62 protein-coding genes, 6 tRNA genes and 1 riboswitch (1 of these 69 running past the window's edge) are annotated in these 56907 nt (G+C 40.4%); of the genes, 16 read left to right on the forward strand and 52 right to left on the reverse strand.

Going from position 1 to position 56907, the window contains the following annotated elements; translation table 11 throughout:
• From G6R08_RS01225 to G6R08_RS01330, 22 genes are all read right to left on the reverse strand, one after another.
• Positions 1–811 carry the 5' portion of a TlyA family RNA methyltransferase gene (locus G6R08_RS01225; protein ID WP_163531047.1) on the reverse strand. The gene continues 11 nt to the left of window position 1, outside the view, so only the first 811 of its 822 coding nucleotides appear in the window; it begins with the start codon at positions 809–811; the stop codon falls past the left edge of the window.
• Positions 812–2701, reverse strand: a complete 1890-nt coding sequence (dxs, locus tag G6R08_RS01230) for a 1-deoxy-D-xylulose-5-phosphate synthase (protein WP_163526325.1) — start codon at positions 2699–2701, stop codon at positions 812–814. It abuts the gene before it with no gap.
• Between the two features lie 12 nt (positions 2702–2713).
• Complete coding sequence (locus tag G6R08_RS01235; RefSeq protein ID WP_163526326.1) at positions 2714–3313, reverse strand: DUF2207 domain-containing protein; 600 nt, start codon at positions 3311–3313, stop codon at positions 2714–2716.
• Positions 3314–4020: 707 nt separating this feature from the next.
• Positions 4021–4902: a polyprenyl synthetase family protein gene (locus tag G6R08_RS01240; protein WP_163526327.1), complete on the reverse strand. Its 882-nt coding sequence runs from the start codon at positions 4900–4902 to the stop codon at positions 4021–4023.
• Positions 4903–5139, reverse strand: coding sequence for an exodeoxyribonuclease VII small subunit (locus G6R08_RS01245; RefSeq protein WP_163526328.1), 237 nt, complete (start codon positions 5137–5139; stop codon positions 4903–4905).
• Complete coding sequence (xseA, locus tag G6R08_RS01250; RefSeq protein WP_163526329.1) at positions 5136–6482, reverse strand: exodeoxyribonuclease VII large subunit; 1347 nt, start codon at positions 6480–6482, stop codon at positions 5136–5138. The genes G6R08_RS01245 and xseA overlap by 4 nt, the downstream gene beginning before the upstream one ends.
• A gap of 13 nt (positions 6483–6495) precedes the next feature.
• A complete protein-coding gene (gene folD, locus G6R08_RS01255; RefSeq protein ID WP_163526330.1) occupies positions 6496–7347 on the reverse strand; it encodes a bifunctional methylenetetrahydrofolate dehydrogenase/methenyltetrahydrofolate cyclohydrolase FolD in 852 nt (283 codons plus the stop codon).
• 23 nt (positions 7348–7370) lie between these two features.
• Complete coding sequence (gene nusB / locus G6R08_RS01260; protein WP_163526331.1) at positions 7371–7748, reverse strand: transcription antitermination factor NusB; 378 nt, start codon at positions 7746–7748, stop codon at positions 7371–7373.
• Between the two features lie 109 nt (positions 7749–7857).
• The gene (locus G6R08_RS01265) at positions 7858–8259 is read right to left on the reverse strand and encodes an Asp23/Gls24 family envelope stress response protein (RefSeq protein WP_163526332.1); all 402 of its coding nucleotides are present in this window, start codon (positions 8257–8259) and stop codon (positions 7858–7860) included.
• On the reverse strand, positions 8256–9632 hold the full coding sequence (gene accC / locus G6R08_RS01270; RefSeq protein WP_163531049.1) for an acetyl-CoA carboxylase biotin carboxylase subunit: 1377 nt from the start codon (positions 9630–9632) through the stop codon (positions 8256–8258). The genes G6R08_RS01265 and accC overlap by 4 nt, the downstream gene beginning before the upstream one ends.
• Positions 9633–9647: 15 nt before the next feature.
• The gene (gene accB / locus G6R08_RS01275) at positions 9648–10148 is read right to left on the reverse strand and encodes an acetyl-CoA carboxylase biotin carboxyl carrier protein (protein WP_163526333.1); all 501 of its coding nucleotides are present in this window, start codon (positions 10146–10148) and stop codon (positions 9648–9650) included.
• Positions 10149–10313: 165 nt separating this feature from the next.
• The gene (locus G6R08_RS01280) at positions 10314–10853 is read right to left on the reverse strand and encodes a SpoIIIAH-like family protein (protein ID WP_163526334.1); all 540 of its coding nucleotides are present in this window, start codon (positions 10851–10853) and stop codon (positions 10314–10316) included.
• Positions 10854–10865: 12 nt separating this feature from the next.
• Positions 10866–11477 (reverse strand): stage III sporulation protein AG, encoded by a 612-nt coding sequence (gene spoIIIAG, locus G6R08_RS01285; RefSeq protein WP_163526335.1) that lies wholly within the window; start codon positions 11475–11477, stop codon positions 10866–10868.
• Positions 11470–12072, reverse strand: coding sequence for a stage III sporulation protein AF (gene spoIIIAF / locus G6R08_RS01290; RefSeq protein WP_163526336.1), 603 nt, complete (start codon positions 12070–12072; stop codon positions 11470–11472). The genes spoIIIAG and spoIIIAF overlap by 8 nt, the downstream gene beginning before the upstream one ends.
• Before the next feature lie 12 nt (positions 12073–12084).
• Complete coding sequence (gene spoIIIAE, locus G6R08_RS01295; RefSeq protein WP_163526337.1) at positions 12085–13254, reverse strand: stage III sporulation protein AE; 1170 nt, start codon at positions 13252–13254, stop codon at positions 12085–12087.
• A 16-nt stretch (positions 13255–13270) separates the two neighbouring features.
• Positions 13271–13669 (reverse strand): stage III sporulation protein AD, encoded by a 399-nt coding sequence (gene spoIIIAD / locus G6R08_RS01300; protein WP_079530248.1) that lies wholly within the window; start codon positions 13667–13669, stop codon positions 13271–13273.
• 5 nt (positions 13670–13674) lie between these two features.
• Entirely contained in the window at positions 13675–13881 is a 207-nt protein-coding gene (gene spoIIIAC, locus G6R08_RS01305; protein ID WP_079530249.1) for a stage III sporulation protein AC, read from the reverse strand.
• A gap of 18 nt (positions 13882–13899) precedes the next feature.
• Positions 13900–14409 carry a stage III sporulation protein SpoIIIAB gene (gene spoIIIAB / locus G6R08_RS01310; RefSeq protein ID WP_163526338.1) on the reverse strand — a complete coding sequence of 170 codons (510 nt, stop codon included), beginning with the start codon at positions 14407–14409 and terminating at the stop codon, positions 13900–13902.
• Positions 14372–15331 (reverse strand): stage III sporulation protein AA, encoded by a 960-nt coding sequence (gene spoIIIAA / locus G6R08_RS01315; protein ID WP_163526339.1) that lies wholly within the window; start codon positions 15329–15331, stop codon positions 14372–14374. The genes spoIIIAB and spoIIIAA overlap by 38 nt, the downstream gene beginning before the upstream one ends.
• Positions 15332–15667: 336 nt before the next feature.
• Positions 15668–16225 carry an elongation factor P gene (gene efp, locus G6R08_RS01320; protein ID WP_163526340.1) on the reverse strand — a complete coding sequence of 186 codons (558 nt, stop codon included), beginning with the start codon at positions 16223–16225 and terminating at the stop codon, positions 15668–15670.
• A 30-nt stretch (positions 16226–16255) separates the two neighbouring features.
• Complete coding sequence (locus G6R08_RS01325; RefSeq protein ID WP_163526341.1) at positions 16256–17317, reverse strand: M24 family metallopeptidase; 1062 nt, start codon at positions 17315–17317, stop codon at positions 16256–16258.
• Between the two features lie 199 nt (positions 17318–17516).
• Positions 17517–18056, reverse strand: coding sequence for a YqhR family membrane protein (locus tag G6R08_RS01330; protein WP_163526342.1), 540 nt, complete (start codon positions 18054–18056; stop codon positions 17517–17519).
• A 326-nt stretch (positions 18057–18382) separates the two neighbouring features.
• Between G6R08_RS01330 and G6R08_RS01335 the strand changes: the two genes are divergently transcribed.
• Entirely contained in the window at positions 18383–18787 is a 405-nt protein-coding gene (locus G6R08_RS01335) for an SA1362 family protein (protein ID WP_163526343.1), read from the forward strand.
• 14 nt (positions 18788–18801) lie between these two features.
• Here the strand turns inward: G6R08_RS01335 and G6R08_RS01340 are convergent, their stop codons facing one another.
• The 3 genes from G6R08_RS01340 to G6R08_RS01350 form a co-directional block, all read right to left on the reverse strand.
• The gene (locus G6R08_RS01340) at positions 18802–19734 is read right to left on the reverse strand and encodes a patatin-like phospholipase family protein (protein WP_338035451.1); all 933 of its coding nucleotides are present in this window, start codon (positions 19732–19734) and stop codon (positions 18802–18804) included.
• A 43-nt stretch (positions 19735–19777) separates the two neighbouring features.
• The gene (gene mntR / locus G6R08_RS01345) at positions 19778–20224 is read right to left on the reverse strand and encodes a transcriptional regulator MntR (protein WP_163526344.1); all 447 of its coding nucleotides are present in this window, start codon (positions 20222–20224) and stop codon (positions 19778–19780) included.
• Between the two features lie 171 nt (positions 20225–20395).
• The gene (locus G6R08_RS01350; protein WP_163526345.1) at positions 20396–22969 is read right to left on the reverse strand and encodes a vitamin B12-dependent ribonucleotide reductase; all 2574 of its coding nucleotides are present in this window, start codon (positions 22967–22969) and stop codon (positions 20396–20398) included.
• A 398-nt stretch (positions 22970–23367) separates the two neighbouring features.
• Here G6R08_RS01350 and G6R08_RS01355 point away from each other — a divergent pair, with 398 nt between their 5' ends.
• Positions 23368–23748 carry a rhodanese-like domain-containing protein gene (locus G6R08_RS01355; RefSeq protein WP_079530258.1) on the forward strand — a complete coding sequence of 127 codons (381 nt, stop codon included), beginning with the start codon at positions 23368–23370 and terminating at the stop codon, positions 23746–23748.
• A gap of 133 nt (positions 23749–23881) precedes the next feature.
• Here the strand turns inward: G6R08_RS01355 and gcvPB are convergent, their stop codons facing one another.
• The 3 genes from gcvPB to gcvT are packed head-to-tail and all read right to left on the reverse strand — an operon-like array spanning position 23882 to position 27805.
• Positions 23882–25345, reverse strand: coding sequence for an aminomethyl-transferring glycine dehydrogenase subunit GcvPB (gene gcvPB, locus G6R08_RS01360; RefSeq protein WP_163526346.1), 1464 nt, complete (start codon positions 25343–25345; stop codon positions 23882–23884).
• Complete coding sequence (gcvPA, locus tag G6R08_RS01365; RefSeq protein ID WP_163526347.1) at positions 25338–26687, reverse strand: aminomethyl-transferring glycine dehydrogenase subunit GcvPA; 1350 nt, start codon at positions 26685–26687, stop codon at positions 25338–25340. The genes gcvPB and gcvPA overlap by 8 nt, the downstream gene beginning before the upstream one ends.
• Before the next feature lie 17 nt (positions 26688–26704).
• Complete coding sequence (gene gcvT, locus G6R08_RS01370; RefSeq protein WP_163526348.1) at positions 26705–27805, reverse strand: glycine cleavage system aminomethyltransferase GcvT; 1101 nt, start codon at positions 27803–27805, stop codon at positions 26705–26707.
• A gap of 167 nt (positions 27806–27972) precedes the next feature.
• A riboswitch (glycine riboswitch) is annotated at positions 27973–28065 on the reverse strand.
• Positions 28066–28234: 169 nt separating this feature from the next.
• Here gcvT and G6R08_RS01375 point away from each other — a divergent pair.
• Together G6R08_RS01375 and G6R08_RS01380 are read left to right on the forward strand one after the other, a co-directional pair.
• Entirely contained in the window at positions 28235–29878 is a 1644-nt protein-coding gene (locus tag G6R08_RS01375) for a DEAD/DEAH box helicase (RefSeq protein WP_163526349.1), read from the forward strand.
• Positions 29875–30678 carry a YqhG family protein gene (locus G6R08_RS01380; protein ID WP_163526350.1) on the forward strand — a complete coding sequence of 268 codons (804 nt, stop codon included), beginning with the start codon at positions 29875–29877 and terminating at the stop codon, positions 30676–30678. Before G6R08_RS01375 ends, G6R08_RS01380 begins: the two co-directional genes overlap by 4 nt.
• A 42-nt stretch (positions 30679–30720) precedes the next feature.
• Here the strand turns inward: G6R08_RS01380 and G6R08_RS01385 are convergent, their stop codons facing one another.
• The gene (locus tag G6R08_RS01385) at positions 30721–30903 is read right to left on the reverse strand and encodes a YqzE family protein (protein ID WP_163526351.1); all 183 of its coding nucleotides are present in this window, start codon (positions 30901–30903) and stop codon (positions 30721–30723) included.
• 222 nt (positions 30904–31125) lie between these two features.
• Here G6R08_RS01385 and comGA point away from each other — a divergent pair, with 222 nt between their 5' ends.
• The 8 genes from comGA (at position 31126) to G6R08_RS01425 (ending at position 35764) form a co-directional block, all read left to right on the forward strand.
• Complete coding sequence (comGA, locus tag G6R08_RS01390) at positions 31126–32112, forward strand: competence type IV pilus ATPase ComGA (protein WP_163526352.1); 987 nt, start codon at positions 31126–31128, stop codon at positions 32110–32112.
• Positions 32093–33151 (forward strand): competence type IV pilus assembly protein ComGB, encoded by a 1059-nt coding sequence (gene comGB, locus G6R08_RS01395; protein WP_163526353.1) that lies wholly within the window; start codon positions 32093–32095, stop codon positions 33149–33151. The genes comGA and comGB overlap by 20 nt, the downstream gene beginning before the upstream one ends.
• 14 nt (positions 33152–33165) lie before the next feature.
• On the forward strand, positions 33166–33462 hold the full coding sequence (gene comGC / locus G6R08_RS01400) for a competence type IV pilus major pilin ComGC (protein ID WP_163526354.1): 297 nt from the start codon (positions 33166–33168) through the stop codon (positions 33460–33462).
• A 2-nt stretch (positions 33463–33464) separates the two neighbouring features.
• Positions 33465–33905: a type II secretion system protein gene (locus G6R08_RS01405; protein WP_275897915.1), complete on the forward strand. Its 441-nt coding sequence runs from the start codon at positions 33465–33467 to the stop codon at positions 33903–33905.
• Positions 33895–34215 (forward strand): type II secretion system protein, encoded by a 321-nt coding sequence (locus G6R08_RS01410; RefSeq protein WP_163526356.1) that lies wholly within the window; start codon positions 33895–33897, stop codon positions 34213–34215. The genes G6R08_RS01405 and G6R08_RS01410 overlap by 11 nt, the downstream gene beginning before the upstream one ends.
• Positions 34199–34615, forward strand: a complete 417-nt coding sequence (comGF, locus tag G6R08_RS01415) for a competence type IV pilus minor pilin ComGF (protein WP_163531054.1) — start codon at positions 34199–34201, stop codon at positions 34613–34615. The genes G6R08_RS01410 and comGF overlap by 17 nt, the downstream gene beginning before the upstream one ends.
• Entirely contained in the window at positions 34584–34970 is a 387-nt protein-coding gene (locus G6R08_RS01420; RefSeq protein WP_163526357.1) for a hypothetical protein, read from the forward strand. Before comGF ends, G6R08_RS01420 begins: the two co-directional genes overlap by 32 nt.
• A gap of 548 nt (positions 34971–35518) precedes the next feature.
• Positions 35519–35764 (forward strand): DUF2626 domain-containing protein, encoded by a 246-nt coding sequence (locus G6R08_RS01425; RefSeq protein ID WP_079530641.1) that lies wholly within the window; start codon positions 35519–35521, stop codon positions 35762–35764.
• A gap of 86 nt (positions 35765–35850) precedes the next feature.
• On the opposite strand, the gene G6R08_RS01430 is transcribed toward G6R08_RS01425, so the two are convergent.
• Positions 35851–36474, reverse strand: a complete 624-nt coding sequence (locus tag G6R08_RS01430) for an MBL fold metallo-hydrolase (RefSeq protein WP_163526358.1) — start codon at positions 36472–36474, stop codon at positions 35851–35853.
• Positions 36475–36635: 161 nt separating this feature from the next.
• Here G6R08_RS01430 and G6R08_RS01435 point away from each other — a divergent pair, with 161 nt between their 5' ends.
• Complete coding sequence (locus G6R08_RS01435; protein ID WP_079530272.1) at positions 36636–36800, forward strand: DUF2759 domain-containing protein; 165 nt, start codon at positions 36636–36638, stop codon at positions 36798–36800.
• Positions 36801–36925: 125 nt separating this feature from the next.
• Here the strand turns inward: G6R08_RS01435 and G6R08_RS01440 are convergent, their stop codons facing one another.
• The 3 genes from G6R08_RS01440 to G6R08_RS01450 form a co-directional block, all read right to left on the reverse strand.
• Positions 36926–38806 carry an LTA synthase family protein gene (locus tag G6R08_RS01440; protein WP_163526359.1) on the reverse strand — a complete coding sequence of 627 codons (1881 nt, stop codon included), beginning with the start codon at positions 38804–38806 and terminating at the stop codon, positions 36926–36928.
• A gap of 239 nt (positions 38807–39045) precedes the next feature.
• On the reverse strand, positions 39046–39999 hold the full coding sequence (locus tag G6R08_RS01445) for an ROK family glucokinase (protein ID WP_163526360.1): 954 nt from the start codon (positions 39997–39999) through the stop codon (positions 39046–39048).
• Entirely contained in the window at positions 39996–40214 is a 219-nt protein-coding gene (locus tag G6R08_RS01450) for a YqgQ family protein (RefSeq protein ID WP_163526361.1), read from the reverse strand. The genes G6R08_RS01445 and G6R08_RS01450 overlap by 4 nt, the downstream gene beginning before the upstream one ends.
• A gap of 361 nt (positions 40215–40575) precedes the next feature.
• On the opposite strand from G6R08_RS01450, the gene G6R08_RS01455 reads away from it, so the two are divergent.
• Positions 40576–41427: a hypothetical protein gene (locus tag G6R08_RS01455; RefSeq protein ID WP_163526362.1), complete on the forward strand. Its 852-nt coding sequence runs from the start codon at positions 40576–40578 to the stop codon at positions 41425–41427.
• Here the strand turns inward: G6R08_RS01455 and G6R08_RS01460 are convergent.
• From G6R08_RS01460 to rpmG, 4 genes are all read right to left on the reverse strand, one after another.
• Positions 41421–42953, reverse strand: coding sequence for a rhomboid family intramembrane serine protease (locus tag G6R08_RS01460; protein WP_163526363.1), 1533 nt, complete (start codon positions 42951–42953; stop codon positions 41421–41423). The genes G6R08_RS01455 and G6R08_RS01460 overlap by 7 nt on opposite strands.
• Before the next feature lie 121 nt (positions 42954–43074).
• Positions 43075–43254: a hypothetical protein gene (locus G6R08_RS01465; RefSeq protein ID WP_163526364.1), complete on the reverse strand. Its 180-nt coding sequence runs from the start codon at positions 43252–43254 to the stop codon at positions 43075–43077.
• Between the two features lie 80 nt (positions 43255–43334).
• Positions 43335–43895 carry a 5-formyltetrahydrofolate cyclo-ligase gene (locus G6R08_RS01470; RefSeq protein WP_163526365.1) on the reverse strand — a complete coding sequence of 187 codons (561 nt, stop codon included), beginning with the start codon at positions 43893–43895 and terminating at the stop codon, positions 43335–43337.
• 50 nt (positions 43896–43945) lie between these two features.
• Complete coding sequence (gene rpmG, locus G6R08_RS01475; RefSeq protein ID WP_079530279.1) at positions 43946–44095, reverse strand: 50S ribosomal protein L33; 150 nt, start codon at positions 44093–44095, stop codon at positions 43946–43948.
• A gap of 170 nt (positions 44096–44265) precedes the next feature.
• On the opposite strand from rpmG, the gene G6R08_RS21925 reads away from it, so the two are divergent.
• Together G6R08_RS21925 and G6R08_RS01485 are read left to right on the forward strand one after the other, a co-directional pair.
• Positions 44266–44634, forward strand: a complete 369-nt coding sequence (locus G6R08_RS21925; protein ID WP_205439383.1) for a hypothetical protein — start codon at positions 44266–44268, stop codon at positions 44632–44634.
• Positions 44631–45086: an MltG/YceG/YrrL family protein gene (locus tag G6R08_RS01485; protein ID WP_163526366.1), complete on the forward strand. Its 456-nt coding sequence runs from the start codon at positions 44631–44633 to the stop codon at positions 45084–45086. The genes G6R08_RS21925 and G6R08_RS01485 overlap by 4 nt, the downstream gene beginning before the upstream one ends.
• Before the next feature lie 53 nt (positions 45087–45139).
• Here G6R08_RS01485 and phoU read toward each other — a convergent pair whose 3' ends face one another.
• The 15 genes from phoU to G6R08_RS01560 form a co-directional block, all read right to left on the reverse strand.
• A complete protein-coding gene (gene phoU / locus G6R08_RS01490; protein WP_163526367.1) occupies positions 45140–45796 on the reverse strand; it encodes a phosphate signaling complex protein PhoU in 657 nt (218 codons plus the stop codon).
• Between the two features lie 27 nt (positions 45797–45823).
• Positions 45824–46675, reverse strand: coding sequence for a phosphate ABC transporter ATP-binding protein PstB (gene pstB, locus G6R08_RS01495; protein WP_240339629.1), 852 nt, complete (start codon positions 46673–46675; stop codon positions 45824–45826).
• A gap of 22 nt (positions 46676–46697) precedes the next feature.
• A complete protein-coding gene (gene pstA / locus G6R08_RS01500; protein WP_163526368.1) occupies positions 46698–47576 on the reverse strand; it encodes a phosphate ABC transporter permease PstA in 879 nt (292 codons plus the stop codon).
• On the reverse strand, positions 47576–48523 hold the full coding sequence (gene pstC, locus G6R08_RS01505; protein WP_163526369.1) for a phosphate ABC transporter permease subunit PstC: 948 nt from the start codon (positions 48521–48523) through the stop codon (positions 47576–47578). Before pstC ends, pstA begins: the two co-directional genes overlap by 1 nt.
• 79 nt (positions 48524–48602) lie before the next feature.
• Positions 48603–49580: a PstS family phosphate ABC transporter substrate-binding protein gene (locus G6R08_RS01510; protein WP_163526370.1), complete on the reverse strand. Its 978-nt coding sequence runs from the start codon at positions 49578–49580 to the stop codon at positions 48603–48605.
• A 158-nt stretch (positions 49581–49738) separates the two neighbouring features.
• Complete coding sequence (locus G6R08_RS01515) at positions 49739–51841, reverse strand: peptidoglycan D,D-transpeptidase FtsI family protein (protein WP_163526371.1); 2103 nt, start codon at positions 51839–51841, stop codon at positions 49739–49741.
• 93 nt (positions 51842–51934) lie between these two features.
• Positions 51935–53170 (reverse strand): MFS transporter, encoded by a 1236-nt coding sequence (locus tag G6R08_RS01520; RefSeq protein ID WP_163526372.1) that lies wholly within the window; start codon positions 53168–53170, stop codon positions 51935–51937.
• 107 nt (positions 53171–53277) lie between these two features.
• Positions 53278–53892 carry a superoxide dismutase gene (locus G6R08_RS01525; RefSeq protein WP_163526373.1) on the reverse strand — a complete coding sequence of 205 codons (615 nt, stop codon included), beginning with the start codon at positions 53890–53892 and terminating at the stop codon, positions 53278–53280.
• 244 nt (positions 53893–54136) lie between these two features.
• A tRNA-Phe gene (locus tag G6R08_RS01530) sits at positions 54137–54212 on the reverse strand.
• 16 nt (positions 54213–54228) lie between these two features.
• Positions 54229–54305, reverse strand: a tRNA-Met gene (locus G6R08_RS01535).
• A gap of 169 nt (positions 54306–54474) precedes the next feature.
• Positions 54475–54567 (reverse strand) — tRNA-Ser (locus G6R08_RS01540).
• 9 nt (positions 54568–54576) lie between these two features.
• A tRNA-Ile gene (locus G6R08_RS01545) sits at positions 54577–54653 on the reverse strand.
• A gap of 4 nt (positions 54654–54657) precedes the next feature.
• A tRNA-His gene (locus G6R08_RS01550) sits at positions 54658–54733 on the reverse strand.
• Between the two features lie 99 nt (positions 54734–54832).
• Positions 54833–54906: transfer RNA gene (locus G6R08_RS01555), tRNA-Met, on the reverse strand.
• A gap of 208 nt (positions 54907–55114) precedes the next feature.
• Positions 55115–56752: a Na/Pi cotransporter family protein gene (locus G6R08_RS01560; protein ID WP_163526374.1), complete on the reverse strand. Its 1638-nt coding sequence runs from the start codon at positions 56750–56752 to the stop codon at positions 55115–55117.
• Positions 56753–56907 lie beyond the last annotated feature (155 nt).

A 56907-nucleotide genomic window follows, 5' to 3' on the forward strand; every position in this document is an offset into this window, starting at 1 on the left:
GCGCCTCGTGTGCTTCTGCCACCACACTATCCACTTCGACATCATCGGCTATATCTCCTGCTTCTCCGCCTGTCCAATAAAAATGAACGAGAAATTCGATATTTCCATCGCCTCCGGTAATCGGTGAAAACGTCAAGTTCTTTACCGAAAAACCCAGCTGCCTTGCGAAGTCAAGAATTCTTTGAATCACCAAATTGTGAATCGCAGCATCTCTTATAATCCCTTTTCTCCCGACTTGTTCCCGTCCTGCTTCAAACTGGGGTTTGATTAAGGCCACTACATCACTGTTTACATTCAGCAATTCGGTTAACACAGGCAGGATCAAACGCAGAGATATAAACGAAACGTCAATGGAAGCAAATTGTGGCATTCCTTCTGTCAAATCATCTGGCGTCACATACCGAAAGTTTGTTCGTTCCATAACAACTACTTGAGGATGATTTCTAAGCTTCCAGTCCAGCTGGTTGTAGCCAACATCGATGGCATAGCTAAGGCGAGCACCATTTTGTAAAGCACAATCAGTAAATCCGCCTGTCGATGAGCCAATATCGATCATCGTCTTCCCCTTTAGATCCAATGCAAACTTGTCAAGAGCTTTTTCAAGTTTCAACCCGCCCCTGCTTACATACGGAATAGCACTCCCTTTGACAGTAAGTTCGATCGTATCGTCCACTTTTTGTCCAGGCTTATCGAGACGATGATTTCTTTCGAAAACAAGACCAGCCATTATGGTACGTTTAGCCTTTTCCCTCGTCTCAATCAATCCCCGTTCAACTAATAATAAATCCAATCGCACTTTTCTTCCCATAATTTAAGCCCTCTGTTGTTTTTCCGGTATAATTTCTTTAATATTCTTGATCAGGTTGTCTTCTGTCAACCCGATTTCTTCCCATAATTCAGGGACGCTGCCGTGTTCGATAAATCGGTCAGGTACACCAAGTCGATTCATCCAGGAAAGATAGTTGTGCTCTTCTTTAAACTCCAGAACGCTAGAGCCAAACCCGCCTTGAAGCACCGCTTCTTCGACGGTTAATATAGGAAGCTTGTTCTTCATGATGTCATGAAGCATCGCCTCATCCATCGGTTTAATGAATCGAGCGTTAACGACACGTACGGAGAGTCCATCTTTACTAAGCCGTTCGCTTGCAGCCATAGCCATAGGAATGGTGGTACCGAATGTTAAAATAACAGCATCTGTACCGTCTTTTAGTACTTCCCAGCTGCCAATCGGTATCGTTTTCAGGTCATCACTCATCTCGATCCCTAATCCATTTCCTCGAGGATAGCGGATAGCAATCGGCCCATCATTATAGGCGACAGCTGTATGAACGAGATGCTGTCCTTCATCTTCGTCCTTTGGCATGGCAACCACCATGTTTGGAACGGAGCGGAGAAATGCCACATCAAACACTCCCTGATGGGTCTCCCCATCAGCACCAACCAATCCCGCTCGGTCCACTCCAAATATGACATTTAGATTTTGTCTTGCCACATCGTGAATCACCTGGTCATATCCTCGTTGTAAGAAGGTGGAATAAATAGCGAGGAACGGTTTCATTCCTTGAGTTGCCAATCCAGCTGATAAGGTGGTAGCATGCTGCTCGGCTATCCCCACATCGAACAAACGATCTGGAAATTCTTCACCAAATTTTTCGAGCTTAGATCCCAATACCATTGCTGGTGTAACCGCTACAACTCTTTTATCGATACGAGCCTCTTTCCTAAGCGTTTCGCTAATTACCTCACTCCACGCTGGAGGAGCATCAGCAGGTTTAATTTTCTCTCCAGATTCGATTTTATAAGGACCGACACCGTGCCATTTGTCCTTGTTATCTGTCTCGGCTGGGTGATAGCCTTTTCCCTTTTGAGTGATGACATGTACGATCACAGGACCGCTTGTCTTCTTAGCATAGTTTAAGTTCTCAAATAAATCATGATAATCATGACCATCTACAGGACCGTAATAAGTAAAGCCTAACTCTTCAAAAAACATTCCAGGCAGAACAAAATACTTCATACTGTCTTTCAGTCTTTCAGCGGCCTGCGCTAATCTTCCTCCGACAGCAGGAATCCGTTTAAGAATCCATTCTAAATCGTCCTTTGCACGGTTATATTTCCCGGCACTTCTCATGCGTCCTAATGCTCCATGTAAAGCACCAACATTTCGGGCAATTGACATTTCGTTATCATTTAAGATAACGGTTACATTCTTTTTCTCATCACCAATATGGTTAAGTGCTTCAAGAGCCATACCTCCGGTGAGAGCCCCATCGCCGATAATAGGTACGATAGAATGCGATTCATCCTTCAAATCGCGGGCAATCGCCATACCCATGGCTGCCGACAATGACGTTGAACTATGTCCAGTTTCCCATATATCGTGTTCACTTTCATTTCGTTTCGGAAAACCGCACAACCCTTTATATTTTCTCAATGTATCAAATTGGCCGGCACGTCCTGTTAAAATTTTATGAATATAAGACTGATGTCCGACATCAAATAGCATACGATCCTTCGGGCTTTCGAACACTTTGTGCAAAGCTAACGTAAGCTCTACAACACCTAGGTTTGCACCTAAATGCCCTCCTGTACCTGACAAATTTTCTATAAGAAACTTGCGCATATCTAATGAAAGTGCTTCTAATTGACCAATCGACATTTCCTTCAGAAATGAAGGTTCTTTAATCTTGTACAGATCCATTAAAGGACCCCCTTAGCGTGATTTTCTAGCGTGATTTGATGCGCTAGAAAGAATATTGATTTTTGTTTTATCTTCTACCCAAGCAATGAAGCGGGCAGTTGTAAAAATGACTTTAGTGGAAGAATGAATGGCAAAGTATTTTCCAAGAGCTTTGCCTCCGACCGTTAAGGCCGCCACCACACTTGTTACGAACACTGAAAAAACAAGCTGAAAGGTAGAGCCGTCGTCATGTCCCAGAACATTAACAATTTGAAGGACTACGACAGTCGAAGCAGTTCCACTCACTATACCAGATATATCCCCGATTACATCGTTACAGAAACTTGCAAAGCGATCAGCATTCCTAACGATGATAATCGCTTCCTTAGCTCCTCGAATCTTCTCTGAAGCCATGGAATGAAATGGGGTCTCCTGTGCCGCCGTCGCAGCTATTCCTAGCATATCAAAAATAACCCCTATAAATACAATAGCTAGTACAATTAATATCCCAGCTACCCATATAACACCACTTAAAGCAGATGTTGAAATAACTGAAAAAATAGCCGCTAACACAAATGTGATAACGGCAATACTCAAACTAAATTTCACTGATTTTTTAAATTGATTATCCATTTTCAACCTCATTATTTAAATACATTTCGTATGTAGGAAAGGAATGGTCATGAAAAAGGTAAAAATTACGGCTTAGGTCTAGTAGGTTTTCCCAATCAGATACCGAGTGTCACCACTCTGGCGGTTCCCCTTTAAATCCGACTCAGCCCCGTCTCCGGTGACTGGACTAGATTGCCACTGAGTCCGTACTATAATTCCCTTTTCATGTCCGTCCTAGAACAGCCTAGGGGATTTCCCCGACAGCCTTTGACCGTTCCTTAGCCTCTTTTGCAGTTCCGATTTCATATAGCGCAAGCTTTCATTCTTCAGTGGCCATCCGAAGATGTGATTGCCCCATGACTATAATCCCCTCGACCCCACTCAAGGCAGGCTACGCTGCTCATACAGTAAATTAAACCATATAAAGCAGGTTCATACCCCATTTCATAAGAATCTCCGGCGGGAGATACTCTTACAAAGATGGGCCTCCGCGGAAGAAGGGTCAACGCCCACATGCCTTTGTGGATCGCCCTGCCACCTTAACTCCCAGCACCGACCCAAGGCTGGGCGCCTCAAGCCGGCACAAGGAACTTCATCGATGTGCCCTTTGGCGGATTTTTAGGCCCGCCTTCAGGAACGGAGGACCGACTAGAATACTGCACCATCCCTTTTGTAATTTTAATAATACCATATTCCTTAACGTTGCTCAATGAATTTCCTTTGAACCCTTATCGATCCCTCGTACTTAAGAAATCAACTAGTTCAGCTAAAAAAGTATTATTCAATCCAGTTTGTTCTAAAGAGTGTAAGGCAACATCCATATACTCGTTCATCTCCCTGATCGCTCCTTCAATGCCCAACAATTGAGGATAGGTGCTTTTATCGTTTCCTTCGTCACTGCCAACCGGTTTACCTATAGCATCGGCATCTCCTAAAACATCTAAAATATCATCCTGAATTTGAAAAATAAGACCAAGGACGTTTGCCAAGTTCTCGATTTTCTGAAAGGTTTCAGAAGTAGTATGACTAAGATAAGCACCCGCGACAATGGCAAAGGAAAGCAACTGTCCTGTTTTATTCATGTGAATAGATTTTAATTCATCTATCGAAACCTGCTTTCCTTCACTTCGCATATCCAGCATTTGTCCATCCACCATTCCAGCCCCGCCACTTGCCCTGGAAAGCTCGCGGGTGAGAAACACTTTCTCATCACTGGTCAAATTGGAGTCTTCGGAAATCACTTGAAAGCTAAGTGTGAGGAGGGCATCCCCCGCAAGAATCGCCGTAGCTTCATCAAATGCTTTATGAATAGTTGGCTGACCCCTTCTCATGTCGTCATTATCCATTGCAGGAAGATCATCATGAATTAAAGAGTATGTATGAACCATCTCAAGGGCGCATGCCGCTGTGTATCCGCGAGTGTAATCAACCCCAAACGCCTCCATTGTAGAAAGAAGAAGTATTGGTCGAACACGTTTTCCTCCAGCCTCAATGGAATGAATAATAGCATCCCGTACTCGGCCAGGGTTAATGTGCCGGTTGACGTATCCAAACAATTTTTCATTAATTACTTGTTGATAATCCTTCAAATGTTCTTGAAATGGCTCCACTTATTCCTCCTCCTGCACTTCATATGGTTCAAATTCTCCGTGTTCATTTAAAATTTGCTGCATTTGATCTTCCACAAGATTAAGCTTCCCATTACAAAGCTTTGAAAGCTTCATGCCTTCCTGATAATACTGGATCGCTTGCTCCAGAGGAACATCACCTTCCTCAAGCTTTTCAACAAGTTTTTCCAGTTGTTCCATGGCCTGCTCAAAAGTGAGTTCTTTTTCTTGATTTGTCATGACTGCTCCTCCTCAATATCATTTACTATACAATGCAGGCTGCCGTTGTGAAGCTTTACCGTCAATGAATGGCCGGGCTCTGTTTGATGAACACTTTTTAGTACCTTTCCTTTGTCTGTATAAGGAATGGCGTAACCTCTCTTCATAATGTCTAAAGGATTTAATAGTCCCAACTTTTCTAAGACAGCATGAAATTGATCTTTTTTTGCACGGATCTGCCTGTTAATGCTTATCGTTAATTGCTTTGTTTGTTTATCCAAGAGTTTACGATTCATTTGAAATTCCTCTTGAGGATGCTGTTGAAATAAACGCTTTTCCAGGTACGATAAACGCTCGATTTTCTGATTATAAAGGTCATTTACATTTTTGGACAGCTGTTCTAATTGTCGGTCTAGTTCCTGCTCTTTTTGCTTTAAGAGCTGTTCCGGATATTTAAAAGCATAAGATTTTTTTAACCTTATCAGCCGTTCTCCAGCCTCTGATCGTTTAAGAGTCACAGCACGGGTAAGACGTTGGGTGGTCAATCTGAGCTGTTCTTTCAGTTCTTTCAAAGAAGGCACAGCAATTTCAGCTGCCCCGGTTGGTGTTGCTGCTCTGGTATCGGCCACAAAATCGCTGATTGTAGTATCAGTTTCATGTCCGACAGCTGAAATGACGGGGATTTGAGAGTGATGAATAGCACGGGCAACTACTTCTTCATTAAAACACCACAAATCCTCAATGGAGCCGCCCCCTCGCCCTACTATAAGCACATCACAATTCAAATGTGCATTCGCATAGTGTATAGCTTTCTCTACAGAAGCAGCTGCTGAATCTCCCTGGACGAGAACAGGAAGGATAGAAACCTTCACAATTGGATAACGCCGCTTAATGGTGGTTAAGATGTCACGGACTGCTGCTCCTGTAGGCGAAGTGATCACACCTATATGTTCTGGATATCCAGGAAGTACTTTTTTGTTAGCTGCTTCAAAAAGGCCTTCTTTTTGGAGCTTTTCTTTTAGTTGCTCATAGGCCAAATACAATGCTCCGATTCCATCAGGCTGCATCTCTTGTATGTACAGTTGATACTGTCCCATTGGTTCATAAACGTTCACCTCACCACGAATGAGAACATTCATACCATTTTCCGGCATGAATTTGAGCCTGCGATTATTTCCTGCAAACATTACGGCCTGAATACGTGATTGTTTGTCTTTAATCGATAAGTACATATGCCCGCGGGTGTGCTGCTTAAAGTTAGAGATTTCACCTCTGAGCCACACCTCTTTGAGATGAGGGTCGGAGGATATTTTTCTTTTTATATACTTAGTTAGTGCCGTTACCGTTAAATAGCGATCCTTCACAAGTAAATCTCCCCTATTTTTGATCTATCCACTTCGCGGCTTTAATCGTATTGTGCAATAACATAGTAATAGTCATGGGACCAACGCCCTTAGGCACAGGGGTTATATAAGAAGCCTTCTCTTTTGCTGATTCAAAGTCGACATCTCCTGTTAACTTTCCATCCACACGATTCACACCGACATCGATCACAACTGTACCTTCTGATATATCTTCCCCTGTAATTAAACCGGCCTTACCGGCAGCTACAATAAGGATATCGGCACGCTTGGTATGCTCTCTTAGATTTTTGGTTCGTGAATGACAGTGGGTAACAGTTGCATGTTCATTTAACAGCAACTGGCCAACTGGCTTTCCGACCAGGTTGCTGCGCCCTATGATCACCACATGTTTACCCTCAATTGAAACCTTAGCACGCTTCAACATAACAAGGATTCCAAACGGTGTACACGGATAAAACGTTTCCTTACCTGTCAACATCCGACCAGCATTTATCGGGTGAAATCCATCAACATCCTTACTAGGATCTATCGCTTCAATCACATTTTGTTCATCAATTTGCTGCGGTAAAGGCAATTGCACCAAAATACCGTGCACTGTTTCATCCTCATTTAACCGATTGATAATGTGTAATAGTTCTTCTTCTGATGTTTCTTCGGATAATTCAATCAGATCAGAATCCATGCCAATTTTTTCTGATGCACGCTGCTTTCCTTTTACATAGGACTTGGAAGCTGGATCTTCTCCGACTATCACCACAACTAATTTTGGATGAACGCCTTCTTTCGATAATTCAGCTATTTCTTCTTTCATTTCCAGCCGTAATTCTTCTGCTAATTGCTTTCCATAAATAACTTCAGCTGACACCTCATCGTCCTCCTCTGAATGAACTACATCATTTTTGATAATACACCATTAATAAATTTACCAGATTGATCTTCACCAAATACTTTGGCTAACTCAACAGCCTCGTTGATGGCCACTTGAGCCGGGACATCTTCACTAAATTTTATCTCATAGGCCGCCATACGAAGTAGTGTTTTCTCAACACGAGCTAACCGTGAAAAGGTCCAATTCTCTAAGTTACTTTCAATCCACTGATCGATTTCGTTTCTGTTTGTAACAACACCGTGGACCAACTGGTCTACAAAAGCATCATGAACTTGCTCGTCCATGACGTGTTCAATCGCTTCTTCAGTGTTTATTTCACTTGAATCTATTTGAAAAAGAGCTTGGAATGCCTTTTCCCTGGCTGTACGTCTTTTCATATTCATTCTCCTTTAATGTCATTTCCGTTAGAATAATAACATTTTACCACCTGAAAAGCCATACAATGCGAAAAGACCAGCAGGGGAACCCCGTAACTGGTCTTTTTAATTACACTTCTTCAGTTTCAGGTTCTTCTTCTTTACCTTCCATCTGAATCCCCACGATATGAACGTTCATTTCCTTAATCTCAAGGGCCGTCATATTTTTCAGTGCCTGACTTGTATTATCTTGAATCTTTTTCGCTGTATCGGGAATAGAAATCCCAAAATCCATTACGACATAAGCATCAATTGAGATGCCATCCTCCGCAAGTTCTACTTTCACACCTTTTCCATGGTTCTTTTTCCCAAGGCGTTCCACTACTCCTGAGGCAAAGTTTCCACGCATAGAAGCAACGCCTGCTACTTCAGACACTGCAATTCCAGCTATCACTTCAATGACCTCCGGCGCAATCTCTACATTACCAAGTGTGGACCCTTCCGTAACATTAAGTAATTGTTTCTCACTCACTCGTGACCACTCCCTTCTTTGCTATCCTCCATTACAGTATAGTTTTCCAGGAATTTTGTGTTAAAATCACCGCCGACAAATACCTCATGTTCCATCATTCGACTATGGAATGGGATGGTCGTATGGACCCCTTCAATGACAAACTCATCTAAAGCTCTTCTCATTTTCTGAACAGCTTCCTTTCGATCACGGCCATAGGTAATTAATTTTGCCACCATGGAGTCATAGTATGGCGGAATCATATATCCTGGATAAACCGCCGAATCTACACGAACACCAAAGCCGCCTGGTGCTAGATACATGTCAATTCTTCCTGCAGATGGCATGAAATTTTTATAGGGATCTTCCGCATTGATGCGGCATTCAATGGCGCATCCTTCAAACGTGATTTCTTCCTGTGTAAAGGAAAGTTTCTCATTGTTTGCAACCATTAGTTGTTCTTTAATTAAATCAATTCCCGTAACCATCTCAGTGACAGGATGCTCAACCTGAATACGAGTATTCATTTCCATAAAGTAGAATTTATTTTCTTTCTGATCAAAAATAAATTCTACTGTACCCGCTCCGGAGTAATCAACAGCTAAAGCAGCTTTAACCGCCGCATCACCCATTGTTTGGCGAATTTCCGGAGTGACAGCAGGGGAGGGTGTTTCTTCAATCAACTTCTGCAAACGACGTTGAATTGAGCAATCACGTTCCCCTAGGTGAACAGCATTGCCATGATTGTCAGCAAGAACTTGAATTTCAACGTGCCGGAAATCTTCGATAAATTTCTCAAGATAAACACCTGGATTACCAAAAGCTGTTTCCGCCTCTTGTTGGGTAACATTAATCCCTTTTACGAGGTCTTCCTCCGTTCTGGCTACACGAATTCCTTTACCGCCACCGCCAGCAGTTGCCTTTATGATGACTGGATAACCAATTTCATTGGCTACCTGCTTGCCCTCTTCAACGTCAGCGATAATTCCTTCTGAACCTGGGACAATAGGTACGCCTGCTTCCCTCATTGTTTTCCTGGCGACATCTTTCGTTCCCATCTTCTGAATTGCATAGGACGACGGCCCGATGAATGTAATATTGCATTCATCACAAAGCTCTGCAAATTCAGCATTTTCAGCTAAGAATCCATAACCAGGATGAATAGCATCGGATTCAGTTAATGTTGCTACACTCATAATGTTCGTATAGTTTAAATAACTGTCCTTACTTAAAGTCGGCCCAACACAATAGGCCTCATCTGCAATTTGAACGTGTAATGCTTCTTTATCTGCTTCCGAGTAGACAGCTACTGTCTCAATATCCATCTCCTTGCAAGCCCGGATAATACGGACGGCAATTTCTCCCCGGTTGGCAATCAGTACTTTTTTTATCATCATTTAACCCCCGTATTATGCAGTTTTCACGCGAAACAACGGCTGGCCATATTCCACAAGCTCACCGTCATTAACAAGGATTTCTACAATTTCTCCTGAAACTTCCGCTTCAATTTCATTAAATAGTTTCATGGCTTCTACTATACATACAACAGATTCCTGTTTCACTTGATCTCCCACTTGTACAAATGCATCTTGATCTGGAGAAGGTGATTGGTAGAACGTACCTACCATAGGTGAAATGACTTCCTTATCATAATTGGAAGTTTCCTCAGGCTTGGTCTCTTGTTCTTTCTTTTCCACAGCAGATTCACTAAGCTGCGGCTGCTCCTCTTGTACGGGCTGTGGCTGCTGTGGCACTGCTGCTTGTTTTGCTTCAGTTGGAATTTCTGTAATTACTTGTTCACCATTTTTTTTCATCGATACTTTTGTTCCATCGGACTCATAACAAAATTCATCAATATGAGATTCATCAATTAGTTTAATTAGTTCTCGAATTTCTTGCACCTTTAACATAATTACGGCACTCCCTTATGTAGAATACTTGATCACTGAAATTATTCATTCCTTTTAATATTTTACGATACATATTGAGGACCTGCAACTAGTAGGAAGACGATAAGACACACAAAAGGGTCAACCCTTGTACTGCATCAAGGGTTGACCCTGGTCTGAAAAAAGCTATTTCGATGGTTGGAATTTGACATCTACAGGTACTTCCCCGAATTCATCGTAGACCATTTGCATAATTTCTCGTGCTTGTGAATCTGATAGTTCATTCGCTCTTACCGTCACGTGTACGCTATTATCTTCCGCCCGAACGAGTACATCTTCATAAGGTACGCTGGCACTAATCGTTTTTTCAAGAATATTTTCTTTCGTTCTCTTATCCTGCAAGTTGTCTAAATTCGCTGTAGCTTCAGCTTTTTCTTCGATAGTAGCCGTAGATGATGCCATAACTGCCGACCACTGTTCTTCCATCTTATCACGTTTATTTTGCATTTCTAGACGGATGGATGCAAACAACTCATCTGCAGGCATTTGAGAAACCACTGTTTCCTCCCCAGTTCCATCTCCGTTCATATTTCCTGTAGCTTGCTCTAGTTCTGCATCCTGGATGAAGGCCATTTCTCCACTATCCGGTGATGTCATGTAGTACACACTCAAAACAATTAGAAGGCTTAACATCGTCAACAACCAAACCGTCTGTTTTTTTACCAAAATAATCCCTCCCTATGATTTAGGCAAAACGGAAACTCTATGACTAGGCACATCTAACACTCGTGACACAGCTTCAACCACCCAACCCTTTACTTTCATTTGATCTACGCCTTTGGCAGTTACAAAAACACCTCTTACATCGGGTTTCTTTGTTTTAATGAGCAGCGGTACTTCCCGCTCACCCTGTCGAACCAGGACTAACTGCTGTTCCTTAGAATAATCCTCAATTTCTCTTTCTCCCCCATTCGTATCAGTCTCCTTCGTGGTTTGTTTTGAGATGATTAAATTTTTATCAAATACTTTTTCTTTAGTAGCAGCCAGATTAATCATGAGCTCTACATCACTTACCCCTTTTATATTTTCAAGAAGGGGAGTTAGTTGTTTTTCATACTCCACTTCCAGCTGACTAATCGAAACGGCTGAATTTGCCTCTTTCTTGCTCGGTGATTCCTGAACTGTCTTTTGCTGAGACGGTGCTTCATTAGTTGGCGTTTGAAACCAGTTGCTAATGATAATGAAAAAAACTCCAATTAAACCAACGATAATAAAGTATTTAGGTTTTTTTATTTTTTGGCCGTCACCTGAAGACAGAGGTTTAAACAGCTTATTCCACCATTTACTCATTGTTTTCCTCCCAGCGGATTTCGATTTGATCATTTTGCAGTCCCAATAAACCGGCTGCCATATCCTGAACCTCCTGTTCCTGGTTACGGTCAATCGTCTTAGCATCCTCGGTTAGTGAGATGGTCACCTCTTCTACAGCTCCCTCACCTGGTGTAGAGGCTACGTATAAGATCAGCTTGTCCAACGACTCCAGCTTATGGGGTTTTTCTGAAAAGGCCATGTCCACTTTTTCTAGCGAAAGATCGAATTTTTTCTGAAGTGGCTGTTCCATTTTATTCGAAATGGTTTCTGTGACTTGTTGTAATGTATATGCATCTTGTCCCTGCATTATTTCACTTTTCTTTGACTCGATTTTCTCAGCTAATTGTTCTGTAGATGAGCGGCTCTCTAATTGATATTCCACCGATTGAACTAAAGTTTGCGGATCAATTTGAAGTACTTTTAGTAAAGGGTTCAATAATATGAGCACTAACAGGATGGACATGACTAATCGAGCATATTTCCTCATTGATCCTGACGGAAGAAGAGCATCCGCAACCATAGCTAATAGTAAAAATAATACAATTTGAGTAATCCATTGAGTAAAGGCTGCCATTAGTTATCACCCTCATCGAACCATCATAGTAATATTGCTGGCAGCAACCATAATCACAATAACGAGAAAAAACATCATTGAGACCATCAGTAATGCTGCAAAAATGTACATAATATGGCGGCTCACGATTGCCATTGCCGTAATAACAGGACCGTCTCCTAACGGCTGTAAAAGGGCTGCAGCCAATTTATAAATCAAAGCTATTGCAAACACCTTCAAAGCCGGGAAGATGGCTATTCCTAATAAAATAATGACCCCCGCCAGCCCTAATGTATTTTTCAACAACAGCGATGCGCCGAGAATCGTATCTGTAGCATCTGTAAATAAACGCCCGACCACAGGAACAAAGTTTCCAGTGATGAATCGTGCTGTTTTCATTGTTACTCCATCTTGAACAGCCGTTACTGTTCCCTGAACAGAAATGACGCCAAGAAAAATCGTTAAATATACACCCATAATCGCCATACCTGTTTTCCTCAATAACTCAGCAAGCTGGTCCACTTTGTACGTATCATTCAATGTTCCAACTATTAATAACAGAGCTGATGATGCAAAGAGTGGGATGAGAAGAACTTTCACTAACAGGCCACTGGATTGAACGAGAACAACGATAATAGGATGAAAAAATGAGAATGACATGAGATGACTAAACGATGCCATAATTCCTAAAAGCAGAGGGAGCAAACCAATCATAAAACTGCTCATCTGGTTAATCGCGCCGATCGTGTAATCAATGACTTGTCCAAAGCTTTCTAATGCAAGCGCAATAAGGGCAAGGTAGATCACCATGTAAGCGATTCGACTGACAACAGTATTTTCGAAAGAAGATTGCATAGCTTGGAGCAGCGTGCTGAACAACGTAAGAAACAACAAGGACGCTAACAATTTTCCATTGGCCATTAATTCATGAAAAAGGAAGGATAAAATACCAGCCACCCATCCTTTTGGGGCACTGCCTCCCTCTTCTTCCATAACATTCCGAAAATCTTTTATTGAAATATCTGGTAAATAATCTCCATACTTCTGGTTGAGCTGTTGCAAACTCTGTTCGAGTTCATTAGTGGAAACATGTTCCATTAAGGAAGGCACAGCATCTTGTGGTGTTGAAGTTGAAGCTGAAACTGAGTCCGGAAAACAAATCGACCCGATCAGTAAACAACTTATAAATAATAAACGTATCATTTATACCACTCAATTCTCATCCTGCCGCTCCAGGAATAAAGTCCAAAATCGTTTCAATAACAGCTGTAATTATGGGGATGGCAAGCATTAGAATAAATAACTTCCCAACCAGTTCGACTTTAGAAGCGAGAGCATTCAATCCTGCATCCCTGATCAACTGTGCTCCGAACTCTGTGATATAAGCAATTCCGATAATCTTGAGAATGGTCTTAAAATAAACGGACTCTACTTTTGCTTGATCTGCCATGTATTGAAGTAAGGAAAAAATGTATTTGATTTGATCGAGAACAGTTGTAAAGATAATGATCACCGTTATCAACAGAAGCAAAAATGCAATTGAAGTCTTTTGTTCTTTTAATAACACGATCAATAATGTCGCTACTAACCCAAGTGAAACGATTTGTAAAATCCCCATATTCTCTACCCCTGATATAAAAAGACAGATTTTATTTGTTGAAACAATTCAGCAAGTCGATGGAGAACAATGAAAAGAACGATGATAAAACCTGTTAACGTGACGACTTGAGCAATTTCCTCTTTGCCCATTTGCTTTAAAATACTGTGAATCATTGCTACGATAATACCGACTCCGGCAATTTGAAACAGGATGGATGCATCTTGAAGCACAATGTCCCTTCCTCCTTATCATATGAGTAATATAATCACGAACAGCCCACTTAAGACCCCCATCCCCCGAGCGAGTTTCTGATGCTTACCTGAAGATTCAATGGCATCATTTAGTTGCAAATCAAGGTGATGAAGTGTTAACTTAATTTGTTTTTGCTGCTGCTGAAGATCATGCTGCCCTAAGGTACTTCCGAATTGGGCCAATATATCTAAATCAGTGTTAGTCATTGCGTTTTTAAACCAATGCTTTTTAAGGCTCTCTTGCCACAACGCTGCAAAATCCGTACATGTTTCGCTTTCCAGCAACAGATCCGAATAAAACTCGCACAAAGGCTCCGGCAATTGCCTTGAAATATTATCACAGACCTCCCATAAGGAAGATTGTCCATAAACCATTTCTGCCTCTATCATTTGCAGTGCGCTCTTCCATTGTCTGATTTGTCCAGGCCTTTTCTTAAACCTCGCCGCTATATCAAACCCTACCCAGGTACTAACGGTTAATACGAGTAAGGCGCCGATCCACGCCATGATTATCTCTCCCTCCATAGGAAGTGATTACTGCTCCTTTTTCATTAAGAATACGGAGAGAACCCAGTTTATTAGGTGAAAGCCTTTCAAGAACAATGTACCTATCAAATGCTTGTTCACTTATTAAACTACTGGCAGCATGTCTCTTCTGCACAGATTCAAGATTGTTGCCGTGAATACTGCAGATGACTTGAACGCCTGTATAAACAGCTTCACGAACAGCTTCAGCATCTCTCTCACCGCCCAATTCATCGACCAATATAACTTCAGGAGACATGGAACGAATCATCATCATCATGCCTTCTGCCTTCGGACAAGCATCCATTACATCAGTTCTGACTCCAACATCCAGTTGTGGAATACCCTGATGACAAGCTGCCAGTTCTGAACGCTCATCTATTAATGCCACCTTTGAAGCCTTTTTCAAGCTGGAATCTGAACCAATACATTTCGAAAGCTCCCGCAGCAACGTGGTCTTCCCTGAATGTGGCGGTCCAATAATCAATGTGTTTTGCCATCTTCCTCGGACAAGCAGATGAGGAAGAATTTTTTCTGCTAAGCTTACGGTGGAGCGGGCGATGCGTATATTCATGAAAGAAATATATTTTAATGTCTCGATATCACGATTTATTGTATTGGCTTTTCCCGCTAATCCAACTCGATGTCCACCTTCTATGGTGATAAATCCTTCCTTTATCTCATCTTTCAATCGATAAAGGGAAAATTGACTGATTTGATTTAATACAAAGGATAAATCTTCAGATGATAAGTGAATGTCAGTCAGTGTTCGAACACCTCTTGAATCTAGCACCTCCAATCGTTGATGAACCCGCAAACGAATTTCTTGAACACTTATCCATTCAACTTCTTTTAATAGGAGAGGGTGATAGTGCTCCGGAAACAATCTAATGATCTCTTTCATTCAACCCAAAACTCCTTTTATTGATTTACCTTATACCTATGTACGAGTACGGGAGTTATGACAGTCCGCAGGTGATTTTATACTGAAAATCTAGTAGAAAAATTAACTTCTGCTAACCCTCTATTAATTTTTAAGAAGAAACATACGGGTAAGCGTCGAGGATGAGGTTTGAATTAAAAGGAGTTGGGAACATCAGAGGTTCTACAAAAAAGAAGTAAGAGGAAGTTCGATTAAGATCGGCACGTCCTGTGCCAACACCGAACTACCCCACGTCATGTGGGGCAAAAAAAAGAGCCAGCCTTATAACAGGCTGACTCCGCTGATTCACTTTATATACTAAGCTCTAGATACATATTTGCCGTCATTTGTACTAATTACTAATGTTTCTCCTTCATTTATGAAAAAGGGAACTTGTACAATAAGACCCGTTTCAAGAGTGGCAGGTTTTGTTCCGCCGCTTGCTGTGTCTCCCTTAATTCCAGGTTCAGTTTCTGCTACTTCTAATTCCACGTTATTTGGAAGCTCAACCCCGATGGTTTCTCCCTGGTACGATTGAATCTGTACTTCCATGTTTGCTTTTAAATAGTTAAGCTGTTGCGAAATTTGAGCAGTTGGTAATTCAACTTGTTCGAAAGTTTCCGTATCCATAAATGCATGCATATCTCCTGACTCATATAAATATTGCATTTTACGGTTCTCAATATGTGCTCGCTCAACTTTTTCACCGCCGCGAAATGTTTTTTCTTGAATATTACCATTCCTTAGATTACGAAGTTTCGAGCGTACGAAAGCGGCTCCTTTACCAGGTTTCACATGTTGAAAATCCATCACTTGCCATATGTTACCATCCACTTCAATTGTTAACCCAGTACGAAAATCATTTACAGAAATCATTGATATCCTCCTTTATACTTTCTTGCCGTTTTATAGAATGATTAATTCTTTCGGTGCATGACTTAAACGTTCATTTCCCGTATTTGTAACGAGGGTGTCATCTTCGATCCTGCATCCACCAACATTCGGTACATAAATCCCCGGTTCAACAGTTACGACCATACCTGCTTCTAGCACTTGCTCCGTCCTAAACGATAACCCCGGCCCTTCGTGTACATCAAGACCAATTCCATGACCTGTGGAATGACCAAAGTATTCTCCATAGCCTTTGTCCGTAATATAATCACGCGTAAGTGCATCGGCTTCTTTGCCTGTAATACCAGCTTTAATGCCTTCCATTCCTTTAATCTGTGCTTGGAGAACAGTATCATAAATCTCCTTCAACTCATCACTAATTTCTCCTACAGCTACAGTTCGTGTAATATCGGAGCAGTAACCTTTATAGAGCGCTCCAAAATCCAAGGTAACGAGTTCACCTGATTGAATTTCTTTTTGTGAAGCTACACCGTGCGGAAGTGCTGACCGTTTACCTGAAGCCACAATAATATCAAAACTAGACGAAGCAGCCCCTTGCTTTCTCATGAAAAACTCTAACTCATTCGACACATCTATTTCTTTTGTGCCAGGTTTTATATAAGATAAAATATGTTCAAAGGCGTCATCAGCAATTTTTACAGCTTCTTTTATGATCGTAAGTTCTTCGTCTGTCTTGATCAACCGCAATTTCTCAATAAGTCCAGAGGTTGGGACTAATTCCGCCTTCAAATGGTTACGGTAAACATCAAATTGTTTGTATGTAACGTGATCTTGTTCAAACCCAAGCTTTTTTATCTGCAGGTTCTCTACCTGTGTACTAATCTCCTCAGCCATAGGTCCTTTATGTTCTATAATTTCAAATCCCTCTGCCTGTTCAGCAGCTTGTTCAGTATATCTAAAATCAGTGATGAAGACAGCAGCCTGTGCTGTAATTAAGACCGCACCAGAGGATCCTGTAAAGTTTGTGAGATACCGACGGTTCTGACTACTTGTGATTAGCAATCCATCTAACCGCTGATCTTCCATTGCCTGACGCAATTTCCCCAGTTTATTCATTATTCATTTCTCCCTTCCAATGTCATCTTCTCGTACTAACCCGCACAGCAGGCAGCAGTACTAAATTGCAAGCATCATAGACATGCTGCCTGTGTGTGAGCAGAGCAGACTATTTACAACATTTTTCTGCCTAATTTTCTATGTTGTATCCACTACTGCACTTCCACTTTTCTAATTTTACCATACTCTTAGAATATCATCATTCTGTTGGCTGTTTAGCCGTCTGTGTCGGCTGATTATATTCATGATATTCATATGATATGGAATACCCTATAAACACCCCATATAAAACAAACAAGCAGACAGCTGTTACGAGAGAATCGATCGTAAGTTGTGTAAAATCAGGGACGGCCTGAAAGACAGGGTTCAATAAATAAAATAGAACCCCAAATAGAACGACCCCGAAAATAAATCCTGGCCATATTCCATCTTTCCTTTTTAACACGACATAATAAGCAAGAGCCATAAATATAGATAAAACGGCAACGATCCCAATCGCTAAAATTTCAGCTAATAATGTACTCGTCCAATCTGTTTGCCAAAAGGAACGAAAAATGAATGTGGCAGCTGATACCTGGGAAAAATTAAAATAGTACGACAGTCCGCCAAGTCCCCCCCATAATATTCCTGCTACAAACCCAATAAGCAAAGTTTTAGATAATACGCTGTGCGGCGGTTCCTGTGTACTTTGTTCTATATGTTCCTGGTTTTGTTTAGGTTCTTTTGAATTCCCATCCATTTATATCACCTCAGCATTTATTTTCTCCATTAAGTCATAATTCATGCTAAGAGTTTATCTTTTAATGGTAGTGAATCTCATGTGTTTGCGGTAAAATAAAAGATAGAGCCTTACTTCCAGAGGATGTAAAAGTTTTTTGAATAATATCAGCTGGAAGGGACAGAATCTAAAATAGTGAGACTTGTATATGATGAATCCAATATCTAAGAAACTTAGATTAACAAAAAGATGTTAAAAAAGATATTTAATCATGATAAGAACTTAGGAATTAGGGGTATATACTATAGTAAAAGGAATTATTTATACCGAAGGAGGGAGCTGTAAAGATGTTAAGAAACTGGGGTGCACTGGTCATGTATACAATGATTTCACTCGCCATTTTTTACGTTGGATTCCAATTGGTAAATAACCCATCGTCCTTTCTATCATCAATTATTATGACGATTGGAATAGCTGTACTAGTTTTCGGTGCTATTTACTTCTTGTTTCTTCGTAACCGGGTCGGAGCTGTCGGCGGTAAAAGCAGTAACGAAATGAAGAAATACAAGCAGGCTGTTAAACAATCGAAACAAAAATATAAATCGTCCCAGCCTACTAAACCTAATAAATCAAAGCTAGACACTAAACTTTCAGTAAATTCCAGAAAAAAGAAGCCAAAACGAAAAAATGCCCCAAACTTACGTGTTATCGAGGGTAATAAAAGCAAAGGGAAAAATCGAGCCACCTTTTAAAGCGGCTCGATTTTTTATTTTTTCCAACGATCAAGAAATTGTTTTGCCTTCTCTTGTCCGATACTCATTAACTTTTCTTTTTGTTCAGCATTCATGGCAAAATCTGTCGTTTCCACTCCTTTTACCGGGATAAAAATGACATCACGACTGGTTGACTCTGAAATATATCTGGCATCATGTGCTTTTTTCATTGTACGGAATAGGGCATGAAACATTTGGATAGAGTTTTTTATTTTCTGTTCAGGGAGCTGGTCAGGGGGATCACTTAATTGCATACCTAAAATTGGACGTCTCCGCTTACCCTGTTCATTTTCAAATAACCATATGGGAAAGTTACTCAGCACTCCCCCATCCACTAATAGTGATTTCCCTTTCTTTCCGTGCAGCTTGACTGGCATGAAAAAGTAAGGCAAACCAGCACTAATCCTAGCTGCTTTAGCCACAGAAAATGTATCGGGATCAATTCCATATACCCTGTGCAGATCGTCTGGTATCACAACCATTTTACCTAAAGTCAAATCTGAGCAAATCACTTTCAGGCTTCCACGTGGCAAGTCAGCAAACGTACGGACTCCTTTTTGTTCAAGCCACTTCTCAAGCAAATTCTCAAGTCGATTTCCTTTAAATAATCCCATACGGAAGTAAAGCAATAACCATTTGTAAAACGGGAGGAACCTTTCCGGAAACGGTGTATCAATTAAATTTTCTAAAGACAGTTCAAACAGTATCTTCTTCAGATCTTTAGCTTGATAACCAGAAGCGATTAAACAGGCCACAATCGCTCCGGCCGAAGTTCCGGCAACTCTTTGGAAACGATATCCATTCTCATCTAACACTTCAAGTGCTCCTATGAAAGCTAATGCTTTCACCCCACCGCCTGAGAATACACCATCTATATTTATAAGATCACCCCGCTTATTACATATATAAACGGAAACTGTTTGGATAGAACAATTTTAAGAACTAAAGCGTAACAAAAAAGACGCACGTTTATGCGTCTGATTTTCCCTCATTATTTTGTTCTTCATTTTTCTGCTGAACTCCTCGTAGTTCTTCGACACGGGAGTTATTTTCTTCAAAATATTGAACTAAATCTCCAATACGATCTATGGAATCCCAGCTTAAATGATGTTCGATTCCTTCCACATCATCATAAATTTTATCCTGAGTCACACCGATGATCTCGAGAAACTGTTCTAGAAGTTCATGACGGTAGACTAGCCTTTTTCCTACTTTCTTTCCTTTAGGGGTTAAGATAAGCCCGCGGTACTTTTCGTAATTTAAGTATTGATCACGATCTAATTTCTGAACCATTTTAGTCACTGATGAAGGATGCACTTGAAGGTTCTCAGCAATGTCAGATACACGTGCATACCCTTTATCTTCAATTAAGATATAAATTTGTTCGATATAATCCTCCATGCTTGGTGTTGGCATGTTAAACCCCCAATATTGCTGATGTTTATGTAATTTGCTTCATGAAAAGGATACACTAGTTTGTTCGTTGTGACAAGCGACTCCCCCTTTATAAACAAACAGACGACCAGTTTATACTGATCGCCTTTCTTGCTTTGCCTTTTAGTTTTTATCAGGGATGAACCCGTAACTTTACAGCCCGCATTTGAGCTGGGCATTACAATTTGTACAGGTGTTACAGCCGCCAATATCTTCAACAGTTCCCTTACGGCAAACTGGACATGTATCACCGACTTCAGAGCCTATCGTCACATTGGTTTTCTCTAGTTCATGGACAGTATCCATTAAAACAACATGCGGTTTCTTCTCTTCTTCAAACTCAAATTCTGTCTGTTCGCCCGCAAATCCACTTTCCTCAGCTTTGAGGGTCAGAACTTGACTGTCTCGGCTTCCATCCACATAAACAGTTCCGCCCTTAGCACCACCATGATATAAGCGCTGATATACTTGTTCTACTTGCTCAACCGTATACCCTTTTGGTGCATTGACCGTTTTAGAAATTGAACTATCCACCCAGCGCTGAATAACACATTGAGTATCCGCGTGCGCTTCAGGTTTCATCGTCATCGCGGTAACAAACCAATCAGGAAGATGATCAGGATCCTGGTCTGGGTGCCTGTCCAAATATTCCTGAACAATATCTGCTTTCACTTCGATAAATTTACCGAGACGTCCGCTTCTATAATAGGAGAACGAGAAATAAGGCTCAAGACCCGTACTTACACCGACCATTGTCCCTGTACTGCCTGTTGGAGCTACAGTTAGTAAGTGTGAGTTACGAATTCCATATTTAATGACTCCTTCTCGAATATCCTCCGGCATATCCTGCATATATCCAGTTTCGACAAATCGCTGTCTCAACTGCTTTGTCTCCTCTTCAGTTTCCCCTTCCAAGAACGGAAAACTGCCTTTTTCTTTTGCCAAATGGATGGATTCACGATAAGCCGTGGTCGCGATGACTTCAAAAATTTCATCGACAAGCTTGTTACCTTCTTTTGAGCCGTATTCTGTTTCACAGTAAATAAGCAAGTCATGTAAGCCCATCACACCTAAGCCTACCCGACGTTCCCCTAAAGCCTGCTTCTTATTTTCTTCCAGGAAATATGGTGTAGCATCAATCACATTATCCTGCATGCGTACTCCGGTAGCGACTGTTTTTCTCAGCTTGTCAAAATCTACTTGTTTCGCTTCTTTGTCTGCAACAGAAGCTAAGTTAACTGCAGCTAAGTTACAGACAGAAAAAGGTGCTAAAGGTTGTTCTCCACATGGGTTGGTAGCTACAACCTTTTGACCATAAGCGCTGGCGTTTGTTTTTTCATTGGCATTATCAATAAAGAAAATACCTGGTTCAGCAGAGTAAGTTGCACATATATTAATCAGTTTCCAAAGCTCTGCGGCCTTGACTGTACGATACGTTTTCACACCAAACCCTTTTGCTTCCCACTCTCGTACGTCACCACTCTCCTGCCATTCGGCATTGTAAGTGGCCATGTCTTCTTTAGAGTAGCTTTCTACATCTGGAAAACGCAGGCGATATTCTTGATCGTTTTCAACGGCTTCCATAAATTCTTTCGTAATACATACAGAAATGTTCGCCCCAGTCAGGAATTCAGGATTATGGACAGAATAAGTACCGCCTGTCTGTAGTTTTTCCTGAGCTTCACGAAGGCTGCTCTCAGTGAATCCACCTTGTCCGGGCATAGTTTTATAGTTGACCACGCTTTGATACAGATCTTTCTCTGTTTCCGTTAAAGGGGTAAATTTAAGCTTTTCTTCAGCAAGTGCTTTAATCTGTTCGTCTTCGGTGTTCTCAATTAAATATCTCAGAATTCGCGGATTCTGCATTTTTGAGATGATGAATTCAATAATGTCAGGATGCCAATCTGATAACATAATCATTTGTGCCCCACGTCTTGAACCGCCTTGCTCCACTAAATGAGTCAGCTTTGCAATATCATCCAGCCAGGACACTGACCCTGAAGATTTGCCGTTAACGCCCCTCGCTAGTGTATTCCGCGGCCTTAGGGTAGAACCATTTGTACCTACACCACCACCACGGGACATGATTTCCATCACTTGCTTACGGTGGTCAGAAATTCCTTCACGTGAATCTTGAATGTAGGGCATCACGTAACAGTTAAAGTACGTCACATCCGTATTCGAACCTGCTCCGTAAAGAACTCGTCCCGCTGGAATAAAGTTGAGATTCGAGAGCTCCTCATAAAAGTCGTTGAAGCTTTTTCCCTTCTTTTCTTCATCAACTTCCACGGCTGATAGTCCAGTTGCGTTCCTTAAAGCAATTTGCTCATAGAATACTTCAAGCGGCTTATCAATCGTATCCAGGTTTCTCGTAATCAAACCAGATTCCCGCTCCTCTTCTTTATCAAGCACATTGATGAACTCTTCCTCAACTCTTACTTTTGCCTTGTGATTTTCCCAATCGATAGACTCGATAAAACCAAAGCCTCTCGCGGGGAATTTCGGATCATCTTTAACGGTAAGGACAACAAAATCCCCTTCCGACAATGTCAGCTTCTCAGTATCCTTAAATGCATAACGATCAAGCATTACTAATCGTGATACTCCGCTGTGAGTTAAGTGCATATCTCGTGTAATTTCATGGACTTGATCAAATTGACGGATATCCGCGTTCAACCGGTCGACATTCAACCTTGATGACGTATTCCCTGTGGTTGTTGTCTTCATGTACACATCTCCCTTTCACCAATTAACAGATGGCTTGTTTCATAAGTCTATAAGTAACATACCACATCTGTAAAAAGTTAATCAATATATTGTATTCGAATTAAGAATTTTTCTCCATATCTTGTGTTTCAATCAAGTTTAGGCGATTTTGTCAATCTAATAATTTTGCAAAAATAAAAGAAAAAGAAAGCTAATAAAAGCAAGAACCCCTTTTTTTCTAACTCATTAACTTTTTCCTTTGTTGCATCTCTAGAAATTAATAAAATGCCTAAATAGACGTTTTGAATTCGATAACATGCTCAAAGAATTTTTATTTTACATTCATGTGCTATAAAAATTCTTTGAAAACCAGCGCATTCCCCCATATAATAGAGAATGGAAGAGGGGGTATATAGAGAATGGAACTCTGGATATTAATAGGCGGCCTTGTCATCATAATTGCATTCGGTGTATTCCGGTTTATCAAAGCAAATAAAGTCTTGACCACACTAACGGAAGACGAATTCCGCCAAGGATACAGAAAGGCCCAACTGATTGACGTTCGGGAACCGAAGGAATTCGATGGCGGCCATATATTAGGCGCAAGAAACATTCCTTTATCTCAAATGAGAAATCGTCTTGTTGAAATCCGTAAAGACAAGCCTGTTTATTTCTATTGTCAAAATGGCACACGCTCATCCAGAGCTGCTCTTATGTTAAATAAAAAAGGTTATCAAGACCTTAATCAACTTAAAGGCGGCTTTAAAAAATGGACAGGTAAGATCAAAGTGAAAAAATAAGTAAAGGACGGCACCTTCACATTCAAAGGGCCGTCCTTTTTAGTGTCACTTAAAATACAAAAGCAGAAAGAATAGATGACGAAAGGGGGTATTCCGGAGAAAGCTCAGGAATACTCCTCCTTTTTAATCCCTATTAGTCTTCTTTAATGTAGCGAAGAACTGGCTTTCTAGCAGCTGTCGTCTCATCCATACGACTTACGATCGTAGTATGAGGAGCGTTTTGAACCCGTTCTGGATCTTCTTTCGCCTCATTTGCAATTTGAATCATCGCATCAACAAATTCATCTAAGGTTTCTTTAGACTCCGTTTCTGTCGGCTCCACCATCATCGCTTCTTCCACATTAATTGGGAAATAGATAGTTGGTGGATGATATCCAAAGTCAAGCAATCGTTTCGCCATATCAAGCGTACGTACCCCAAGTTTCTTTTGTCGTTTGCCTGAAAGGATAAATTCATGCTTGCAATGATGATCATACGGTAAGTCGAACGCTTCTTGAAGCCTTCTCATCATATAGTTCGCATTCAGTACAGCATACTCACTAACCTTTCGCAAACCTTCCGCTCCCATCGTGCGAATATACGTATAGGCACGAACATTGATTCCAAAGTTTCCATAGTAAGGCTTGACGCGTCCAATAGATTGCGGGCGATCTTCATCAAAGACAAATAAGTCTTCACGCTTCGTTAGAATAGGTGCAGGCAAGAAGGGTTCAAACTCTGCCGTTACACCAACCGGACCTGAACCTGGTCCTCCCCCTCCATGTGGGCCAGTAAATGTTTTATGAAGATTAAGGTGAACGACGTCAAATCCCATATCACCAGGTCGCGCATAACTCATGATCGCATTTAAGTTCGCTCCATCATAATAAAGCTTACCACCGGCGGCATGGATAATCTCTGCCATTTCTACAATATCTTCTTCGAACAAGCCTAGCGTGTTCGGATTTGTGAGCATTAGTGCTGCAGTCTTTTCATCGACAACTCGCTTTAAGTCTTCTATGTCAACGAGCCCTCGTTCATTGGTTTTAACGGTAACTGCCTCAAAGCCAGCCACTGTAGCTGAGGCCGGGTTAGTCCCGTGGGCTGAATCTGGAACAATAACTTTTGTCCGCTGGTAATCCCCATTCCCTTCATGGAAGGCACGAATCATCATTAAGCCAGTCCATTCTCCATGAGCTCCGGCTGCTGGCTGTAATGTGACTGTATCCATCCCTGTAATTTCAGCTAATGTTGTTTGCAAATCATACATTAACCCCAGTGCTCCTTGAACCGTCTCAGGGGCCTGGTAAGGGTGAATGTGACTGAATCCTGTTAGCCGCGCTACATCTTCGTTCATCTTCGGATTGTACTTCATAGTACAGGATCCTAATGGGTAGAATCCAGAATCAACCCCGTGATTTCGTTTAGACATAGCCGTATAATGACGCATGATTTGCAGTTCACTTACTTCAGGGAGATCCGGTTCGTTTTTTCTAATGTACGTTTCTCCTAACTGCTCCTCTACATTTGTTTCTGGAACATCTAATTCAGGCAAGCTAAAGCCTGTACGGCTCTCTTGACTTAATTCAAAAATTAATGGAAAGTCTTGATTAGCCATGAATATCCCCCAATTCTTTTACGAAGAGATCAATTTCTTCTTTCGTACGGATTTCTGTAATTGCAATAAGCATATGCCCCGATAGGTCATTGAAGTCATTTCCTAAATCGTAACCACCAATCATTCCTTTTTGCAGAAGCTTCTTATTGACCTCGGTAATATCGCTGCCAACATTGACTACAAGTTCATTGAAAAAGGCACCTTGATAGGGAATTGTAAAACCAGCAGATTCCAATTGTTGTTTCATATAGGCAGCTTTTTGCATATTCATCCAGGACATGCGCCTCAAGCCTTGTTTTCCTAATGAGGACATAGCTACAGAAGAAGCCAGTGCATTTAATGCCTGGTTTGAACAGATATTCGATGTTGCCTTATCTCGACGAATGTGTTGTTCACGAGCCTGCAATGTTAGTACAAAACCTCGCCTGCCCTCTTCATCTTTTGTCTGCCCCACTAAACGACCTGGTACTTTACGCATAAGTTTCTTCGTTGTCGCAAAATAACCACAGTGCGGACCTCCGTATTGAGCCGGAATACCAAATACTTGCGCATCACCTACTACGATATCTGCTCCGAATTCACCTGGTGGGGTGAGATATCCGAGAGCAAGCGGGTTACTGGAAGCAATCAGCATCGTTTTCTTCTGGGTATCTACAAGAGAGCGAACTTGATCGAGTGGCTCAATTTGACCAAAGAAGTTAGGATACTGCATTACAACACTGGCCGTGTCTTCATCCAGCTCCCTCTCTATTTGTTTAAGATCCGTCACACCATCTATATGATCGATTTCAACAACCTCAACTCCAGGTCCCTTAACATAAGAGTGAATGACTTCTAACGATTCGGGATGGATCGCTTTTGAAACCAGGACTTTCTTCTTCTTCGTTTGACCGGCAGAAACGTTCACCGCTTCAGCGAGCGCAGTCCCTCCGTCATACATTGAGGAGTTGGCTACATCCATTCCAGTAAGCTCACAAATCATCGTTTGAAATTCAAATATAGCCTGAAGCTCCCCTTGAGAAATTTCTGGTTGATACGGGGTATAGGCTGTATAGAACTCGGACCTTGAAATGACATGATCCACGATGGATGGTATATAGTGATCATATACTCCAGCACCTAAAAAGGAAGTGTGTGACTTCACATTGACATTTTGTTCAGCAAGCTGGGTAAGTTCCTTCATTAATGCAAATTCATTTTTGGGCTTTTTGATATTTAATTCGCCTTGATAACGAATATTTTCTGGAATGTCAGCAAATAACTCATCTGTTGATGTAATGCCGATTGTCTCCATCATCTGTTGTTTATCTCGTTCTGTCATAGGTAAATAACGAAATTCCATGACTCTTCCCCCTCGTCTTATCGTTTATAAAAAGGTGTAGCGACAACCTTGGCCTGTAACTTTCGTTTACGGACCTGAACGGTGACTTCCGTGCCTTCTTCAGTATAGTTTCTATCTAGTAAGGCAAGCCCCACATTCTTTCCCAGTGTTGGAGATTGAGTGCCCGTTGTAACAAAACCAATTGTCTTATCTCCATCTAATACTTCATAATTTGTCCGCGGGATGCCCTTGTCGATCATTTCAATACCGACTAGTTTTCGGCTTGTTCCTTCTTCCTTCTGCTTTTTCAGTACTTCTTTGCCAATAAAATCAGCATCTTTTTTCACTCGAACAGCAAAGGAGAGGCCTGCTTCGATCGGGGTGATTTCAGGGCTTAATTCTTGCCCATACAAAGCCAGGTTCGCCTCGAAACGTAATGTATCACGAGCTCCCAAACCAATTGGCTGTACCTCAAAAGCTGCCCCTTTCGACAAAATAGCTTGCCACAACGCTGGGCCTGAAGCAGCAGGAAGGTAAATCTCAAAACCGTCCTCACCCGTATATCCCGTACGTGAAACGATAGCTCTATCCTCAACGCCTTCAAAGGAAACATCCTTCAAAAAGCGAAAGAACTTAATAGAAGAGAGATCAACCTCCGTCAGTTGCTGCAGTATTTCCTCTGCACGCGGTCCTTGAAGAGCGAGCTGAACGAACTCATCAGACACATCCTCAATCGTGACTTCTCCATTTTGATGATCCTTAAGCCATTGAACATCTTTTTCCCGGTTTGCTGCATTGATAACGAGCAGATAATCGTTCTCGTCAAGCATATAAACAATCAAATCATCTACAGTACCACCGTTCTCGTAGCACATAATTGTGTACTGAGCTTTACCTGGTTCTAATTTTGACACATCATTTGTTAACATGCCCTGTAAATAATCCAGGCTATCCTTTCCTTTCACCTTTACCTCACCCATGTGAGACACATCAAATAAACCTGCTTTGGTTCGTGTTGCTTCATGCTCTTCTTTAATGCTTGTAAACTGAACGGGTAAATCCCATCCGCCAAAATCGATCGTTTTCGCTCCTGATTTCTTATACTCAGAATAAAGTGGTGTTCGTTTCAATTCAGTCATCCTATCACTCCTCCAAGATCTGATTAAGCATAAAAAAGAGACTCTACCGCTTATTACGGGAGTCTCTGTCCATTCACCAGAAAGTTTCACGCTAACCTGACACGATCGTCAAACCTAGTCGCTTGCTTCTTGGGTGGTTTACTGTATGTAAACACTCTCCAGAGCTGCGTCATACAGAGGTCTTTTTGCCTGAGAGATTCACAATAATAAATTGCTTGCTCCTTCGGCGCTACATGAGTAGTCTCTCCCCCTGCAGTCATTCGCAATTAGTATTTTATTAGATTAATTTGGGCATACTAACCTGTAAAGTTCAATACGACAAACTCTCTTAATTTTCACGTTCATTATACCATAGCGTTGCAAAAGAGCGAATGCAGAATTCGAATTTATATGAATTCTTTTGAAAATTACCTACAGGAGGTGGATCAGATGGTAGAAATTCTACACGATCAAGATTATATAGAAACGCTTTCCAACAACCTAACACAACCAGATTCCTTATGTTCATGGGATGAATTTAAACTTGGATATAATGCCTTACACTACCGGTCAGTTCCTGAATTTAATGGTGTTCTTTCTACGAAACATTTACCCCATGTAGACTTTCTAGACCATCAGATTCAGGCATGTGAGAAGGTCATCCATGAAATGAACGGAAGAGCTATCCTGGCTGATGAGGTTGGTTTAGGAAAAACGCTCGAAGCCGGACTGATTTTGAAAGAATATATGATCAGAGGAATGGCTAAAAAGGTCTTGATTTTGACACCAGCTTCTCTTGTCAATCAATGGATACAAGAATTGAATGAAAAGTTTTATATCCAAGCTGCAACACCGAGGAAGAAAGTGGCTGCCTGGTCAGATTGGGATATTACCGTCACCTCTATCGATATGGCAAAACGTGAAAATCATAAGGACGAAATTCTGTCTATCTCCTACGATATGATTATCATCGATGAGGCCCATAAGTTAAAAAATCATCAGACAAAGAACTACCAATTTGTTAAACAATTAAAGAAAACATACTGTTTACTGTTAACAGCTACACCCATCCAAAATAATTTAAGTGACTTATTTAATTTAGTTTCTATTCTTAAGCCAGGTTATCTTGGAGATCTAGCTACATTTAAAAAGAAATACCGCAAAACATCACTTGACCATACAGAGTCTCATCAGCACATTCACTCCCTGTTAAGCAAACTGATGATTCGAAATCGCAGAAAAGATACCGGATTAGACTCTTCAAAACGCCATGTGACTAATATTCGCCTTACATTTACGGATGAAGAAATGGAGATGTACGAAAAGTTGGCAGCCTTGAAATCTAACTCCCCTTCTTTTACGTGGCTGACATTAGCAAAAGAGCTTTGTTCTACCAGAGAAGCCTGCTTCATGTCGCTGCAGTCTATGCAAAACAAACAAAAGAGCGAATCACCTTTGTTAGCTGATTTTATAGAACGTCTGGGTACACTCCCTCACCACATTAAAGCAAAACGTGTAGTTGAAATCATGGAAAAGTCTGATGAAAAATTTATTATTTTCACAGAATACAGGGCTAGTCAGTTTTATTTACAGTGGTATTTGCAGCAGCATGGGATAACCTCTGTTCCCTTTAATGGTAAGTTCAAAAAAAGCAAACGTGACTGGATGAAACAGTTATTCAGGACAAAAGCACAAGTTATGGTTGCTACAGAAGCCGGTTCGGAAGGAATTAACCTCCAATTTTGTAATAACATGATTAATTATGATTTGCCCTGGAATCCGATGAGGCTTGAACAACGAATTGGCCGAATTCACCGATTTGGTCAGGAAAAGGATGTTCATATTTACAATTTTGCGATTGAAAATACTATTGAAGATCAAATATTAAACCTATTGTATGAAAAGATTGAAATGTTTAAAAATGCTGTAGGGGATCTAGATCATATTTTAGAAAACATTCCCGGGGGAAATTTTGACAATCAGATTCAATCCATTATGAGTCAATCCGAAAGTCAGGGAGAAATGAATATTAAATTGAACAACCTCGTGAGCTACGTTGAACATACTGTAAATGAGCGGAGGGAACTGAGTTGACAACAAGTACCTATTTCCAATTTGCTAAAGAATTCTTTTCGACGCATAGATGCAGCATCACGGAAACATCGGACCGTTCCATGGAAGTACAGCTGACAAATGATATGGATGAAGCCTTAATGAACAGGCCATTTTACTGGCATTATATGAAAAAAATGAACCGAGTTGGGGAAGCGATGAAGCTCACCTTTACAGATGGACTTATGGAAGAGGATAACGGGATACACCTTCATGCTGGAACACCAAAGCTCCATCAAATGTATCAATTAGCCATTGACCGCTCCTATTCCACGAGACTTTATGAACACTTGTCTGCACTAACAGTTAACCAACCACTTCATCCTTGGATGGTGTTGAATATTAAAATTGTATATCGCGGAAAACAAACACGTGATGAAATACTATCGATTGGATTAAACCTGATAAATGGGGCCTTACTATCGGGTATGATGGATAAGATTTGGAAGATTGATTTCCGATCAACCGTATCTGATTTTAGTTTTCCAATGACCCCGGTTGTAAGAATGGAAAGTGGATATCAACGGATCCTAAACTACGTAAAGGATCAACTTGCTTCATTGAATGACGAGTGGGCAATCGAATCCCTCAAACAACTGGAAAGTGAAAAAGACTTACTTCATCACTTTTATACGTCAGATGACGTGGACGAGGATTATTACGAGAAGGAACTCGACCAACTGCAAGTTAGATACAAACCAAGAGTCTCTATACACATTGCCAATGGGGGATTATTCTACTTGTCACAGCAAACAAGTCAAAGTTTGTTTCGTGAAACATAAATCTTGCTGTAATAGTAAAAGAGGCTGCTATCAAGGCCTCTTTTAACTATGTCTTTGCCATCTTCTCTTCATCATTTTAAATGCAAAAGGAATGATACCAAACCAATAAGATGAGCTGCCTTTAGAGGTTCTTTGAATTTTTCGATCGTGTTTTTCCTGTTTTGTTCGATGCATATACTTCATCATCTCTTCGGTAAGAAACTGAACATACTCATTCTTCTTCATTATGGATCCCTTCCTTACGAGTAGTTAGTCGTTAGTATGCCCGGGGGTGCTGTTCTTTAGACAACATGCTTTTCTCTAAAGCTTCCAAGCATCTAAAAGTTATTTCATAATTTTTTCAAAAAAAGAAGGATTTACGCAAAGTTTGTCGAAGTATATTACAGAGAAGGATTTACGCAAAGTTTGTCGAAGTATATTACAGAAGAAATGAGGTGATAAATTACCGTGAGTCACATTGCCAAGTATGCTCAAGATCTACTGGTTTCTGCAATTCAGCAAACTGCGTCGGACATTCACTTTTCCCCATATATTGAAAAAACGGATATTCATTTCCGCATTCATGGCCAACGCATTTTTCATTCCTCGCTGCCACTACCCTCTTATCAGAAGTTACTAGCCTATTTTAAATTTATTTCTGGAATGGATATTGGCGAAGTCACAAAGCCTCAAAACGGCATCATCGAACACAGGCTAAATCAACACCTCTTTAACATGCGTTTATCTACTCTTCCAATTATTGGCTGCGAAAGTCTCGCTATTCGAATTCTCTCCCCCGACAGCCAGCTACAGCTTGAACGACTATTTCTTTTTCCAAGTCAGCTCAAACAAATTGAAAGGTGGCTTACCTTCTCGAGTGGGATGATACTTTTCACCGGGGCGACCGGAAGTGGCAAAACTACTACTTTGTATGCTTTGCTTCAATCGTTATTAAACCAACACTCCTTCCAAGCCATTACACTAGAGGACCCTATTGAGAAGAATCTAAACAATATTATCCAAGTACAAGTTAATGAACGAGCAGGGATTACCTATGATGCTGGTCTTAAAGCAGCACTAAGGCACGACCCAGATTTACTAATGGTTGGGGAAATTCGCGATAAGGAAACAGCTCACTTTGCATTTCGGGCTGCATTAAGCGGTCATTTGGTAATCAGTACAATTCATGCAAAAGATGCTTTTGGCACATTAAGACGTTTAGAGGAAATGAAGATTAAATCATCTGATTTAGAGCAAACTTTAATCGCTATCGCTGCCCAACAGTTACTTCCCCTTAAAACGAACGATTCACTGCCTAGAAGAGCAGCGATCGTTGAACTCCTTGATGGATACACTCTCCAACAAGCCATCAAAGGTTCTCCTCCAAATAAGCAGCCCCATTTCCAAACATTTCATTCTTTAAGGAGAAAAGCTTATGCCCTCGGCTACATTTAAACTTTTTTCTCGCGCTCCAGATCAACCTAAAAAACTTCCCATTCGCAAACAAATCTTATTCTTACGAAGGATCTGTCATTTATTAGAGAGAGGGTTTCCCTTACTGGAGGCTCTTAAAATGACAAGTTGGGATCCGTCTCTTGCTCCTATCACTCATACGATAACTGAACAACTCAAGACTGGACAGCCAATGGATACAGCTTTCCAACAAGCCAGTTTTTCTCGTAATGTAGTGTCCTTTTTATTTTTTGCCCGTATTAATCAAGATCTGCCCTCGATGTTTAGGCAATGCGCTGACCTGTTAAACATCCAAGAAGAGTACACAAGAAAACTAAAGCAAGTTTTGAGGTATCCCCTGTTTTTACTTATCTTTGTAATTATTGCCTTTGGTGTGATTAAGCGTACAATCATACCAAGTTTTCAATCTCTGTTTGAAAATGAGGCTTCCAAACCTTTTAGCCTGATCGTATTAAACGTCTTGGATGTGGGCATAACAGGTTTTTGTTATATGTCCGCTGCGATTATTTTAGCTTTGTTTCTATTTAAACTGTACTTACCGAAGCTGACTATGAACCAAAGGCTGACGATCTACGAAAAAACTCCCTTCCTCAAGGAATATCAGATCTTTACCGTTACCTTTCTTTTCGCCACTCATCTAAGTTCTCTGCTTAAAGCTGGATTATCACTTAAACACGCCCTGGAAATCATAGCTGGACAAACTAAATATATCATTCTGTCACATTATGCAAAGATGATTTTAATCAGACTTAATGAAGGCATACTACTCGGTCAGGCTGTTCATCCCTGCTCATTAATTAAAGGAGACGTCACAACTATTTTTCATCACACAAATGATCTCGATACACTAAGTAAAGAATTACAGGTGTATTCCGAGTTACTCATGGATCAGTTAAAGGAGCGCTTAACTCAAACCATGCAGCTTATACAGCCCGTGTTCTTTATGATCATCGCCTGTGTAGTCGTTCTGATCTACGCCTCCATCATGCTGCCCATGTACCAATGGATGGAACAAATATAGAAAGGAGCAAACTATTGAATAACCAGAAAGGATTTACTCTAATTGAAATGCTCATCGTACTTTTAATCATATCGGTATTGCTCGTGATCGCGATACCAAATCTCGCTAAAAATAACGAAACAATCCGTTCGAAAGGGTGTGAAGCACTCGTGTTGACAGCCGAAGCTCAAGTAGAAGCCTATAAAATTGATCAAGGGAAAGCGCCCGCGTCCTTACAAGTACTGGTCGATGAAAACTATTTAAAGCAGATAACATGTCCGAACGGCAAAGAGCTAGGCTATACATCCGGTGTAGTTTCGAACCCTAATTGACCATGAAACACTGTCAATCTGGATTCACAATGGCTGAAGTAATGATCGTTCTCGTTGCATTTTCTGCAATTTTGGCAGTCGTAGTCCCTTTACAACATCGCGTTGTTACAACAATTAAAGTTGCCCATTATTTGGAACTGCTAGAGAATGATTTGCTTTTAGCTCAACAACTCACTATGCAAGATCACCCCCATTACTGGGTTATGATCCGTCCTGAACAACGTGAATATTACCTTTATGACTATGCTAATCGAAAAATTGTGTTTCATCGTAATTTGCCAAAAGAATGGTCAATCCGTTTATCAACCCTTGAAATTCCTATTCAATTTAATACCTCTGGCACCATTCAAAACCCTGGAACAATGACCTTAAGTACTCCCAAAGCTGACTATAAGTTGACCTTTCCTTTTGGTAAAAGCCGGGTAATGATTCATGAACAGTAAAGGTTTTACAATCGTTGAAGTCATCTGCGCCTTCGGGTTGTTGTTAATAATAGCTACAACTATCCTTCCCTTTTTAGGCGAATTAAGACTTTCACAAAAAGAACTTGCAGAGGAAAGAGCTATCATTAACCAACTGCAAAATGAACTCTTGAACTACAAATTTAACCCACAAGAAGAGTACCCCATTACTAAGAAATATGACTTGATGACGGTAACATATAAAAAACAGCCACCCCTTCTGGAAGCATGCGCGTCATGGGATACCCGCCGTCATCATAAGGAGCTATGCCTGTATGCTAGCGTGCAATGACAGAGGATTTACATTGATTGAATCATTATTTTGTTTAACCTTACTTTCCATACTGTTAACGTTAAGCCTTCCGTTACTTAAACTTGTTGATAGTCCTCTCTATTCTGACGACCTTTCCGTACATCAATTTTTCACGTTTCTTGAGGAAGAAATAAACCTCTCCTCACAGGTGCTTTCATCAAATAGCAAATTATCCATCACCGATCCTGATGGACGTCTCGTAACGATCTCAAAGTATAATGATGGAATTAGGAGGCAAGTTGACCAAACTGGACATGAACTGCTGATTACAAATATCGGAAACCTTGCATTCACTCAGGAAAATGATCTTCTTATCGTATCTTTAGTTCTTAAGGATGGAACGTCATATGAAAAAGTATTATATTTGCCTTCTCAGTAATGAAAGAGGGATTATTCTCCCTTGGGTGTACACTTTAGGCAGTATCCTTATCCTGCTAACCGTCTTTACCGCTGCCCAATATAAAAGTCAAATTCTTTCCACCCATTCTGTAAAAGAATATTACCAACTTCAAAGTCTCTTTCACTACAGTCATGATCAGCTGTTAGTAAAGATAAACGAGAAAACGGAAGGCGCTAAAACGATTTCTGAACAATTCACCCTCCCTTTAGGACAATCTACAGTTGAATGTGCACAGACTATCGGTGGTTATGACTGTAAATGGCAATTAACATTACTAACAGGGACTACAAAACAAATTAATCGTTTCTACAAACGAACCAGTGCTGTTCCCTAATAAGAGTCCGGGACAGAACTGAATTATGCATAAAATAATCCGGACAATTTTATTTGAATTTATCCGGATTATTTGCATACCAAGAAAGGATTCTACCATCGCTCCGTCAAAATGCTTCGCTTTCCGCGGGCACGGCCTCAGCTTCCTCGGAAAGCAAAAAGCGCTTTCCTGTGGGATCTTCGACTCGCGCTGTTCCCGCAGGAGTCTACACATTTTGACTGTGCTCATTGTCTGCGTTTATACGATTCATTTTTTAATGTTCGTTTTTTGGAATCATTGCTTTACTTATGTCCCAGCCTCTTTATCTTTCATGCATAATGTATCTCTTTCTCCATAAGACTAATATAACCTCTACTTCATGGGCTATGTAGCTTCTTAAACATATACCTTAGGCCTTGGGTGCCCGGACATAAAACCCAAGGTCCAGGTGATCCATTTCAACAAAGAAGCGGTATTCACTAACAAGATTTATTTACATTCCCTGAAGGGTCGTTTATAATATGAATGATAGTTTAATGATGAAAGATGAAAAAGGAGGGGGAAGAAGCATGGATCGCATGTTTCGAGTGATGGCGTTTTGGACTGGTATATTTACTGTCATGTTTTATGCTGGCGACATGATGGAAGCTGCATTATTATCTCTCGTTCAAACTGCCTTTTTCCTTACAATTGGCTACCTTAAACTGTCAGAGCGTATGTATATTTACATATTTTTCTCGTATTTGACAGTATTTATGATTGGATTTACTTATTATTCATCATTTATTCTCGTACCGTCTTTCGGTGGTCACTAAAAAGATCCTGTTATCCCTGAGTTGGATAACAGGATCTTTTTATTTAGATACATTCAGAAGAAACCACACTTTCACAGAATTTACATTTAAGTAAAGAATGGATTACTCTTTTTCTCATCGCCAACCGTTGTAGGCAAGCCATGACCAGGGTATATCTTCATATCATTTCTTAAACTAAACAACTGATCTTGTATACTTCTGGTTAACTCATGGCGATTGCCCCCCGGTAGATCTGTCCTTCCTATCCCCTGTTGAAACAGCGTGTCGCCTCCTATCGTAAAGCGCTGCTTCCGAAATACAAATGATACGCTGCCGGGAGAATGTCCAGGGGTATGACGTACTTCAAATGTAAAAGGACCAATTTCTTTCATGCCTGGTTCTAAGGAATGATCTGCACGGCTTGCTTTAATATCTCCTATTTGAAATATGGCAGATCCGTTTAGCGCTGGATCTGGAAGCCAATCTGCTTCTGCATCATGTAAGTATACAGGGGCATTATAAGCGCCTCTGGCCTCCTCTACGGCTCCTATATGGTCAAAGTGGGCATGAGTTAACAAGATCGCCTTTACATTCAATTCCCGTTCAGAAATGAAATTCTGCAATTTGTCAAAGTCTCCACCTGGATCGAATACTAATGCTTGTTTATTTTCATAAACAATGTAAGCGTTTGTGGCCATTGGACCTAGTGGCAACCGTGTAATTTTCAACATTTCCATCACCTCTATAAAAAGATTTAAAAAAATTTTAGAATGGCTCGACAAATCATGTAAGATACTATAGAATGAGTGAGTAATGAAATGAGCTACACACAGTATAACATTTATGAAATGCAGTATGATAATAATGATCTGGAATTTAGGGGGGCTTATTTGTGGTAACAGCTATTATTCTTTTTCTTGTAACAATCCTTTGTGTATGCGCGGTCTTCCGTGAAATTAAAACAAAGAATTTCTTCGCAGTATTATTTGCGGCAGCATCAGCCCTAGTCTTCGGCTGGTTCTCTGTTATGACAATTTACGCAAACTTATTTGGATAATGAATAACCGAACTGTTTGACAGTTCGGTTTTTTAGTGAGCATATATAGGATTCTAGAGCCTTATTACATTTCAATCGACAACATTGAAAGAGTCTTCCTGTTAAATTAGGAAGACTCTTTCTGCTTACTGCTCGCTGTCTTTGTTTGTAAAGTCGTAAAACCTAAACAAATCTCCATAAATAATATTATCCGAATAAGCCAGCTCTTTCTCTACTTTTTGTTTGATTGGCTTACATACTTGTTTCTCTGATTGAATAGGTTCTCCAGTTTGTCGGTCGTAACATGTCCCCTCAGTATAGACATATTTTTCAGTAATGAAGCTTCCATCCCTTAATGCAGTGAACTTTTGTTGATCTTCCAGAAACATGTCTGTACCGAAAGATAAGTCTTTTTCAGCCTCTATCCCTAGAAGGCTTAATAAAGTGGGCTTAACATCGATCTGTCCCACAACCTCGTCGCGAATCTCTCCATTTTCATAACCGGGTATATGAATCATAAATGGCACGCGTTGCAGTTGAATATGCTGATAAGGAGTAATTTCCTTATTTAAAAAGTCCCCCATTGCACTATTGTGGAACTCACTAATGCCATAGTGGTCTCCCATTAGGATAATAATGGAGTCCTTATAGATCCCGGCATCTTTTAGTTGCTGAAAGAATTTCTCGAGAGCCTCATCGGTATAACGAGCGGTTTGGAAATAACTATTCAGCGTCTCTGAACTTGAATCGTACTTGTCAATATTTGCTTCTTCTTCCGGCAGTTCAAACGGAAAATGATTGGTGAGAGTTATAAATTTACTATAAAAAGGTTCTTCCTGCTGCTTCAGTTCATCAATCGATTGGGAGAAAAATGCCTTGTCACCAAGCCCCCACCCGAATGAATTTTCTGGCGTTACTTCATACGCCTGTTCACCATAAAACTTATCGTAACCCATCGTATCGTACATAACATCTCGGTTCCAGAAACTCTTATTGTTAGCATGAAACACGGATGTCGTGTATCCTTCACGATTTAGGATCTCAGGTAAAGCATGATACTCATTTTGAGCATGTGTGAAATATACAGCGCCCCTGCCCAAAGGATAAAGCGAGTTTTCTACAATAAACTCTGAGTCTGACGTTTTTCCTTGAGCAGTTTGGTGATAAAAGTTCTTAAACCAAATCGTTTCTTCACTCTCTTTTAAATCGTTAAGAAACGGTGTAGTTTCCTTTCCATTGATTTCTGAATCCAATAGAAAGTTTTGGAATGACTCTATACTAACAAAAATAACGTTTTTGTCTTCAGCAATTCCAAACAGTTCGGATTTTTCTTCAGTATCGGAATTTTGATTAATATAGTTTTTAATTTCACTAATCTCACTGCTGTCTGCGAAGACACGCTGTGCCTTAGTTTTCGTTTGCATCATAGCATCATAAACATGATAGTTATACACACCGATGTTCTTCACTAAATACTCACGGTCAAAGGCGCGTACAAACAGCATCGGCCGTTCTAATTCAGCAAGTGCAACATTCCCAGATAACATTAGAAAGGTGACGGCTGTTGCCGCAATCTTTCCGCTTTTTGAAAAATTCACGGTCATATCCATTGTTTTTTTACTCGTAAGGATCCAAATGATCACCAAATCAGCAAATAACAACAAATCCCCTAAATGAATCAATGTAAAGATACTTGTCGTTAAATCTGCGGCGTTGTCTCCTTGAAATAAGACAGGAATGGTAATGAAGTCGGTAAAGTTTCTATAAAATAGCAAGTTTATATAAAGAATGAAAGAACCGATTACAGCGGTCCACCTTAAATATTTCATTTGATTTTTCGGTTTCAACCAAACACTAATGGCAAAAATTAAATAAGCACTAGCTATTGGGTTGAAAAACAAGATAAATTCCTGCAATGCATTTTCTATAGTTAGTTCAAACATGAACCTGTACACAAAATAGGTTTTTAAACCAAATAGAAAAGAGGCAATAACGAATAACGGTATTCGCGGCTTGTTCCATTGCATCAAAAGTTCCTCCTCCATCCAATGCATTCATAAATATTACATATGATTTACTTGGGCATTATCTCTCTTTAATAAATTCCACGTATCATTGTTATTAAACTGGTTCCTAGTATATGACGAAAAAAACCCCAAAAAAGTTTCATGTTTTTTTAATGGATTTACTCATCTATTTTACTTGAAGCCTTTCAAAAAAGATACCTACATGAAAAGGAAAAGAAGCCCAATTATGGCTTCTTTTCCTAAAGGTTTTCTTTAACTAAATATGCACCGCCGATTACTCCGGCATCATTCCCTAGTTCAGCAATTTCAAAGGTGCAAGCTTTAATAGTACGAGGTAACGCATATAATTGAAATGTTTCCTTAAGGGGGGTTAACAATTGAGCTCCGGCTTTTGAAACTCCCCCTCCGATTATGATCTTATTCGGATTCACGGCAATAGCCAAATTAGCAATCGCTAATCCAAGTGTATCCGTAACAGATTCAAGGACTTTTTTGGCTCCAGGGTCATCATCAGCTGCTGCCTGAAAAACCTTCTTTGCCGTCATGTCTTTCACTTTATTTAAGGAGGAGTCCGGGAAAGCAGTTAAAACTTCTTTTGCTTTCCTAACGATTGCTGTTGCCGAAGTTTCCGTTTCAAGACATCCAGATTTCCCACAGTTACAAGGAGCGCCTCCATGGGGAATCACAGTCATATGCCCAATTTCAGCAGCCATGCCATTAGCTCCGCTTATAATTTGACCGTTAGCAATGATACCTCCCCCAACACCAGTCCCGAGTGTTACAGCAATCACATTCTCAGCCCCATTACCTGCACCGAGCCAATTTTCACCGAGAGCAGCTAAATTAGCATCGTTATCTACCCATACAGAGTATCCCGACAGCTCGGACAACTCGTTTCCGAAATCATAATCTTCCCAGCCAATATTTACAGCGACGTAAATAAAGCCCGTTTTAGTATTAATGAACCCTGGAGCCCCAACTCCAATTCCCAAAATATTGGACTTATGTATATTCAATTCAGAACGAGCCGCTTCTATTGCTTCCTGTATATCACCTGCAATATGTTTACCTCGTTCACTTTTATTAGTTGGTATTTCCCACTTTTTAATAATTTCACCTTCGGTTGAAAGCACAGCAAGTTTTATCGTTGTGCCCCCAATGTCAACCCCAAAACAATACTTGTCATTGCTCATTTACTTGCCTCTCCTTTATGGTCATCTTGCATTTTAGCGATTTCAGTCCGTAGTAACAAAATCGCCATTTTATAATCTTCCCCTGTAATACACTGCGATCGATTTAATTCCTTTATCTCTTGTTCCATTAGCTGGAGTTCCGCCAAGCGGTCTCCTACATAAATAAAAGTTCCGAACTGTTTTAAAAATTGCTGAATATCATAAATTGTTCTCATTATTATCACCTTTTTTCATTATATCAGTGAAGTATAGGAATGAAAATGTAAAAACCACCCCTTATGTGCTGAAGCGAGTCTTTTGCCTGAAGATTTTCATGGTGCCTTACAATCTCCTCTACTACTGTAGGGTCCAAGGCTGATCCTTTTAATTCATATAGTTTCTATTTTCCTGCATGTAAATTCCTTCATTCACATAAGTTTTATACAACCCATTTATTAACTCACTAATGGTCCTAGGTGGACTGATTGAACTATCCGGGAGACCTTCTCAACGATTATCCGATAGCTGTTATTGGACAAGTCATGCCTATAACCATGTAAATACTAACTTATTTTTTCAATAAAGGAGATGCTTGACATGAAACACATATGGATGTTTGCCTTTATAGGGTTTTTAGCCATTGTATTCTCTTATTTATTCATGAGCTCAGAAGACCTGGCAGTTATTCAATACTTTCCTATTGATGAAACCCATCACTTCACGGAGGCTCAGACCACTATTACGACTTCCAATGATGAAAAAAACGACCAAATAAGCTGGAATATATCTTCCTCCAGTAATGAACCGATGTATTTACGTCAGGATGTTTCTCTTTTATATGTAAATGGACGATTAAAAGGCGTAGTGAATAAATGGAAAGAAAACGCCCAGCACCTGGAGAAAAAATCAACTCTTCAGAGCGAAGATAGTAAAAAGTATGAGGCAATTTCCTTTCACCATGGCGAAATTCATGAAGATAACGGGGAGATAAAAAGCATACAAGCCACCTCAAACGATACTTTATACCTGATTGATTCCCCACATTCAAAAGAAGATTCCTTTCAAGAGCCGCAGTCAAACGAAGAAAAAGAGTGGGCAAAAAAATTGGACCATGCCATTCAACAGCAATTAGAAGCTCAGTGGGACGAGCTTCTAAGCTATTATCAAATCCCGCGAGAGAAATATATACACGTTCCTTTAACAGGTCTTTCTGACTTTAGTGAAGAGCATACCTTCCCAGGGACTACGGCAGCAGACTTTGACCGAATCCTTGGTCAACTTTGGGAAGGGTTATACAAGAACTATGTGATCGGGATTGAAGACTCTGAAACAAAGCATCCGATTCAAAGCTATATCCCCCTTTTGCTTCTAGATAAAAACGGGAAGCATTTAATCGTTTTATACGAGGACGATGCGGGGAACAAACATCAACTCATTCAATACTATTGATCAAAACTTTCCTTTAGCTTTTGAAACTGTTCACGCTCAGGTTTTAATCGTGCTGCTTTGTTTGCAAGTGTTTCAGCCTTTTCTGCCTTCCCAGCCTGTCGATACAGCAACGCTAAATTATAGTGTGCTTCAGCAAACTCAGGATCTAAATCAGTGACGCGGACTAGATCTTCGACCGCCTTGGCGTACTGTTCGGTTTTTGTGTAGGCATAGGACCTATTAAAAAGTAATTCAGCTTGATAGTCACCCGGGTTACTAAGGGCATCTGTTGTCATACTTATCGCTTCTCGATAATTTTGCTCCTCTATTAAGTTTTGAGAAAGTTGAACTTGAACGAGGGCATAAGATCGATTATCCACCTGTTGAATTCCAAAAAAGAGCATCAGTCCCATCGAGACCGTATAAATTAAAACGGCCACAGTTTGGAGCAACCATTGTTTCTTTTTAGGAAGATTGCATATAGCAGAAGCGATAAATCCGCCTATTAAACCTCCCATGTGGGCACCATTATCGACTTGAGGAACGAGCAGACCGAAAGCAAGGTTTATTCCGATCACAATAAATAAATTATAACCCATTGTTCGAAGAAACAACCTTTTGTAATGTACACCGAAATATAACAAAGCGCCGAATAAGCCGAAAATAGCCCCGGAAGCGCCTGCAGCAACTTGAGGATTTAGCATAAAGCTGGCTATTCCGCCGAAAATACCAGCCATGAAATAGATCCATGTAAACCGGAGAGTTCCATAAATTCGCTCTACAGCTGTACCCAGGTAGTATAACGCCAACATATTCATGAGCAGATGAAGAGTCCCTATATGAAGAAACATCGAACTTAGAATACGCCACCATTCGCCGTTGACAATTGCTGGATTATACTTGGCTCCATATTCAATCAGCGTAACAATGGATGTAGAACTGCCTTTAAACTCAATAAATAAGTACATCAATACGTTTAACACCAGTAACACGTAGGTCAACAAAGGTTTTCCAAATGTAAAGATGGCCTGCGTTTCACGCTTTCTTTTACGTTGGCTTCCTTTCATAAGATGTTTCAAGTAATGAACTTGAGTTTCTGCTTCCTGTTCGCTTACTTCCAGCGACCATTCAGGAGGAGTCATTCCTAACCCATCGTATAAGCTATGAATGCCTTCTCGTTTATGATCATCATCTAAATAAACAATATTTGTGTTTGTATTAAGAGGAAGCTGGTCTTTATTAATATTTTCCCATTCGTCAACTGGAGGGTATTGAGAAATATAGAGACAATGAACTACAACCTTTTTATTGCGGAACAACCGTCGATTTTGCTTGATTTGTAAATGAATGTTTTCCAAGTCACGGATTAATTGGTTACGCCAATCAAATTGAGCATGGTAAAGCCGGAAAACATGTGTTTTTCCCTTTATATCTTTTTCAAGCCATATTTCACTACTAGTATTATTTACATGTAATACCTCGCAATCTTGACTATTGACAAGATCCTGTGCGATTTTCCATAAAAAATATTCCTGTTTGATATACAAATTTTCTCCCCTCCCCACTCTCCCTTATCATAGCACGTAGCACTAGTATGAAGCGAAGCACTTGTTCAATGAATGGTATCATAAACGAAAACCGGACTGTCAGTTAATCTGACAGTCCGGTTTATTTAAACATGTTAGAAAGAACTTTCCTTCTCACATACGGCATACTCATAGTTTGCTGAATAAGCCAGTGTCTTAAATAAGGCACAGTTGACAGCACATCGAATGCCTTATAACGATAACGATAAAGCAATGTGCCCATAGAGAATACAATAACTATCCATGTCAATACGCGAGTCATTTCCACTCACCTCATTTTCATTTACAATTATTGTGCTCCATATGAGGCGGCATTATTCCTAAGTAACACTGAAATTCCCACTAAATCGTCAACCATTGCTCTTCAGTTATAATATGTTGAACTGGAATATCAAATCCTTCGAAAGGCAGCTCTCTTGTAACTTGTTTTTTAGATACAAGCGAAACCGTCACACCTCTATAATCCGCAAGGAATCGGTCATAAAACCCTCCTCCAAATCCAATTCGATAACCTTTTCGATCAAAGATTAATCCTGGTACGACCAATAGATCAATTTCTTCCTTCTTGACAGCTTCTGCTTTAGCAGGAGATGGTTCCTGTAAACCGTAATAAACAACTTCCAATTGTTCATAACTCTGTAAATTATAAAATGTAAGCGTTTTTAATTCGGGATTACATTTAGGCACGACGACTTTCTTTCCTTGCTCCCACGCTTTTTCAATGATCGGTTGTGTGGACCATTCATGAGAAAGTGAAACCGTCACGGCAACAACTTCAGCCGAATTCCACAATGATGATTGAAACAGTTGATTATGTATCGATATTTCTATATCATTTTTTTCTGCTTCGGTATAAGAACTCAGCAGGGACTTTCCTTTAATTCGCCATTTGTTTTTATTCATTTGTTCCCCTTTCTATGGTACAAAAAAACAGCAGGAAGAATTCCTGCTGTTTATTTTGTTTCACGATGAAGCGTATATTTGCCTAGTCGCGGGCTGTATTTATTTAGCTCCAGACGCTCAGGATTGGTACGCTTATTTTTTGTAGTAATATAATTACGGTCACCAGTTTCAGTGCAAGCAAGTGTAATGTTTACACGCATGATTTATCCCTCCAAACATGATTCAATTCAATTCTATGCTAATAATCAGACCTTATAATAATATCAAATGTTTATACAGCTTTCAAGTACATATTTCTTGTTATTCTATGATACATCATAGATATCCTTGTCATTCTATGGTATAAATAAAAGAGTTAGGAGTGAAGAGAATGATCCCAAGTATCATTACACTTGCTTCTGTGGCCCTAATATTATTTATTGTGTCATTTTTCATGAATGACCGGCTTAGGGACGTTGAAGATCAAGTAGAACAACTGTCTTTACAGTACATGCAAGAGAGTTATCAAATGAAGAAAAAGCTGAATGTTCTGGAGGAAGAATTACTTTCCAGTGATTTAACGGAAGAGATTCTAAAGCAATCTCATTCTAATATGCAGAGTCCTCCTTTAATTGCTAACATTCAAAACTTGCATCAATCAGGATATTCTACAGCAGAGATTGCTAAAAAAACTAACCTGAACGAATATGACGTACATTCCATTGTCCTCCAATTTAAACATGAGGGTATTTCCAAATGAAACAGTCCGTACGTTCATTTTCAATTGGATTAATGGCTGCAACTCTTATTTTAAGTATTTTTTACTGGATGGAACCTAAGGAAATGGCAGGAAAGGCACAACAGCTTTCCGAAGATGATATGATCAGAAAACTCGAGAGTGGTGGATACCATATTTTCACTGATTCACAGCTCGAAGATGAAAAAAACCAGGTTGGGACAGTGCAGGAAACTACTGTAAAAAAAGATACTCCAGCAGAACCACCTGCAAAAGTGACTTTTGCGATAGAGTCTGGCATGAGTTCAACTGAGATTAGTCACATGCTTGCTGATGCAGAATTAATTGATGATGTAGAAGCCTTTGACGAATATATGCGCAAGCAAGAACTCAGTCGATACATACAAATTGGTGAATATGAAGTTCCACGGGGAATGACAATAGAACAAACTGCTGATATTATTACCTCAAAATAAAGGCTGTCTCCTCGGAGTCAGCCTTTATTTCTATCATCGATTACAAGCACTTTCTAATTTAAACCGTACGTTTTTCCTTTTACTAAATAGAAGACACTTTCGCCAATATTAGTAATATGATCCGCAAATCTCTCAATATAGCGTGCCGTGTATGCCATTTGCATAATGTGCTGGATTTGTTCTGGATTAACTGCTGTAAATTCAAGCAGCTCCCGAACAATTTTTCCATAAAGGGCATCGACCTCATCATCCATTTCAGCAAGCTTTTGCGCGAGTGAAATGTCTTCGTGCTCAAATGCTTTAATAGCCAAGTCGACCATATCCATCGCCAGGACTGCCATTTCTCTCAGTTCAGGATTGATCTTTATTCCATGTTTATCTCCTAAATGGATAGTAGCCTTAGCCACATTTGTAGAATGATCTGCCATCCTTTCCAGATCAGACGAAATTTTGATAGCGACAATTAATCGTCGCAGGTCTGTCGCCACAGGTTGTTGCTTAGCAATGGTTAAGATGGCTTCTTCGTTAATTTGCTCCTCTTTTGCATCTATAAAAGCATCGTCTTCCATAATCTGTCTAGCTTTATCCACATCCCCCTGATAAAGCACATGGATTGCTGTATCCAGTGATTCCTTAACATCAAGGGAAAGCTGTTTAAGTTGGTCTTTTATGCTTAATAATTCCTCGTCAAATTGAGCACGAATCGGCATTCAAACCCCTGCCTTCCTTATAGTTTTTTAACCAAAACGACCTGTAATATAGTCTTCCGTCCGCTTATCACTTGGATTTTGGAACAATTCATCCGTTTCAGCAAATTCGATTAACTCACCATTTAGAAAAAAGGCTGTTTTATCTGAAATACGTGCTGCTTGCTGCATATTGTGGGTTACAATAACAATACTGTACTTTTTCTTAAGTTCTTGTACAAGCTCTTCTACTTTTAAAGTCGAAATCGGATCCAGCGCTGAAGTCGGCTCATCCATTAAAATCACATCAGGCTCTACCGCTAAAGCACGAGCAATACAAACGCGCTGTTGCTGCCCGCCTGACAAGCCATAGGCATTTTCGTCTAAACGATCTTTCAGCTCATCCCAGATCGCAGCATCTCTTAAACTCTTCTCCACAATTTCATCAAGTATTGCTTTTTTCTTAATCCCATGCACACGTGGTCCATAGGCCACGTTATCATAAACGGATTTCGGAAATGGGTTGGGTTTTTGAAAGACCATCCCTACCTTTGCACGTAGCTCTTCTACATGAAATTTATCCTCATAGATATTCTTATCACGATATTTTATGGTTCCTGAAGTTTTGACAATAGGAATCATTTCCACCATTCGATTCAGGGCCTTTAAATAAGTCGATTTACCACAGCCGGAAGGGCCAATAATAGCCGTAACCCTTTTTTCCGGAATTTCCATATTGATTTTATATAATGCCTGATCAGAACCGTACCACAAGTTTAAGTCCGATACTTGAAAGACTTTGCTCTCTTCCTCAACTGTTTTCTTTTGATGGTCGCCCTTCGTCCGGTTTTCGACGCTTGTAGTAGTTTTCATGTCTTTTCTTTCATCCAATTTAACTGTCATTTGAAACCCTCCACATCAAAATTTATAGGCGTTTCTGAAATTTATTTCTAATACCTACTGCAATAGCGTTCATCATCAACAACACAACGAGCAATACGATAATCCCAGCTGCTGCCACATACTGCCACTCTTCCTGTGGTCTACCTGTCCAGTTATATATTTGAATCGGCATGACCGTGTATTTTGAAAGTAAGGAATCTGGTAACGTATAAATAGCCGTGGCAGCGCCAACGATAATTAGTGGAGCTGTTTCACCTATTGCTCTGGAAAGTGCGATAATCGTCCCGGTTAGCATACCAGGAAGAGCAGCAGGAAGAATAATCCGGGCAATGGTTTGCCACTTCGATGCTCCCATACCATAAGATGCTTCTCTCAATTCGTTTGGTACTGAACGGACAGCCTCTTGTGAAGCCACTACGATAACGGGCAAGATCAATAAGGCCATCGTCAACCCGCCTGCCAATAATCGGTAACCAATACTGAACATATAAACGAAAAATGTTAAGCCTAACAAACCAAATACAATGGAAGGAACCCCAGCTAGGTTTTGAATATTTGCCCGTATAAATTCGGTGAATTTATTTTTAGGCGCATATTCTTCTAGATAAATTGCTGTAGCCACTCCAATGGTGACGGCAATAGCAGCTACAATTACCATTAACATAATTGATCCAACTAGTCCTGCCCATATCCCTGCCTCTTCAGGAAATGGAGCCGGGAAACTCGTAATGTAATCCCAGCTCAAGTATCCAATTCCTTGATTCAAGACTCTATAGAGAAGTAAGGCTAGAAAAATCAGTCCAATCAATGTAGCTGCGAAAAATCCCGTTTTCATTATGGCATTGAGCCACAATCTCTTCTTTACCTTTCGATTTATTGGTCGTTCCTTGTGCTCAAGCATTAGTATTCCTCCCTATACTTACGTGAAATATATTGTGATAACAAGTTCATTAATAGAGTGAAAACAAACAGTGTTATCCCGACAGCATATAAACTGTAGTAAATCGTCGATCCGTAAGTTGTATCCCCAGTAGCTGCCTGTACAATAAAAGCTGTCATGGACTGGATCGACTCTGTCGGATTAAACGTAAGGTTAGGTGTTGCTCCAGCGGCAATCGTAACAATCATCGTTTCACCAATTGCACGGGAAACAGCTAATACTATCGAGGAAATAATGCCGGAAAGCGCTGCAGGAAGAACGACCTTGGTGACTACCTCAAACCTAGTAGAACCAACACCATAGGCTCCTTCCCGTAAGCTATTCGGTACAGAGTTCATAGCATCTTCTGATAAAGACGCTACCATTGGAACGATCATGATTCCGACAACAATTCCTGCACTTAGAGCGTTAAAGATACCCAAGCCCGGAATGAATGATTGAAGAATAGGTGTTACGAAAGTCAGAGCGAAAAAACCATAAACGACTGTAGGAATTCCCGCTAACACTTCTAAAATTGGCTTAATCGTTCTTCTAACACGATCACTGGCATATTCACTCAAGAAAATAGCCGCCATCAAGCCTATTGGCACGGCCACAATTGTAGCAATAGCTGTGATCAGCAGGGTGCCTCCAATTAAAGGCGCCACCCCAAACTCGCCTGTCCATGGGGACCAGTTGGTACCCGTATAGAACTGAACGATATTGACCTCGGAAAAAAATCCGATTGATTCTCTTAATAACGTAAACAGAATCCCGACCGTAGTTAGGATACTTACACATGCACATAATAATAAAAAGACGGGGATGACTTTCTCAAACCTGTTTGCAAAACTTTTTCTCTGTCTTTTCTGTTCAATTAATTGCTGAACGTTTAGTTCTGTTCCCTCAGACTGCAAAAGTTTATCCATCGGTAAACTCCTTTCATCCATAACCGGAGGTGAGACGATTATGTTTCGCCTCACCTCAACTGAAAATTTTCTGTTCTATCTACTTTTCAGAAGCCCACTTCTTCACTTGTTCAAGCTGTTCCTTGTAACGTTCCTCTGGAAGAGCAACATATCCTACCTGTTTAGCTGCTTCACCCGCATTCTTAAGGGTGAATGTAACGAAATCAAGTACCTGCGGCTTCGTCTTAAGAGACTCTACATTTACGTACGTGTAAAGAGGACGAGACAGTGGGGTGTACTTTCCACTCTGAATGGTTTCATTCGTTGGTTTAACAGGGTCCCCTTCTCCATTATCAATACCTAAAGCTTTAAGTTTGTCTTTATTTTCTGCAAAGTATGCATAACCGAAAAATCCAATCGCATACGGATCATTAGCGATTCCGCGAACGAGCACATTATCATCTTCGGATAATGTCGTATTCTCGCCTTCCTTCAACGGCTGTTCTTCTAGGATAACTTCGTTAAAATAATCAAATGTGCCTGAATCATGCCCAGGGCTAAAGATTTTAATTGTTTTATCAGGCCATTCCGGATTAATATCTGACCACTTTGTAGCCACGGAAGACTCTAAGAAAATCTTTCTTAATTGCTCTAGTGTAAGGTTTTTCACAAAATCATTCTGTTGACTAACAACTACCGTGATACCATCTTTAGCTATCTCAAGAGGTTCTAGTTTGATACCATTTTCCTCCGCTATAGCTTGTTCTTCTGGTTTAATCTCTCGTGAAGCATTAGTTAAATCAACTTCACCGCGAGTAGCCTTTTTGAATCCTCCACCGGTCCCTGAAGCGTTAACGGTTGGTGACGTTTCGGGATGCTCCTTTTGGTATTGATACGTTAATGCTTCCATGATAGGAAAGACTGTAGAAGATCCGTCGATTGTAATCGGTCCAGATACTGTTGATCCCTCGCCGGAACTACTTTCACCATTTGCACTGTCCTCAGATCCACATGCTGCCAGCGCTCCAATAATCAAAACAAAAGCTGCTAACAATGCTGCCTGTTTAATTCTTTTCATTTCTTCTCCCCCTAGTCATTCTGAAATGATATGGAGCCAGCTTAACCAGCTCTCACTTTGTATACTAGGACTATATATTTAAGGCGATATGAAATGGATGTTAAGGTTTTGTAAATTAGTGCAGAAAATTGTATAAAAAAATGATGCACAAATGTGCATCATTCCTTTTCTTGCGAAAGAAGGTTTTTATCAATTCCCTCTTCGGCCCGTTGCTCTTTTATTTCAAAATAAGCATCTAAAATCCTTCGTCCAATTTTATAGTTAATCGGAGTGTTTGCTTCATTACCGACATATGGAACCATGACAGAAAATGCGACTTCCGGATCATTGTAAGGAGCATAACCTACCAGAGCTAAGTTTTCTGTATTTACTACCTTCGTATCTTCTCCCCCATTAATGGGAATATATTTAGCCGTTTCGGCAGTTCCTGATTTACCGGCTGCATTGTAATCAACATTACGAAAATGACTATAAGCTGTTCCACCAGGAAGAAATACTTCTCTAAACCCTCGCTGGACACGTCCAATATTATCCTCGTTCATTTCGAGCGTATTTAATACAGTAGGATCGTATTCTTTATAAATTTCTCCTAAGCCTTCGCCGACACGGCTAGGGTTGTGTATTTCACTGACTAATCGCGGCTTTAAGCGTTTGCCGCCATTGGCGATTGTTGATACATACTGATTAAGCTGCATAGCTGTATAGGTGCTATACTGTCCGATTGCAAAGTCAAGAATGTTACCAGGACCGGGATTATCGCCTTTAAATCCAGTCGCTTCAAACGGAAGATCTATCCCTGTTTCTACACCTAATCCAAATTGCTGGAAGTTATATAAAAACGTCTGGAACGTATCATCCTGCAAGTCTAAAGGGGCATTTCTCTCATAGTGAGCGCCGCCCAACCAAATAGCAATAAAAAACATATACACGTTGGAAGACTCTTTTAAAGCAGATAAATAATTTACAGGTCCAAGTGTAGAATAAGAACTCTTCTCGTCTGTTCCTTTAATTTTTAATGGACGGTCATAAACGGTTGTGGAAGGTGAGATAACACCTTCGTTAAAACCAGTCAGCACCGTCGCTCCTTTGACCGTTGAACCGGGAGCGTAGGCATTATAGACAGCCATATGTGACCAATCCGATACCAATTCTTCACCGGCTTCACGGTCATGATTGTAATGCTGGCCGGAAATAGCGAGAATTTCTCCTGTCATCGGGTCAGACATGACAACAATGGCATTTTCTAAGTATCGATTTTCATAGGGAGCCTGCTGAACAGCTGAAATTAGCTCTTCTTTTACGATCTGATCTACTTTACGCTGCAGCTCCATATCAATAGTCAACACAAGATCTTTCCCGCGGGATCCTTGTCTGACTACTTTAGAGTCAACAATATTATTACTGCTGTCAGTCGTGTATTGTACCTTTTCTTTTACACCGCGAAGCACTTCTTCATACTGTTGTTCAAGACCACTGACTCCTACTCGGTCATTTCTACTATAATCCAGTGACATGTAATATTCTAACCGTTCGCGAGGAACTCCTTGTTCTCGACTGGTGATGTCCCCTACATAATTTTTAAATGTATTGCCAAACGGATACTCTCTTTCCCAATCAGAAGTCACATTAATGCCCGGAAGTTCTGACAGATGCTCCGCCACAGTCGAATATTCTTTTTGAGAAATATTTTCATTTTTTATAACATGAGGAGCTAAAGCATAGGCCTTATCCAATTCCTTTTTAATCGCAATAATTTCTTTCGTTTGATCATCGTAAGAGTTTACTTCTTCTTCTTTTATACTGTCTAACTGAAGTTGATACACTTCTCCATTATCAAGTCCTTTTGCTTCTTCTTCCGTTACTCGTTTGCGTATCTCTTCTTCATTTTCCAGAAAAAAGTACTCTTTTAAATCGCGTGTAGTCAATACATCTTCAAATTCCATATCCATGTATTTTGCTAGCTTTTTCGCAAGCTTTAGTTTGTCTTCAGACTGAACACCTTTCGGCGGTGTATATGTAATCGAATAGAGTGGTTCATTTACGACAATTGGCCGGCCAAAACGGTCATACATTTCTCCCCTAGGTACTGGAATCGTAGTCGTTGTGTTTTCCGTGCGATTAACTTTTTCTTGTGCTGCTTCCCCCGTTAGTATTTGAACAACTCCAAGCTGTAGTATTAAAGTAGCAAATAATAAGAAAACAACAAAAAAGATAATATTTAAACGGAAAGGGACATGTGATTTTTTCTTTTTCTTCCCCATATTTGTATTCCTCTCCCCTTACTAACAATGTTCCATATTATAGTATATCACTTATACCTGCACCAGAATAGTCGAAGCAAGGAAGAAAAAGTTTCATTCCTGGACAAATTTCATTTTTTTCAAGTTAATATCTTTAATAAAGAAATAGACGAGTAAATGGCCGGCACCTACAATTAAGAGAATGTATGGTATTCCAGTTTCCGGGGGAATGATCATAATGGCCAGTAAAAAAGTAAGAATCGATAAAACTCGTCCTCCATCCAGGAATATTTCTCTTACCACGATGTATTCGATCCTCATTTCCCCTGCGTTCCAGGACTTCCCTATAACATCGTAAGTCAAAGAAACATACGGAACGTAAAAAAACGGAAAGAAAATACCAGCAATAGCGCCATAAAGAAGGAGCAGCCCGAGACTGTCACTAATGATTAGCAAAAACACAGAAAGCGACAAGGCTAACCCTGCAAAAAATATTGCCTTTTTTCTGTATCTCGGCCTTACCCATTTACCTACTAAAAAGAAAAACAAAAATGAAAATCCCGAGTAAACCAAGTTAAAGACACCGAGCGAAAATTCACTTTTTGTTAAAAGGAAAATCCAAATTGATACAGCAAATAAGAAGGTCCCTTCTCGAAAACCCTGGGATACATGTGCTTGTAAAATGCGGTTCCAACTATCATTATTTTTTCTTTCATCCATGATTCTTCTGAATGAAAAGTTTCCCTTCGCCTTTCGCCTCGATAATCCAAAACTTACCATAACCGCAACGATGAACAAGGTAAACGAAATACCAAAAATCACTGTGTATCCTGTAAAGTTATCTAACCTTGAGATAACAAATCCAGCAAAAAGCGGCCCTGTCATCCCTCCAAATGATTGAAGTATCCCTAGAAATCCATTAAAGAAATCCCTGGTGTCCGGCTCTGTGATTTCGAATGTCAATACATTAAAGGCTAACCAGTAAAACCCATATCCTACGCCAAGCAGTGAGCCCAGAAACAAATTATACGACGCGGCATGTTCCCCTATTATTAGTACCATTAGAAAAAATAAAGAGAGAACGGTTACTCCCGCTCTCAAAACGATGACCCGATCTATCCGTTTTGTCCACTTTCCAGCCACAATAAAAGTTAAAGGCTGCATAATATATATACACAAATTATAAAGCGCAATCTCAGAATAACTGTTCGATTGTTTCCACAAGTATATATTAACAAACGTACTCGACAGAAAAATCCCAAGAGAATACAGACCACCAATTAACAATAAAAGGAGTAGATCTCTTGATACATTCTCTTGGTTCAGCCAAGTCTTCAGCATTCTCATCATAGTCGTATATCTCCTTTACATTCTGCTCTTAGTGTTGGCAGAACAGAGGCAGATATACAAAAAAAGAGCGTCACGGAAATTACCGTGACGCTCTTTTTGAAGTTGAATTATTTAGCTGCTTCGAAACGCTTCGCTACTTCATCCCAGTTTACTACGTTCCAGAATGCTGCAACATAGTCAGGACGACGGTTTTGATAATTTAGGTAGTAAGCATGCTCCCAAACATCAAGACCAAGGATTGGAGTTTTACCTTCCATGATTGGAGAATCCTGGTTAAGTGTATCAATGACTTCAAGCTCGCCATTATTTACAACAAGCCAAGCCCAACCTGAACCAAAACGACCTTTTGCAGTTGCTTCAAATTTTTCTTTAAACTCGTCAAAGCTACCGAAAGTATCGTTAATTTTCGTAGCAACTTCACCAGTTGGCTCACCGCCGCCATTTGGAGAAAGAACAGTCCAGAACAAGCTATGGTTTGCGTGCCCACCACCATTGCGGCGAACGGCAGTACGAATATCTTCTGGTACAGCTGAAAGATTATTCGCTAAAAGCTCATCCAATGATTTGTCTTGAAGAGATGTATTTCCTTCAAGCGCTGCATTTAGTTTAGTCACATAAGTGTTATGGTGTTTCGTATGGTGGATGTTCATTGTCTCCTTATCGATTGTTGGTTCCAATGCATCGTAAGCATAAGGTAATTCTGGTAGTTCAAATTTAGCCATGATTAAACTCCTCCTTTTATAATATGTACAACTGATTAGTTCAAATGAACCTCTCTATTGTACAATACCAAACGGTTTTTTTTGTTGCAAATTTTTAGCATAATAAAATTTGCATCCGATACTACTAATACCCCGCACCATGGATTCTCAAACATACTAATATATATTATGCAAAATTTATAGCTGGCTTTTGGAGGAAGACACAAAAAAACAAGCAATTCGTATTGCTTGTTGAAAGTTCAAATGGTGGCTCGGGACGGAATCGAACCGCCGACACACGGATTTTCAGTCCGTTGCTCTACCGACTGAGCTACCGAGCCGCTATATAATATTTTTTGGTTGCGGGGGCAGGATTTGAACCTGCGACCTCCGGGTTATGAGCCCGACGAGCTACCAGACTGCTCTACCCCGCGGTAATGTGGATGAACCTTTATTTGGTTCCCATAATATTTTTTGTAAGACTGCTCCTCACGTTGCAAGTGACTTCGGTGATGCTTACGCTCGTCGCATGACCTACTCGGTCTTGCTCTACCCCGCGATAATGTGGGTGAACTTTTTACGCGGTTCCCGCTAACAGTAGAATGGCGGAGGAGGAGGGATTCGAACCCCCGCGGGCCGTGAAGCCCCTGTCGGTTTTCAAGACCGATCCCTTCAGCCAAACTTGGGTACTCCTCCGCGATTTTATGGTGGACCCTGCAGGACTCGAACCTGCGACCGATCGGTTATGAGCCGATAGCTCTAACCAGCTGAGCTAAGGGTCCAACATGGGGCGGTTGATGGGGATCGAACCCACGAATGCCGGAACCACAATCCGGTGCGTTAACCACTTCGCCACAACCGCCATAATTAAAAGGAATTATATGTATTAAAAATTAACTCAATGTTAACTGGGTAACGATTATTATTCTGTATCATCTAAACAATCAGAAGGAGTTATTAGTAGCGGCGGAGGGGATCGAACCCCCGACCTCACGGGTATGAACCGTACGCTCTAGCCAGCTGAGCTACACCGCCATATTGATCGCTACAACGAAGCGACGCATATTAATATACCATGTTTAAAAACAGTCTGTCAACAAAAACTTCAGCATTTATGTACGAGTTAATTTCGCGACAAAAATAATATAGCATGCCCTGACCGAGCTTTCAATACCTTTTAACAAAATTATTATTAAAAAACAGAAGGACAGTGCTCAAAACATGCCCTTCTGTTTGTCTTGCATTATAAGCTTTCTTTCTCTCCTAGAACTTCTTCTGCAATATTTACCGCATGGTCCCCAATACGTTCAAGGTTGCTCAGCATATCCACGAAAACTATTCCGGCTTGTCCAGAACATACCCCTTCATTCATACGAATAATGTGTTTTTTACGGAAACTGCGTTCCATACGATCCAACTCATTTTCTTTCTGTACGACGGCCAAAGCTTCTTCCCTGTCCATACTTTCAAGTGCCTTGGTCGCTTGTTTCACCGTCATTAATGTTAAATCAAGCATATCATTCAAATCTTTTAGTGCCTGTTCAGTTAAATCAATTTTATTTGAATTCTTGTAATCGATCAATTCGATAATGTTCTCAAAATGGTCCCCTATCCGTTCTATATCTCTTACGGAGTCCATCAAAGCCGAATGCTTATGACTATCCTCATCTGTTAAAGAAGCTTGCGAAAGAGAAACCAGGTAATCGGTTATTTTCCTGTCTAAATTATTGAGTGCTTCCTCAATTTGCATAGCCATTTCAGAATGCTTTTTCTGTTTATTATTTAAATACAAACTGGTTTCTTCTAAACCTTTATAAGCATATTCACCCATGCGGATGACTTCTTCCTTGGCTTGATCTAAAGCCAGAGATGGAGATTGTTCAATAAAGATTGGGTCTAGATGCTGTGGTTTAAATTCAATGACAGAATCATCACCTGGGATGAGACGGGTGACTATCCAAGCCAATACAGCTATAAACGGAAATTGTACAATAGTATTTAGAATATTAAATGACCCGTGGGCAAAGGCAATGGTCATTTCAGGTTCTAAATTCAGCGCCTCTCTCAGCCAGTCAACGTAGGCTGTATAAGGTACTAAGAGAATCAGGGCTACCGTGGTCCCAACAACGTTAAATATAACATGGACGAATGCTGCTCTCCTAGCTGCTACACTGGCACCGATGGCGGCAAGAACTGCTGTTATGGTGGTTCCTATGTTGTCTCCGAACAGTACAGGCAAAGCAGCTTGCAAGCTGATCAAACCTTCCCCAAACAGCCCCTGCAAGATACCGATAGTTGCACTGGAGCTTTGTACAATAACTGTGAATAGTGTTCCAATAACTACCCCGAGGATCGGATTGTTACTCATACTGACTGTAAGCTCCTGGAAGGCGTCAAGTGAACGAAGTGGTTTCATTCCCCCACTCATTAGTTCAAGACCGAAGAAAAGTGAACCTAGTCCAAATATAGTTTGTCCAAGATAAGTAACTCGCTTATTTTTAAAGAAGAATATTAAAAATGCACCAACAGCTAGAATGGGCAGACCATATGCTTTAATATCGACACCGATAATAAATGCTGTCATCGTAGTTCCGATGTTAGCCCCCATGATAACACCAATAGCTTGTCGTAACGACATAAATCCTGCGTTAACAAGCCCAACAGTCAATACTGTTGTCGTGGAACTACTCTGGACTAATGCTGTTACTAAAGCACCTGAAAGAACTCCTAAAAAAGGGTTCCTAGTGAAGCGGTCAAGCAGGTCGCGCAATCGGTCTCCTGCCACCTTTTGCAGACCATCTCCCATATATTTAATACCAAAAAGGAATATACCTAGACCACCAATGAATTGAAATATCATTTGTTGAACATTGATATCCACTTTCCTCCACCCTTTCTCATCCAATTATTTTACATATTTTTATCTTTATAAACACCTTTCTCATTATTGCCGATCATGATTTGGTTTGTAAAGACAATCTCGAAATCTTAACATTAAATTTACATTCCTTTTTATATAGTTTAGTTTTACTTGCA

The sequence above is a fragment of the Halobacillus ihumii genome (assembly GCF_902726645.1).
In the GTDB taxonomy this organism is placed as follows: Bacteria; Bacillota; Bacilli; order Bacillales; family Halobacillaceae; genus Halobacillus_A; species Halobacillus_A ihumii.

What these genes read in the sequence shown, in the direction of transcription:
- dxs (WP_163526325.1), bottom strand. Translation starts at nt 2,701, where the DNA reads ATGGATCTGTACAAGATTAAAGAACCTTCATTTCTGAAGGAAATGTCG.
- G6R08_RS01235 (WP_163526326.1), bottom strand. Translation starts at nt 3,313, where the DNA reads ATGGATAATCAATTTAAAAAATCAGTGAAATTTAGTTTGAGTATTGCC.
- G6R08_RS01245 (WP_163526328.1), bottom strand. Translation starts at nt 5,139, where the DNA reads ATGACAAATCAAGAAAAAGAACTCACTTTTGAGCAGGCCATGGAACAA.
- nusB (WP_163526331.1), bottom strand. Translation starts at nt 7,748, where the DNA reads ATGAAAAGACGTACAGCCAGGGAAAAGGCATTCCAAGCTCTTTTTCAA.
- accC (WP_163531049.1), bottom strand. Translation starts at nt 9,632, where the DNA reads ATGATAAAAAAAGTACTGATTGCCAACCGGGGAGAAATTGCCGTCCGT.
- accB (WP_163526333.1), bottom strand. Translation starts at nt 10,148, where the DNA reads ATGTTAAAGGTGCAAGAAATTCGAGAACTAATTAAACTAATTGATGAA.
- spoIIIAG (WP_163526335.1), bottom strand. Translation starts at nt 11,477, where the DNA reads ATGAGTAAATGGTGGAATAAGCTGTTTAAACCTCTGTCTTCAGGTGAC.
- spoIIIAF (WP_163526336.1), bottom strand. Translation starts at nt 12,072, where the DNA reads ATGGCAGCCTTTACTCAATGGATTACTCAAATTGTATTATTTTTACTA.
- spoIIIAE (WP_163526337.1), bottom strand. Translation starts at nt 13,254, where the DNA reads ATGATACGTTTATTATTTATAAGTTGTTTACTGATCGGGTCGATTTGT.
- spoIIIAD (WP_079530248.1), bottom strand. Translation starts at nt 13,669, where the DNA reads ATGGGGATTTTACAAATCGTTTCACTTGGGTTAGTAGCGACATTATTG.
- spoIIIAB (WP_163526338.1), bottom strand. Translation starts at nt 14,409, where the DNA reads ATGGCGTGGATCGGCGCCTTACTCGTATTAACCGTTAGTACCTGGGTA.
- spoIIIAA (WP_163526339.1), bottom strand. Translation starts at nt 15,331, where the DNA reads ATGAAAGAGATCATTAGATTGTTTCCGGAGCACTATCACCCTCTCCTA.
- efp (WP_163526340.1), bottom strand. Translation starts at nt 16,225, where the DNA reads ATGATTTCTGTAAATGATTTTCGTACTGGGTTAACAATTGAAGTGGAT.
- G6R08_RS01325 (WP_163526341.1), bottom strand. Translation starts at nt 17,317, where the DNA reads ATGAATAAACTGGGGAAATTGCGTCAGGCAATGGAAGATCAGCGGTTA.
- G6R08_RS01330 (WP_163526342.1), bottom strand. Translation starts at nt 18,056, where the DNA reads ATGGATGGGAATTCAAAAGAACCTAAACAAAACCAGGAACATATAGAA.
- G6R08_RS01335 (WP_163526343.1), top strand. Translation starts at nt 18,383, where the DNA reads ATGTTAAGAAACTGGGGTGCACTGGTCATGTATACAATGATTTCACTC.
- mntR (WP_163526344.1), bottom strand. Translation starts at nt 20,224, where the DNA reads ATGCCAACACCAAGCATGGAGGATTATATCGAACAAATTTATATCTTA.
- G6R08_RS01350 (WP_163526345.1), bottom strand. Translation starts at nt 22,969, where the DNA reads ATGAAGACAACAACCACAGGGAATACGTCATCAAGGTTGAATGTCGAC.
- G6R08_RS01355 (WP_079530258.1), top strand. Translation starts at nt 23,368, where the DNA reads ATGGAACTCTGGATATTAATAGGCGGCCTTGTCATCATAATTGCATTC.
- gcvPB (WP_163526346.1), bottom strand. Translation starts at nt 25,345, where the DNA reads ATGGCTAATCAAGACTTTCCATTAATTTTTGAATTAAGTCAAGAGAGC.
- gcvPA (WP_163526347.1), bottom strand. Translation starts at nt 26,687, where the DNA reads ATGGAATTTCGTTATTTACCTATGACAGAACGAGATAAACAACAGATG.
- gcvT (WP_163526348.1), bottom strand. Translation starts at nt 27,805, where the DNA reads ATGACTGAATTGAAACGAACACCACTTTATTCTGAGTATAAGAAATCA.
- G6R08_RS01375 (WP_163526349.1), top strand. Translation starts at nt 28,235, where the DNA reads ATGGTAGAAATTCTACACGATCAAGATTATATAGAAACGCTTTCCAAC.
- G6R08_RS01385 (WP_163526351.1), bottom strand. Translation starts at nt 30,903, where the DNA reads ATGAAGAAGAATGAGTATGTTCAGTTTCTTACCGAAGAGATGATGAAG.
- comGB (WP_163526353.1), top strand. Translation starts at nt 32,093, where the DNA reads ATGCCCTCGGCTACATTTAAACTTTTTTCTCGCGCTCCAGATCAACCT.
- G6R08_RS01405 (WP_275897915.1), top strand. Translation starts at nt 33,465, where the DNA reads ATGAAACACTGTCAATCTGGATTCACAATGGCTGAAGTAATGATCGTT.
- G6R08_RS01410 (WP_163526356.1), top strand. Translation starts at nt 33,895, where the DNA reads ATGAACAGTAAAGGTTTTACAATCGTTGAAGTCATCTGCGCCTTCGGG.
- comGF (WP_163531054.1), top strand. Translation starts at nt 34,199, where the DNA reads ATGCTAGCGTGCAATGACAGAGGATTTACATTGATTGAATCATTATTT.
- G6R08_RS01420 (WP_163526357.1), top strand. Translation starts at nt 34,584, where the DNA reads ATGAAAAAGTATTATATTTGCCTTCTCAGTAATGAAAGAGGGATTATT.
- G6R08_RS01425 (WP_079530641.1), top strand. Translation starts at nt 35,519, where the DNA reads ATGGATCGCATGTTTCGAGTGATGGCGTTTTGGACTGGTATATTTACT.
- G6R08_RS01430 (WP_163526358.1), bottom strand. Translation starts at nt 36,474, where the DNA reads ATGTTGAAAATTACACGGTTGCCACTAGGTCCAATGGCCACAAACGCT.
- G6R08_RS01440 (WP_163526359.1), bottom strand. Translation starts at nt 38,806, where the DNA reads ATGCAATGGAACAAGCCGCGAATACCGTTATTCGTTATTGCCTCTTTT.
- G6R08_RS01445 (WP_163526360.1), bottom strand. Translation starts at nt 39,999, where the DNA reads ATGAGCAATGACAAGTATTGTTTTGGGGTTGACATTGGGGGCACAACG.
- G6R08_RS01450 (WP_163526361.1), bottom strand. Translation starts at nt 40,214, where the DNA reads ATGAGAACAATTTATGATATTCAGCAATTTTTAAAACAGTTCGGAACT.
- G6R08_RS01455 (WP_163526362.1), top strand. Translation starts at nt 40,576, where the DNA reads ATGAAACACATATGGATGTTTGCCTTTATAGGGTTTTTAGCCATTGTA.
- G6R08_RS01465 (WP_163526364.1), bottom strand. Translation starts at nt 43,254, where the DNA reads ATGACTCGCGTATTGACATGGATAGTTATTGTATTCTCTATGGGCACA.
- G6R08_RS01470 (WP_163526365.1), bottom strand. Translation starts at nt 43,895, where the DNA reads ATGAATAAAAACAAATGGCGAATTAAAGGAAAGTCCCTGCTGAGTTCT.
- rpmG (WP_079530279.1), bottom strand. Translation starts at nt 44,095, where the DNA reads ATGCGTGTAAACATTACACTTGCTTGCACTGAAACTGGTGACCGTAAT.
- G6R08_RS21925 (WP_205439383.1), top strand. Translation starts at nt 44,266, where the DNA reads ATGATCCCAAGTATCATTACACTTGCTTCTGTGGCCCTAATATTATTT.
- G6R08_RS01485 (WP_163526366.1), top strand. Translation starts at nt 44,631, where the DNA reads ATGAAACAGTCCGTACGTTCATTTTCAATTGGATTAATGGCTGCAACT.
- phoU (WP_163526367.1), bottom strand. Translation starts at nt 45,796, where the DNA reads ATGCCGATTCGTGCTCAATTTGACGAGGAATTATTAAGCATAAAAGAC.
- pstB (WP_240339629.1), bottom strand. Translation starts at nt 46,675, where the DNA reads ATGACAGTTAAATTGGATGAAAGAAAAGACATGAAAACTACTACAAGC.
- pstA (WP_163526368.1), bottom strand. Translation starts at nt 47,576, where the DNA reads ATGCTTGAGCACAAGGAACGACCAATAAATCGAAAGGTAAAGAAGAGA.
- pstC (WP_163526369.1), bottom strand. Translation starts at nt 48,523, where the DNA reads ATGGATAAACTTTTGCAGTCTGAGGGAACAGAACTAAACGTTCAGCAA.
- G6R08_RS01510 (WP_163526370.1), bottom strand. Translation starts at nt 49,580, where the DNA reads ATGAAAAGAATTAAACAGGCAGCATTGTTAGCAGCTTTTGTTTTGATT.
- G6R08_RS01515 (WP_163526371.1), bottom strand. Translation starts at nt 51,841, where the DNA reads ATGGGGAAGAAAAAGAAAAAATCACATGTCCCTTTCCGTTTAAATATT.
- G6R08_RS01520 (WP_163526372.1), bottom strand. Translation starts at nt 53,170, where the DNA reads ATGATGAGAATGCTGAAGACTTGGCTGAACCAAGAGAATGTATCAAGA.
- G6R08_RS01525 (WP_163526373.1), bottom strand. Translation starts at nt 53,892, where the DNA reads ATGGCTAAATTTGAACTACCAGAATTACCTTATGCTTACGATGCATTG.